Raw genomic sequence first — 57,671 nt, 5'->3', positions numbered from 1 at the left:
TTTGGAGTCAAGCACCTTTAAGATTGGTTTGATTGGCTACACCAATGCTGGGAAATCAACTATCATGAACACCTTGACCAGTAAGACCCAGTATGAGGCGGATGAGCTCTTTGCGACTCTGGATGCGACAACTAAGAGCATTCATCTGGAGGGCAATCTTCAGGTTACCTTGACTGACACCGTTGGGTTTATTCAAGATTTGCCGACAGAGTTGGTGTCTAGTTTCAAGTCGACCTTGGAAGAAAGCAAGCATGTAGATCTTCTGGTTCATGTTATTGATGCCAGCAATCCTTACCATGAGGAACATGAAAAAACAGTCCTGTCTATCATGAAAGATTTGGATATGGAGGATATTCCTCGTTTGACCCTTTATAATAAAGCGGATTTGGTGGAGGATTTCACGCCGACTCAAACGCCTTATGCATTGATTTCTGCTAAGTCTAAAGATAGTCGCGAACAGCTGCAGGCTATACTGCTAGATAAGATCAAGGAAATTTTTGAACCCTTTACTCTGCGCGTGCCTTTTTCTAAATCCTATAAGATTCACGATTTAGAGAGTGTTGCTATCCTAGAAGAAAGGGATTATCAAGATGACGGCGAAGTCATCAGAGGCTACATTTCTGAGAAAAATAAATGGAGATTAGAAGAATTTTATGACTGATATCAAAACATTAGCACTCAAGTATGGTGGCTATACAAGTCTAGACAAGGTCTATTTGGACCAGCTACTAGCTGGTAGGTCTGAAGAGGAGCAGCTAGCTCTCATCACCCCTCCCCCCAGTGTAGTGAATGCCTACTTTGCAGAACTTTATCAGAAAAAGAGCCCTCAAGCTGCGACAGATTATTTTGCGGAAGTAAGTCAGGAGCTGAATCTATACAATGTTGAGCCAAGTTTCACGGAAGAAAGCAAACCCTTTATCCGCCTCAATCTCTCAGGGAAGTCTTTTGGTTTCTGCTATGAGAGAGAAGGACTAGGTCGGATTTTCTCAGAAGCTGAGGAGCTAATTACAGATGAATTACTCTTTGAGATTGCGCAAATCTTCCCTCATCAACTAGTCTTTGAGGAGTCTGGAAAGATTTACATGAAGCCAATCGAAGAAGAGGAAGTTGTTAACGTGGAAAATCTCACAGCCTTGACAGATTTGGAAAGTTTGGCAGATGGTCGCAAGCGTCTCAAAGGTTATAGTCAAGAAGATTTATTACAAGAAGCTAAAGCCTATACTGGTAAGCTTTATTATCGCTCAGAAAACCGCACCGCTATGTTATATTTTGATTAATTAGAAAGTATCGAATGGATATTCAATTTTTAGGAACGGGGGCTGGTCAGCCCTCTAAAGCCCGCAACGTTTCAAGCCTTGCCCTGAAACTCTTGGACGAGATTAATGAAGTTTGGCTCTTTGACTGTGGAGAAGGAACGCAAAATCGCATTCTGGAAACCACGATTCGACCACGAAAAATCAGCAAAATTTTTATCACCCACTTGCACGGAGACCATATCTTTGGCTTGCCAGGTTTCCTCTCCAGTCGTGCTTTTCAAGCCAATGAAGAGCAGACAGATTTGGAAATCTATGGACCTCAAGGTATCAAGTCTTTTGTTTTGACTAGTCTACGTGTGTCTGGATCACGTTTGCCCTACAAGATTCATTTCCATGAATTTGACCAAGATTCTCTTGGGAAAATCCTTGAAACGGATAAGTTTACCGTTTATGCAGAAGAGTTGGACCACACTGTTTTCTGCGTTGGTTATCGTATCATGCAAAAGGATCTAGAAGGGACCTTGGACGCTGAGAAACTCAAGGCTGCTGGTGTTCCATTCGGCCCTCTTTTTGGAAAAATTAAAAACGGTCAGGATGTCGTCTTAGAAGACGGCACCGAGATCAAGGCAGCAGATTATATTTCAGCACCGCGACCTGGTAAGATTATTACAATTTTAGGGGATACTCGAAAAACAGATGCTAGTGTGCGTCTTGGTGTCAATGCAGATGTTCTTGTCCATGAGTCCACTTATGGTAAAGGTGATGAGAAAATTGCCCGCAATCATGGCCACTCAACCAATATGCAGGCTGCGCAGGTTGCAACAGAAGCGGGAGCCAAACGACTCTTGCTCAACCATATCAGCGCCCGTTTTCTTTCAAAAGACATTAGCCAGCTTAAGAAAGATGCTGCAACGATTTTTGAAAATGTCCATGTAGTTAAAGATTTGGAAGAAGTGGAAATCTAGAAGATTGAGAAAGGATAAGGATGCGTACTGTTCTCATTACGGGAGCTAGAGGAGGTCTAGCCCAAGAAATGGTCAAACTCTTGCCAGATGACCAACTCATCTTACTCGGCAGAGATAAGGAAAAACTAGCTCAACTATACGGAAATCATCCTCAGGCAGAATTGGTCGAGATGGACATTACCGATGCTCAAGCCCTAGAAGACCTAGTAGCTGAACTTTACCAGCGCTATGGAAAGATTGATGTTTTGATTAATAACGCAGGATATGGGATTTTTGAGGATTTCGATAAGATTTCTAATCAAGATATTCGTCAGATGTTTGAGGTTAATACCTTTGCTCTCATGAATCTGTCTCGTTTGGTTGGAACTCTTATGAAGGAGACTCGAAAAGGACATATCATCAATATCGTCAGCATGGCAGGATTGATAGCGACTAGCAAGTCCAGTCTCTACTCAGCGACCAAATTTGCGGCCATTGGTTTTTCAAATGCTTTACGTCTCGAACTCATGCCCTATGGTGTCTATGTGACGACTGTTAATCCAGGACCTATCCGTACAGGGTTTTTCGACCAGGCTGACCCAGACGGCAGTTATCTAAAATCAGTTGACCGTTTCCTACTCGAACCAGATGATGTAACGAAAAAGATTATCAAGACCATAGGAAAAAACAAACGGGAACTCAATCTCCCAGTATTGCTCCATTTAGCTCATAAATTTTATACTCTCTTTCCCAAGTTAGCGGATAAGTTGGCAGGAGAGACCTTTAATTATAAGTGATAAAGCTGTTCCTTTTAGGAAGGGCTTTTTGCTTTAATTAGGAGGTGTTCATCGAAAATAATCCCTGAACATACTGGTAGTTTTCCCCTATTTGATAGTTTTGGAGTATAATTGAGATAAGAAAGGTCATTAGATAAATGAAGTCCCAAACCAGCTAGCTTACCCTAGATAATGCCCTATGTATAGTCGGAGGTCGACAATGGAATTATTGACAATTGACCAAATCATTTCCCTTACCCAAGAAGAAACACAAGAACTGGACCCTGAGATAAGAGAAGGGATTGTCCTGAATAAAACAGATTTGCCAGTGTCTGAAATGGATCGTTTGAAAAGCCAACTTCAAATCCAAGATTTGGATCCGATTTTTAGGAAGTATATTCTGGCCTATAACTGGGGGCAGATAGGTTTTTTAAGTTACCAATTTGGATATGGGGACGGCACTAGTCTTACTTGGCTGATCATTCGCAATTTGGAATACTATGATTACTCAACTCTACAAGAAAGTAGCTTGATCATCATTGCAAATGGAGATCCCTACACTATTTTGCTGGATTGTCAATCTGGGGCGGTCTATGCTGTTGATGCAGAGATGACATATGATGAAAAAATATGGCTGGCACCAGATTTTCTAGCATTTGTTAGAGCCATGGGAACGGCTCAATCTGCAGTTTGGAAGGGTTGTGAAAGTGACTTCATCCACTTGATGACTAGAAAATGCCATGCGTCCAGTTTGATATTCTGGCAGAGTCTGGTCGGATTTTATGATTGAAAATAGAAGGAGCAGGTCATGGAATTTATAATAGCTGAGGAAGGAATTCCTCAAAATATCGGATGTCAGGGAGCCTTGATTGCCTATTATGGCAGTGAGATAGAATTTCATTATGAAACCGTGCCACCCCACGGGGATGAGATTTTTTCTGCCAAGTTGCCTTTGTTAGAACTTGAACTGCCCTTTTGGATCTATGGGAGAAATCTCATATTTTTAGACGCTTACTATCTTTTAGCTGAAACTGTTAAGAAAGGAACGTGGGATCCGATAACCAGTATACTCATCAACATTCATATGGGGAAATACGCCAGCCTAGACCACTGGTACAATAATATATCTATTAAGCAAGACGGTCTTGAATTGAAAAATGATTATGATGGACAAGCACTGACTTTGAAAACTGTTGACAATCTTCATTGGCTTGCCCTAGATGATGTATCAGAAGAAAGGAACTAAAGATGGCAAAGAAAAGAGTTACATTACCAAAAGAGTTTAAGGATTTAATGGATGAAGGAAATATTGAAGCCCTTAAAGCAGTCTATAATCGTTGTGAATTAACCGCACATGATGGAAGATTTAGCTTATGTACACCACTTCATATGGGAGGAGTCCCGGATGAATTGGTTATCTGGCTGGTGGAAAAGGGCTTGGATATCAATATCCCTGATTATTATGGAGCGACTCCCTTGTACCGTCAAGCAATCTTGGGGAGAGATACAGTAAAACTCTTGCTTGAATTGGGGGCAGACATTGGAAAACCTAATACCTATGGTGAGACCCCCCTACATGTAGCAGCTGAGTTTTTCCATCCTAAGACTGTCAAACTTTTGATTGATAAGGGAGCAGATGTCAATGCTAAAAATGATATGGGAAGAACCCCACTAGCTTCAGTCTTGATGGTTTGTCGGGGGATTTATATTGCTCAAACAGCTGAAATCGCCACAATGCTACTGGATGCTGGTGCTAAGAAAACGCCAGCTATGAAAGAAAAGGTCGAAAATATCGGGAAGGATTTTGAGTTTCATAGAGAAGGAATCAATCCCGACTATCTAGAAGCCGCAGATCAGGGTCTAGAAAAACTTTATGCTTTGTTTGATGTTAAGCCAGTCGCCAAACGAATAACCCATGATGGCAGTGCACCAATCTTGGTCAAAGAAGGAATTTGGGAGGAGCAATATGAGGAACTTTGGTCCTTCTTGATTCCTTCAAGTGGAGCAGCAAAAACTGTTCAGGGGGAAGTTATCCGTATACCAGGCAGAGTTCGAGATGAACTAGATCGCAATGGTGGGGTCAACTGGGACAGGGACTATAGAAAGATGCTTCAGGCTCTCCCTCAATACTTGTCTCTAGGAAGCTCTCTTTCAGAACAAGAATTAGCAGAGACTAAAGAGCTTATTGCTCAAGTTCATGGGAAAGATTTTGATGACGAGCCTCGCCTAGACCGCCTGTGTCAGCTAGCTATTGCTTGGATTAAGCAAAATCCTGAGCCCATTTCCCTAGAAAAAACAAGTTATAATCGTTAAAAAGCATTGGAAGATAGATAAAACAAAGAACTCATGGTGAAATGATGCAACTAAGTGACCAAGTTAAAAAAATAGAAACTTATATTTGTGAGTGTTTTGAAGACTGGGATTTGGATGATCCTGTAGAGGAAGGATATCTGGAAGATTATCAGGACATTTCTGGTGCTTCCGAGGAAGAGCTTCAAGCCTTTGAGGAAATATTTGGCATTCGTCTACCTAGTGACTTCAAAGAGCTTTATAGATACAAAAATGGGAGTAAATACTTCTCTATTTTACCTTGTGTGATTGACCAGAGAGAGCTGACTTTTTCTCTCATGAGTCTACAGGAAATTAAGGCATGTAAAAAGTACTTTCAAAATAGAGATGCTCTGTTAACAGAATTTCCCGACTATTTTTCTAGTCAAGACCTAGAAAACATGCATGATAGTAGAATTAAGTCTTATCTTTTTAATAAAAAATGGCTTCCTTTTGCTCAGTATTGTGACTCTTGTTATCTTATGCTGGATTTTGATCCAGACCAGGAGGGTCAGGAAGGTCAGGTTATTTGCTACATCCATGATCCTGATGAAATTATCTATGTAGCAGAAAGTCTTACGGAGTTGATTGAAGAGATAATGGATGAGATCGTATGAACGGACAAATGTACCAAATAGCCTGTATCGTGGCAGCAGCTAGGAAGGCTTTAAAAAATGATCAGGCAATCTTGTATCATCCTGACCAATATATCAATAAGATTTGCTTTCAAATTTTGCCGTCAGAAAAGGGGGAAGTTATAGAACTATCTGTATCTGATTGGTTTGAAAACCTTAAGGAAAAAGGTTTGAAGGACTTGAAATTATTTTGCCCTATCTCAGTAAATGACAGAAGTATTTTAGGTTTCTCCAATACGACACAGAGTTCAATTCTCTGTTTTTATAAAGATGGGAAGGCAAGTTATTTCCTACCAAATTGGGACGTTGCTTCCCCAGGCAAGGGCTGGGATGTTACCTATACCGAGTATGAATGGGAAAGGCCTTTTCAAGACCTTCCCCACTATGAAAATAATATCGAAGAATTTAAGGACATATTGACTCGTATAGAAAATCTAGCAAGTAAAATTGAATGTGACAACTTTGCCAAAGTCTTTCACTCTGCCAGAAACTTTTTGCTAGACCCAGAATCTGGTAAAGGACTGGCAGAACCTCAAATTCCACCGCAACATCTAAGCATATTTAGAGCTGCAAGTGCAGCGGATGTTTATGGAGCAATGGGCTCCTGGAATGATGAACCTGGCTGGCTTGCACAAGATAAAGGACTGGGTCAAGTATACGATGAACTTTCGGATCAGTTGCTCAGAAATATTCGATTAGCCATTCTATTTGCCATCAATGAATGGTGATTGTTTATACTCTTCAAAAATCAAATTCAAACCACGTCAGCTTCGCCTTGCCGTACTCGAGTACAGTCTTTGGCTAGCTTCCTAGTTTGCTCTTTGATTTTCATTGAGTATTAGGAGGAAGAAAATGGGGAAGTTAAAGTTAAGCCTATTGAACAAATGGGAACTAGACAAGGACTACAATAGTGTTTTCAATTCTGTCATGTTACATGATGGTAGAGCCTTTGTATTGACCAGTGAGAAGGAAGCTTTTAATCGCTACTGTCTGCTAGAAGTGTCTCCTTTGGGAGTCAAGGAGATAGATACTTGGGCTTGTAACCATGTTTGGGAGGAAGAGCCTCTACTCTATACAGATGGACATAATATTGGTATCATCAAGGCTGGCAAGGAAATAGTCTATTATACTGGTGATTTTTCTCATCCAGGAATCATTGCCATAAAGGATTCGCAAAGTATACTTCCTAAAAAGGCACAAGAGAGATATTTTCAAATAGTATCAGATAGCGACCAGATACCCGTGTGTTTTGAAGATCAAGTTTATACAAATCAGGCAAGAAACTTTGCCCTTTTAGAATTTGATAGAGAGAACAAGCAGGCGAAGTGGACCACTTATTCGCATATTGATAAAAAAGCTTTAAACTACCACGACACGAACTCTGATGCTTGTCCTAAAATCGATAGTCTGAAATATTGGCAGCAAGAGCTCTATGCCTTTAGCTCTGGAGAAAGTCAAACCTCTGTCAATAAATGGGGCATGGACTATTATGCCCTAGTTAAAATCTCTAGTGATGGTCGTATTATCGAAAAGTTATTAGAATCTGAACATTTAAAGGCTTTAGGCAAAAAAGCTGGTGTCAATGGAATTTTTACGGATTCGCCTTATCTTATCCTGAGTCCCCTATTTAAAAATGATGACTGGAAGGGCAAGCAAAAGCTATTTTCTCTGGCAACAAGAGAATTGTGCGATATAGCCTTGCCTAGAGGAATGAGTAAACACAAGGTTCAAAATATAACAGACAACTTTTGTTTAACCTTCATGTACGACAGAGGATTAAAAGAACTTGCTCTTTGTCAGATTGACTAGGCTGTGAGGCTGAGTTTGGGAGCTTTTTATTGATAGGTGCTGAAATTTCTTGATTATTCTACAGTATCTAATTTGAGCTGTTTTCTTGTGAAACTTGACCCAGTATTGCAATTTAACTTGTAAAATAGTATACTAGAAATATCGTTTATGAAAACGTTTGCGTTTTTATTGATTATAGGAGACAAGACATGGAATTAACAGCCATTTATCATAGACCAGAATCAGAGTATGCTTATCTTTACAAAGAAGGTCAGCTACATATCCGAATCAGAACCAAGAAAGATGATGTCCAGCAGGTCATTTTACATTATGGAGATCCCTTTATCTTCATCGAGGATAAGTATGAAGCCAAGAAAGAAATGACTAAAGTAACCTCGGATGCTTTATTTGATTATTGGCAGGTCACGGTCTCCGTTGATTTTGCACGCATTCAATATCTCTTTGAGCTCCTTGATAAAGAAGGTCAAGGTGTTTATTACGGTGATAAGGGATGTGTAGAATATACTCAGGAAAACTTGGATGCTGAAGATAATGGTTTCAAGCTTCCTTACATTCACGAAATCGATGGTTGTCAGGTTCCAAGTTGGGTTTCAAATACTGTTTGGTATCAGATTTTCCCTGAACGCTTCGCTAATGGAAACCCAAAGTTGACTCCTGATGGAGCTCGAGAGTGGGATGCTGAGCTTGCGCCTAACAGGGATGACTTTTTTGGTGGAGACTTGCAAGGAATTATCGACCATTTAGACTATCTTAAAGATTTGGGAATCACTGGACTTTATCTATGCCCGATTTTTGAAGCTACGACCAATCACAAGTATGATACGACAGATTATTTTGAAATTGATCGTCATTTTGGTGATAAGGAAGTCTTTCGTAATCTAGTCGATGAAGCTCATAAACGGGGCATCAAGATTATGCTAGATGCGGTATTTAATCATATCGGCTATCAGTCGGCTCAGTGGCAAGATGTTCTGAAGAATGGAGAAAATTCCCCTTATAAAGACTGGTTCCATATTCAAGAATTTCCAATTACTGAGGATAAACTGAAGAAGCCAAAAGAACTACCGTATCATACCTTTGCCTTTGCTAGCTATATGCCTAAGTTAAATACAGCCAATCCGGAAGTTAAAGAATTTCTTTTAAGTGTTGCGACCTATTGGATTGAGAATTTTGATATTGATGCTTGGCGCTTGGACGTTGCCAATGAAATTGACCACCAGTTCTGGAGAGATTTCAGAAAGGCAGTTCTGGCTAAAAAGCCTGATTTGTATATTTTAGGTGAAATCTGGCATACATCTCAGCCTTGGCTAAAAGGGGATGAGTTCCATGCAGTTATGAACTACCCTCTTTCTGAAAGTATCAAGGATTATTTCTTGCGTCAGCATAAAAAGACGGAGCAGTTTATTTCAGAAATCAACAGCCAGTCTATGTACTACAAGCAACAAATCTCGGAAGTGATGTTTAACCTTTTAGACTCTCACGATACAGAGCGTATCCTCACGACCGCTAAAGGAAATATCCAGCATGTCAAGGCTGCTCTCGCCTTCCTCTATCTTCAAAAAGGGGCTCCTTGTATCTATTATGGAACAGAGCTGGCACTTAAAGGTGGACCAGATCCCGATTGCCGTCGTGTCATGCCATGGGATCGTGTTTCTGGGGACAATGATATGCTGAATTTCATGAAGAAATTAATCAAGGTCCGTAAGGAAATTTCAAGCATTATTCAATATGGAATCAATAAGCTAGAAGAAGTGAAACCAGATATTCTTTCCTTGAAGTGGAGCTACGAAGGAAAAGAAGTTCAGGCTATCTTTAATCAGTCTAAGGAAAATTTTGTCTTGGATAGATATTCAGTTGATTTAGCGAGTCATTGTCAGGTTATGGAGGGACAACAAATCATCTTACCAGATGGATTTGTAGTCTATATTTCTGAGTAAAAAAGGATTAAAATAATGGCACTCAAGGAAGTTTATGATTATTTTCGTCACTATGATAAGGACACTTATCAAGTTGTCGCTTGCATGGGCAATGAACCATCGGAAGAAGATGTTCAGGATTTTGAAACTCAATATGGCATTCGTCTTCCAGAAGATTTCAGAGAATTCACCATGTCAGCTCTGGGAGGTCTCTTTATGGAAGTCAGGGAAGAGCTATGGCCAAGAGCCAAGGCTTACGATGTAGCCCCTTTTTGGACCTTCTGCCGAGGTATTAAGGTTTTTGGAATTGCAAATGGCATCCCAGATTTCTTAGATATTCGAATTAAAACCAAGGAATTACACGCTCTGGGCTTTGAGGATTATATTCCATTTCTGTCTGTCATCGGGGATGGAGATGTAATTTTCTGCTTTGATAAGGACAATCACATAGTAGCTTTGGATTGGTATAACAGTGGAGAAACGGAAGAGCTTAATTGTGATTTTTCAGGACTTTTACTCCAGCAAATTTCAGAGCTAGAAGAACGTAAAAATGAGATGCTCAAGATGTTAAAAGAAAAGAAGGATAATCAGTAATCGAAGGTAAATTCAGAATAGTTTTTCAGTAACAGCTGTTTCTATAAGTGAAACAGCTGTTTTGACGTATTTTTCTAAATGCACATTTTAAAATTTAAGCTTTTCTACAAATTATAGAAAAATAAATCAAAAGTATGATTTTTATAGGGATTCTATTGAAGTATCTTATGTTATTTAATAAAATAGAAATAATAAAAACAAAAAAGTATAACGTTTTCACAAAAAATAGAAGCGGTTCCTTAATAAGGAGAAGCCTATGGGAAAAGATCATTGGAATCGAAAAAGAGTCTATAGCATCCGTAAATTTACGGTCGGGACATGCTCAGTGCTTATCGGAACATGCGCTATTTTATTTGGAACCAATCTAGCTGGTGAAAGTACTGTATCTGCAGATGAAACACCAGTTGCTGTTGTTGAGGAAAATATAGATAAGGAAACCACTAAGGAAGATGCTGTAGAATCAAAAGCTTCTGAACAACCTGTAACAACAGAAACTGTTACCAGTGAAGCAGTAGAAACCAATCATGAAGGAGAGAAAAAAGAGGAGGCTCCAACTAATGAGGTTACTTCTGAGAATAAAGAAAATTCTGATGTAGAGAAGCAAGCTCCAGCTGTGACTCAGGATCAATCTGCTCAAACAGAAAAACCAGAGCTCAAACCTGCAACTAATGATGAGGTAAAACAGTTGATTGAGGATAGAAAAGTAGAATTTAACCAAAACTGGCACTTCAAACTCAATGCCAATGCAAAAGATGCTATCAAACCAGATGCCGATGTATCAAGCTGGAAGAAATTAGACCTTCCTCATGACTGGAGTATTTACAATGACTTCGACCATGATTCTCCTGCCCAAAATGAGGGTGGACAGCTAAATGGTGGTGATGCTTGGTATCGTAAGACCTTTAAACTTGATGAGGAAGATCTCAATAAGAATGTTCGTATCACATTTGATGGGGTTTATATGGATTCTCAGGTCTATGTCAATGGCCAGCTAGTTGGTCACTATCCAAATGGTTATAACCAATTCTCATATGACATTACTGACTATCTCAATAAAGACGGTCGCGAAAATGTCGTCGCAGTCCATGCCATTAATAAACAACCAAGTAGTCGTTGGTATTCAGGAAGTGGTATTTACCGTGATGTTAACCTTCAAGTTACAGATAAGGTCCATGCTGAAAAGAATGGAACAACCATCTTAACACCAGACCTTGAGAAACAACAGAATGGCAAGGTTGATACTCATGTAACAAGTAAGATTGTCAACACAGATGACAAAGATCATGAAATTCTTGCTGAATACCAAATTATTGAACGTAACGGTCAAGCTGTAACAGACTTGGTTAGTACAGATAGCCAAGTCTTGAAAGCACATCAATCGACAAGCTTAAATGCTATTTTACAAGTTGAAAAACCAAAACTCTGGACAGTTCTTAATGATAAACCAGCCCTTTATGAATTAGTGACTCGTGTTTATCGTGATGGTCAATTGGTCGATGCTAAGAAGGACTTGTTTGGTTACCGTTACTACAACTGGACACCAAATGAAGGCTTCTCTTTGAATGGTGAACGCATCAAATTCCATGGAGTTTCTCTTCACCACGACCACGGAGCTCTAGGGGCTGAAGAAAACTATAAGGCAGAATACCGTCGCCTGAAACAGATGAAGGATATGGGTGTGAACTCTATCCGTACAACCCACAACCCAGCTAGTGAGCAGACCTTGCAGATTGCTGCAGAACTAGGTTTGTTGGTCCAAGAAGAAGCCTTTGACACTTGGTACGGTGGTAAGAAACAATATGACTACGGACGTTTCTTTGACAAAGACGCCACTCACCCAGATGCTAAAAAAGGTGAAAAATGGTCTGACTTTGACCTTCGTACCATGGTCGAAAGAGGAAAGAATAACCCTGCTATCGTCATGTGGTCTATCGGTAACGAAATCGGTGAAGCAGACGGGAAAGCTCGTTCTCTAGCAACTGTTAAACGCTTAGTTCAAGTGATCAAGGCAGTTGATAAGACACGCTATGTCACTATGGGAGCAGACAAGTTCCGCTTTGGTGATGGTAGCGGTGACCATGAAAAGATTGCCAATGAACTTGATGCCGTTGGATTTAACTACTCAGAGGATAACTACAAGAAGCTTCGTGCGAAACATCCAAATTGGTTGATTTACGGTTCAGAAACTTCTTCAGCAACTCGTACACGTGGCAGCTATTTCCGTCCAGAAAGTGAGTTAGTTCACAGTAACCAAGCTTACCGTCATTATGAGCAATCAGACTATGGTAATGACCGTGTTGGTTGGGGAAAAACAGCTACATCGTCTTGGACTTTTGATCGTGATAATGCAGGCTATGCTGGTCAGTTTATCTGGACAGGTACCGACTATATCGGTGAGCCTACTCCATGGCACAACCAAAATCAAACTCCAGTTAAGAGTTCTTACTTTGGTATCGTAGATACAGCTGGAATTCCAAAGAATGACTACTACTTGTACCAAAGCCAATGGGTTTCTGCTCAGAAGAAACCAATGGTTCATCTTCTTCCTCACTGGAATTGGGAAGATTCTACCCTAAAAGAAAATGTAGCTGATGCTGATGGTAAGATCCCTGTTCGTGCATTTTCAAATGCTGCAAGTGTAGAACTATATTTGAATGGTGAAACTCTAGGCAAGAAGACATTTACTAAAAAACAAACAAGCGATGGACGCACTTACCAAGAAGGTGCCAATGCGAATGAACTTTATCTTGAGTGGAAGGTCGAATATCAACCTGGAACCTTGGAATCAGTAGCGCGTGATGAGGAAGGAAATATCATTGCTCGGGATAAGATTACGACTGCTGGAGAACCTGCAGGGGTTCGTTTGGTCAAAGAAGAAAATGCTATCGCAGCTGATGGAAAAGACCTTACTTATATCTATTACGAAATTGTTGACAGTAAAGGTAACGTAGTTCCTACAGCCAATAACCTTGTTCGCTTCCAGTTACATGGTCAAGGTCTGATTGTTGGGGTGGACAATGGGGAACAAGCCAGCCGTGAACGTTACAAAGAACAAGCAGATGGTTCATGGATTCGAAAGGCCTTTAATGGTAAGGGTGTTGTGATTGTTAAATCAACCGAGCAAGCAGGTAAATTCACCTTGACAGCTCACTCTGATTTCTTGAAATCTGGTCAAACAACCATTTTCACAGGTAAGAAAGACCAGGCTGAAAAAACTGTTTTAGGTACAGAGGTTCCTAAAGTTCGTACAGTTATTGGTCAAGCAGCGAAAATGCCTTCAAAAGTAGGATTTATCTACAGTGATGGCAGTCGTGTAAAACTTCCAGTAGAATGGTCAGCAGTTGATGTCAACCAACCTGGTATTTTTACTGTTAAAGGTGTGGCAGACGGTCGCGATGTAGAAGCGCGTGTTGAAGTCTTGGCACTCGAAGCAGAATTGCCTGTAGTTAAGAGAATTGCACCAACTACAGATCTAAGTACGGTTGATCCATCTGTTACCTATGTGTTGTCAGATGGTACTGTAGGAAGCTATGACGTTGATAGGTGGGAAGTTGCAGCTGAAGATCAAGCTAAACTAGCTATCCCAGGTTCTCGCATTCAGGTTAAAGGAATATCAGGAGATGATGAAATCGCTGCTACATTCGTAGTTGCCGAAGGTCAACCTGCTGGTCCAGTAGTACCGACTGTAACAGTAGCAGACCAAGCAGTAGAAGGTCTCTCAACTGACCAACCAGTTCTATACCATAAACTTGCTTATGGAACTGCTTTACCTGAAGTCAAAGCTTTAGCTGAAAATGCTCAAGTAACAGTTATTCAAGCTAACGAAGCAAATGGTATGCGTGCAAGCATTTATGTTCAACCAAATGATGGTGGAGCACTCCAAACGTATGCTATCCAATTCTTACAAGAAGCACCGCAGATTGAACGTTTGAGCCTAGAAGTAGAAAATGCAGATGGACTGAAAGCAGACCAAACAGTTGGCATCAAGGTATTTGCTCACTATCAAGATGGTACTCAGGCAGTCTTGAAAGCCGACAAGGTAACCTTCTCTACATCAGGTGAAGGAGACGTAGCCGTTCGTAAAGGCATGCTTGAATTGCACAAACCTGGTCAAGTAACTCTGAAAGCTCAATTTGAAGGAGCTGAAGGTCACATTGACTTGAACATTCAAGCAAATATAGAAAGTAAAGTTGTCAAAGCCATTCGTCCAGTTAGCGTCGTGACAGGTTTGAACCAAGAACCAAGTCTACCTGATACAGTAACCGTAGAGTACGATAAAGGATTTCCAAAAGTTCACAAGGTGACTTGGCAAGCAGTTGCTAAGGAAGACCTTGCTAAATACCATAGCTTTGATGTTCTAGGTAAAGTAGAAGGAATTGCAGACGAAGCTCATGCTAAAGTTTCTGTAGAAGGTATCATTGCAGTCGAAGAAGTGACTACAACAACTCCGGTTTCAGAAGCTCCTCAATTACCAGAAAGTGTTCGTACTTACCACTCAAACGGCCAAGTATCTGCAGCTAAAGTGACTTGGGATGCTATTGACCCAAGCCAATATGCAAATGAAGGCAGCTTTACCGTTACAGGACATGTGGAAGGGACTCAGTTACCAACCAAGCTTCATGTTCGTGTGTCTGCTCAGACAGAAACTGGTGCTAACATTTCTGACCAGTGGACAGGTTCAGAGTTGCCACTTGCCTTTGCATCAGACTCAAATCCAAGTGACTCGGTAGCAAATGTTAATGATAAACTAATCTCATTTAATGATCAACCGGCAAACCGTTGGACAAACTGGAACCGTACAAGTGAAGCATCAGTGGGAATTCTCTTTGGTGATTCTGGTATTCTGTCTAAACGTTCGGTTGACAATCTCAATGTTGCCTTCCACGAAGACCACGGTGTTGGTGCACCTAAGTCTTATGTCATCGAATACTATGTAGGAACAGATGTTCCAACAGTGCCTAAGAATCCAAGTTTTGTAGCTGGTGAAGACCACGTCTTTAACGATGACAATAATTGGAAACAAGTGACAAATCTTAAAGCTCCAGATCAAGTGAGAGCTGGAGAAATGACTCACTTTAGCTTTGATAAAGTTAACACTTACGCAGTCCGTATCCGTATGGTTAGACCAGATGGTAAATGGGGCACTTCGATTACAGAAATTCAAATCTTCTCTAAACAAGTAGCTGCAGCTAAGAAAGCTCAAGCGCAAATTCAAGTAGATGGAAAAGATCTACCGAACTTTAACCCTAGCTTGACTGACTATTATCTAGAAGCTAAAGCAGACCAAGCACTAACTGTAACAGCAAGTGTATCAGATAATGGTATTGCTACAGTGATTCCAAGTGTTCGTGAAGGGGATCCAGTTCGAGTTGTCGTTAAGGCTGAAAACGGAGATATTCTAGGGGAATACCGCCTACACTATATGGTGACAAGTGATTGTTAAAATATAGAGTAAATCAAAGTAGAGAGAACCACAGTGTTCTCTCTTTTCTATCTTATATTTGCTTTTATTCTCCCTTCAAAAGAGTTATAATAAGGGTGAAAAAAGGGGGGAGGAAAGGAGGAAATGAAATGGCCTATATAGAGATGAAACATAGCTATAAGAGGTATCATACTGGAGATACAGAAATCGTAGCCAATCGAGATGTCAACTTCGAGATTGAAAAGGGAGAACTAGTCATTATCCTTGGGTCATCTGGTGCAGGGAAGTCAACAGTTTTAAATATTCTTGGTGGTATGGATACAAACGATGAAGGGCAAGTCTGGATTGATGGAACCAATATCTCGAATTTCACTTCTCATCAGAGAACTAACTATCGTAGAGATGACGTTGGCTTTGTTTTTCAGTTTTATAACTTAGTTTCTAACTTGACTGCCAAGGAAAATGTTGAGCTAGCTTCAGAAATTGTTGCCGATGCCTTGGATCCTGAGCAGGTTTTAAAGGACGTAGGATTAGGACATCGTCTCAATAATTTTCCAGCCCAGCTGTCTGGCGGTGAGCAGCAACGGGTATCCATTGCTCGAGCCGTGGCTAAAAATCCTAAAATTCTCCTTTGTGATGAACCAACGGGAGCTTTGGACTACCAGACTGGTAAGCAGGTTCTAAAGATTCTTCAAGATATGTCACGTAAGAAGGGGGCCACCGTTATCATCGTGACCCATAATGCCTCCCTAGCTCCTATAGCCGATCGGGTGATTCAGATGCATGATGCCAGTGTCAAGAGTGTTGTCCTCAATCCTCAACCACAGGATATTGATGATTTGGAGTACTAAGATGAAAAGAAAGACATATTGGAAAGACCTGCTCCAGTCTTTCACAGGTTCAAAGGGACGGTTTTTATCCATCCTAACTCTGATGATGTTAGGTTCTTTAGCCGTGGTTGGTCTCAAAGTAGCCAGTCCCAATATGGAGCGAACAGCTTGGGATTATCTGAAAGATACCAATGCGGCAGATTTGACTATCATAGCAGATTATGGTCTAGATCAGGCAGACCAGGAAGAATTGCAAACTCTATTGGGAGCAGATGTTGAATTTGGCTATATGACAGATTTGACTCTGGCAAACAGTGAAGATGCCATACGGATCTTTTCAAATACTGAAAAGATTTCAAAATTTCAAGTAACGGAAGGGCGTTTGCCTGAGCAAGAGGATGAATTGGCCTTGGCGGACTTTTGGAAAGATCGTTATCAGATTGGTCAAGTCATTCAGTTGGGCCAAAAGAAGGGCAGCAATTCTCAATTGAAGCGGGATAGTTATACCATTACAGGCTTCATCCACTCTCCAGATATTTTCTCAAAATCGGATATGGGGAGTTCAGCCAGTGGTAATGGGAACTTAGCAGCCTATGGTGTCGTAACTGAAGAAAATTTTAAGAGTTCTGTTTACACGATTGCCCGCCTACGTTTTGCTAGCCTAACAGATGTCAATCCCTTCTCTAGTGATTACGAAAAGAAGCTAGAGGAAGAAGAAGCAACTCTCAAAGACCTAGTTGCTGATAATGGTCAAGCGCGGCTAGAAAAAATGAAGAAGGACGCCCAAGAGTCCCTTGATGAGGGCAAGAAACAACTAGACGAGGCAGAGACCAACTTGACAGCTGGCAAGAAACGCCTACAGGAAATCGAAACGCGTCTACAAGCTCAAGAAAATCAAGTGAGCCAACTACCAGAACCACAAAAAAGTCAGGCATCTAGTCAGCTAGAAGAAGCAAAAGACCAACTAAAGCAAGAAAAGGAAAAGCTAAGCCAAGCTGAAACGAATCTGGCGAGCGAAAAGGATAAGTGGCAGACCAGTCAGGATGAGGTCAATGCTCTGACAGCGCCAACCTATCATGTCTACAATCGCAAGAGTTCTCCTACTGGTCAAGGTTACCTCATGTATAGTAACTCGGCTATGAGTATTCGTGCCGTAGGGAATATATTTCCAGTTGTTCTCTATGCCGTTGCAGCCATGGTTACCTTTACCACCATGACTCGTTTTGTAGATGAGGAGAGAACCAATGCTGGTATTTTCAAAGCTCTAGGCTACCATAGCAAAGACATCATTGCTAAGTTTGTGATTTACGGTCTGGTTGCTGGTACTCTTGGAACCCTTCTAGGGATTTTGCTTGGGCATTACGTCTTGGCACCTACAATCTCTCATATTATCACTGAGCGAATGATTGTTGGAGAGAGTCAGCAGAATTTCTATTGGACCTATAGTTGCTTGGCTCTGGGACTAAGCTTAATAGCTAGCGCTTTACCTGCCTACCTTGTATCTCGCAGAGAATTGCATGAAGAAGCAGCGCAATTATTACTACCTAAGCCACCAGTCAAGGGTTCTAAAATTCTCTTGGAGCGGATAACATTTATCTGGTCACGTTTGAGTTTTACTCAGAAGGTAACAGCCCGCAACATTTTCCGTTACAAACAACGCATGCTGATGACCATTTTTGGAGTTGCTGGTTCAGTAGCCCTCCTCTTTGCAGGACTTGGGATTCAATCCTCTGTGGTTGGCGTGGCCGACAGGCAGTTTAAGGATCTGCAACAATACCAGATGATTCTCTCTGTCAATTCTCGAGCTTCTGATTCTGATAAGGCTAAGCTAGAGGAAAAACTGAAAAGTGATGAAGTAGAAAACTACCGTTTGATTTTTTCTAAGCAGACTGAAGAGAAGTATCCGGGCAAGGCTGGAATTCAGACAGTGACCATCATGGTAACAGATAAGGCTGACCTGGCTCCATTTGTCCGTTTAGAAAAAAATGGGGAAAAACTTGACTTATCTAACGGAGTTGTCTTGACAGAAAAATTAGCTCAGTTGGCAGGAGTTTCCGTTGGTGAAAACTTTACAATAGATGGAAAAACGTTTAAAGTAGGTGGCATCACGGAGCATTATGTAGGCCATTTTGTTTATATGAATCAGGAGACCTATGAGAAAATTTATGGTCAAACTCCTAAGATGAATACCTATCTAGTCCAACTCAAGGATAAAAGTGAAGGCAATACTGAAAGAGTTGCAAGAGAATTTATGGAGCAGGCGGCTGTCAATGGTGTCGTGCAAAATGCTTCAACCATTCAGCTATTTGAAAGTTTTGCCAGTTCCCTTAACCAAACCATGGCAATTTTGGTTCTGGTATCGGTACTTCTAGCAGTTGTGATTCTCTATAATCTGACCAATATCAATGTTGCTGAACGAATTCGTGAACTCTCTACTATCAAGGTTCTTGGTTTTCACAATAAAGAAGTGACCCTTTATATCTATCGGGAGACCATCATACTGTCACTGGTTGGAATGATTGTAGGTTTGGTATCAGGCTTTTATCTCCATCAATTTCTAATTCAGATGATTGCACCGGGCACCTTCCGTTTTCAACCACAGGTCGGTTGGGAAGTGTATCTAATCCCAGTTTTAGCTGTTGGTATCATCTTGACCATACTCGGTTTTTTTGTCAATCACTATCTCCGAAAGGTCGATATGCTAGAAGCCCTCAAGTCGGTAGAATAGTTTTTTTATAACAAAAAACAAATAAGAAAGCCCTTTGTGGCTTTTTTATTTTCATAAAAATGGTAAAATAGTAAGAGTAGAAATGGAGTTCTAGAAATGAAACGAATTGATCAATTTAAAAATAAGAAAGTATTAGTCCTAGGTTTGGCTAAATCTGGTGAATCTGCAGCTCGTCTCTTGGACAAGCTAGGTGCCATCGTAACGGTTAATGACGGTAAACCATTTGAGGAAAATCCGGCAGCTCAAAGTCTTTTGGAAGAGGGCATCAAGGTTGTCACTGGTGGACATCCTTTGGAATTATTAGATGAGGATTTTGCCCTCATGGTAAAAAATCCAGGGATCCCTTATAGCAATCCGATGATTGAAAAAGCACTAGAAAAAGGCATTCCAGTATTGACTGAAGTTGAGTTAGCTTACTTGATTTCAGAAGCACCAATCGTCGGTATAACTGGTTCAAATGGGAAGACAACGACAACAACCATGATTGGAGAAGTTCTGACTGCGGCTGGGCAAAATGGCCTCTTATCAGGGAACATAGGTTATCCTGCTAGTCAAGTGGCCCAAACTGCGACAGATAAGGATACCCTTGTCATGGAACTTTCTTCTTTCCAATTAATGGGAATCCAGGAATTCCATCCTGAAATTGCTGTTATCACCAACCTTATGCCAACACATATTGACTATCACGGTTCTTTTGAAGCTTATGTTGAAGCTAAGTGGAATATCCAAAGTAATATGACAGCAGCTGATTACCTAGTATTGAACTTCAACCAGGAATTAGCTAAAGAACTTGCGACAAAGACAAATGCGACTGTAGTACCATTCTCAACACTAGAAAAGGTTGACGGAGTTTATCTTGAAGGTGGTTATCTATACTTCCGTGGCGAAAAAGTCATGGCAGCTGATGAGATTGGTGTTCCAGGTAGCCACAATGTAGAAAATGCTCTTGCAACCATTGCTGTAGCTAAACTTCGTGGTGTTGACAATGAAACCATTAAGGAAACCTTGTCAGCCTTTGGTGGTGTGAAACACCGTCTCCAATTCGTAGATGAAATCAAGGGTGTGAAATTCTACAATGATAGTAAGTCAACCAATATCTTAGCAACTCAAAAAGCCTTGTCTGGATTTGACAATAGCAAGGTTATCTTGATAGCTGGTGGTTTGGACCGTGGTAACGAGTTTGACGAATTGGTGCCAGATATCACTGGACTTAAGAAAATGGTCATTCTAGGTCAATCTGCAGAACGTGTCAAACGTGCAGCGGATAAGGCTGGTGTGGCTTATGTCGACGCAACTGATATTGCAGATGCAACTCGCAAGGCTTATGAACTTGCAGAAGAAGGAGATGTGGTTCTCCTCAGTCCTGCTAATGCAAGCTGGGATATGTATGCTAACTTTGAAGTACGTGGAGATCTTTTCATCGACACTGTAGCGGAGTTAAAGGGATAATATGAAAAAAATAGTATTTACAGGTGGGGGAACGGTTGGACACGTTACCCTCAACCTTTTGTTAATGCCTAAGTTTATCGAAGATGGCTGGGAAGTTCACTATATTGGTGATAAGAACGGGATTGAGCATCATGAAATTCTCAAGTCAGGTTTGGACGTCACCTTCCATTCTATTGCAACAGGAAAACTTCGTCGTTATTTCTCATGGCAAAATATGGTTGACGTCTTTAAAGTTGCGTTTGGAATTCTTCAATCGCTCTTTATCATGCTTCGAGTTCGTCCACAAGCCCTCTTTTCTAAGGGTGGATTTGTATCTGTTCCGCCTGTTATCGCAGCGCGAGTATGCAGAGTACCAGTCTTCATCCACGAGTCTGACCTCTCTATGGGCTTGGCCAATAAAATCGCCTATAAGTTTGCGACCAAGATGTACTCTACTTTTGAACAAGCGTCTAGTCTCACTAAGGTAGAGCATGTTGGAGCCGTGACTAAGGTTTCTGGTCCAGTTGAGGAAGAACCTGAAGAAATGGTGGACATTCGAACTTATTTTGATAGTAAGTTACCAACTCTTCTCTTTGTTGGAGGTTCTGCTGGGGCGCGTGTCTTTAACCAATTAGTTACAGACCACAAGGAAGAGCTGACTAGTCGCTATAATATCATCAACCTGACAGGGGATGCTAGTTTAAATGAACTAAGCTCAAACCTCTACCGTGTTGACTATGCGACGGAACTCTATCAACCACTCATGAATCTGGCTGATGTGGTCATCACTCGTGGTGGTGCCAATACTATTTTTGAACTTCTTGCTATGGCTAAATTGCACGTCATTGTGCCACTGGGTCGTGAAGCCAGCCGTGGAGATCAGATTGAAAATGCAGCCTATTTTGTGAAGAAAGGCTATGCAGAGGAGTTGCAAGAGAGTGACTTGACCTTGTCTACTTTGGAAGAAAAAGTAAATCAACTTTTGACTAACAAAGAGATTTACCAAAATACGATGAAGAATTCTCAGGAATTAAAATCTGTGGCAGATTTTTATGAGCTACTAAAAAAAGATTTATCATAAGGAAAATTGATGTCAAAGGATAAAAAGAATCAGGACACTCAAGGCAAGGAATTGTCGGAGTGGCAAAAACGAAATCAAGAATATCTTCGAAAAAAAGCTGAAGAAGAGGCAAAACGAGCTGAAGATGAAGCTCGTGAAAAAGAAGAACAAGCAGCAAAGTCTGCTTCTGAAAATACTCAAGAATTGTCAGAATGGCAAAAACAAAATCAAGAGTATTTGAGTAAAAAAGCGGAAGAGGAATCCGCAAGTTCTGATGAAGTGGACCAAGAATCCGAAAAATCTGAAGAGAAGGATTCAGATACTAGTGATGAAGCTTCAACTGAAGAGAAGGATTCAGAGAAAAATTCACAAGAAGACGTTAAGAGCCAGGAGCAAGTAGAGGAAGAAAAAGCTCAAGAAAAGGTTCAGAAAGAGAAAAAAGTTAAGACTAAGAATAAACCTCCTAAACCTCCTATTCCATCTGTCCATATCTGGCGAGCAGTTACAATCCTTGTCCCAAGCTTTTTAATCTTGTTCTTGTCTATTTATCTTCTAACTCCCTTGTCTACTCTGAAACATATTGAGGTTACGGGGACTGTTCAGACAACTGCAGACCAAGTCAAAGAAGCTTCTGGTATTCGGGATAGTGACTATACAATTAGCTTGCTCTTAAATAAAGATAAGCATGCAGAAATGGTTAAATCAGATCACTGGATTGAATCGGCTAAGATAGTTTATCAATTCCCAGTTCATTTCACTATTGAGGTTAAAGAATTTGAAATTGTAGCTTATTCAGTTTCAGGAGATAACTATTATCCAATCTTATCTAGTGGAAGTATTGAACCAACAGCTGTTAATGCGGCTAACCTACCTGAAAAATACATATCTGTTCTCTTTAACGATGAGGAACAGATAAAAACATTAATTTCTCAGCTAAAGGACATTAGTCCTGAAATTAAGCAAGAAATCCAGAAGATTGAACTTGCACCAAGTAAGGCAACTAGTGACCTTCTAAAGATTACCATGTATGACTCAGATGAAATTTTAGTTCCTCTATCAGAACTAGGGAAAAAATTGCCTTACTATAGTAAGATAAAACCACAGTTGACAGTGCCTAGCGGTATTGACATGGAGGTCGGTATCTATAGCTATAGTCTAGTGGATAAGGCTCTGGATGACGAAAGAGTCAAAGCCAAAGAAGAGGAAAAGAAGAAGCAGGAAGAAGAGAAGAAAAAACAAACTGAGCAAGGAAATCAAGATCAAACAACACAGACGACTCAAACCACACAAAGTCGCTAAGTTTCAGATGATTCGTTCAGTTACTTGTTTTTACTTGACAACTACCGCTTTAAATAATAGAATAGTAAAAAACCTTTAAAGCAGTCCAGAGAGGCAGCTAAGGTTAGACGGTGAAAGGGTGAATTCTACCCATTTTTCGTGGAACCTTGCTGTAGGCAGGTTCCTTTTTTCATACTCTCTTGCGAACAAAGGTAAAAGGAGAAAAGTATGCGCGAATCTCGTCCGGTTATTGCTCTTGATTTTCCAAGTATTGAGGCAGTCAAGCAATTTTTAGCTCTTTTTCCAGCAGAAGAGAGCCTCTATCTGAAAGTTGGTATGGAGCTCTATTACGCTACAGGTCCAGAGATAGTCTCTTATTTGAAAGGCTTGGGACATAGTGTCTTTCTGGATCTTAAACTCCATGATATTCCCAATACGGTTAAGTCAGCCATGAAGGTTTTGTCTCATCTGGGTGTTGACATGACCAATGTTCATGCCGCAGGTGGTGTAGAGATGATGAAGGCTGCGCGTGAAGGTCTTGGAAAAGAAGCCAAATTGATTGCTGTTACCCAGTTGACTTCAACTTCTGAAGAGCAAATGAGAGACTTTCAAAATATCCAAACCAGTCTTCAAGAATCAGTCATTCATTATGCCAAGAAAACTGCTGAAGCCGGTTTAGATGGTGTGGTTTGCTCGGCTCAGGAAGTTAAACTCATCAAAGAGGCGACAAGCAAAGATTTTATCTGCCTGACACCGGGTATTCGACCAGCAGGCGCTGCAGTTGGAGACCAAAAACGAGTCATGACGCCAGCAGATGCTTATCATATTGGTAGTGACTATATCGTTGTCGGACGCCCAATCACTCAAGCCACGGATCCAGTAGCAGCTTATCATGCTATCAAGGATGAGTGGAACCAAGACTGAAATTAAAAAAATAGATTATAAAAACAAAAGGAGTAGACCATGACACTTGCTAAAGACATTGCTAGCCATCTATTGAAAATTCAAGCCGTTTACCTCAAACCAGAAGAACCCTTCACTTGGGCATCTGGTATCAAGTCGCCGATTTATACAGATAACCGAGTGACGCTTGCTTATCCAGATACTCGTACCTTGATTGAGAATGGTTTTGTAGAAGCCATCAAGTCAGAATTCCCAGAGGTAGAAGTGATTGCAGGAACAGCGACTGCGGGTATCCCACATGGTGCTATTATAGCTGACAAGATGAACCTGCCATTTGCTTACATCCGTAGCAAACCAAAAGACCATGGGGCTGGAAACCAAATCGAAGGCCGTGTAGCCCAAGGCCAAAAAATGGTCGTTGTTGAAGATTTGATTTCAACTGGGGGCTCAGTTTTAGAAGCCGTAGTTGCTGCCAAACGTGAAGGAGCAGATGTTCTTGGTGTTGTGGCTATCTTCAGCTATCAATTGCCAAAAGCAGATAAAAACTTTGCAGATGCTGGTGTCAAACTGGTGACACTTTCAAACTACAGTGAGCTTATCCACCTAGCCCAAGAAGAAGGCTACATCACACCAGAAGGACTTGCTCTCCTCAAACGCTTTAAAGAAGACCAAGAAAATTGGCAAAATGTATAAATAGATACACACTCAGGTATTCTTAGAACTACCTGAGTTTTTTATTTAATGGAAGGTTTATAACCATAGTCTCTGTTTAGAGTAAGATAGGCGGAGTGAATCTGTATCATCTTTAACTTCTAGTTCTTAATCTGTTTACCTTTATGATGAAAAGTACAGACAAAATTTTTGAAAACATCATGAAAAAGGTTTAAACTATTCTAGTAAACAAAAGTAAACGTTTACGTTTAAGGAGGACTGTAGATGTCATATAAAACAAGCAATGCAGAAGGACCTGTAGATTTTATAAATACCTATGATTTGGAGCCTATGGCCCAACAAGTTATTCCCAAAGCTTCTTTTGGGTATATTGCAAGTGGTGCAGAGGACACTTTTACTTTGAGAGAGAATATTCGAGCTTTTAACCACAAACTCATTGTTCCTCGGACCTTATGTGATGTGGAAAATCCAAGCACAGAGATTGAATTTGATGGTGAAAAACTATCTTCACCAATCATTATGGCACCTGTTGCAGCCCATAAACTAGCTAATGAGCAAGGAGAAGTTGCGACTGCGCGTGGAGTACACGAGTTCGGTTCACTCTATACAACTAGTTCCTACTCAACAGTTGACCTGCCAGAAATTTCTCAAGCCCTTCAAGGTACACCTCATTGGTTCCAATTCTACTTTAGTAAAGATGATGGCATTAACCGTCACATTATGGATCGCGTCAAGGCAGAAGGTTATAAGGCTATTGTCTTGACTGCCGATGCGACAGTAGGAGGTAACCGTGAGGTAGACAAACGCAATGGTTTTGTGTTCCCAGTTGGCATGCCTATCGTAGAAGAATACCTACCTCAAGGTGCTGGTAAGTCAATGGACTATGTCTATAAATCAGCCAAACAACGCCTATCTCCACGAGATGTTGAGTTTATAGCAGAATACTCAGGACTTCCTGTTTATGTCAAGGGGCCACAATGCCGTGAAGACGTTGAACGCTCACTGGATGCAGGGGCTTCAGGTATTTGGGTAACCAACCACGGTGGTCGACAAATTGATGGTGGACCTGCTGCTTTTGACTCGCTACAAGAAGTGGCTGAAGCAGTAAATAAACGTGTGCCAATCGTTTTTGACTCGGGTGTTCGTCGTGGTCGGCACGTCTTTAAAGCCTTGGCTTCAGGAGCTGACTTAGTAGCCATTGGACGACCTGTCATTTATGGTTTAGCCCTTGGTGGTAGCGTTGGTGTACGCCAAGTCTTTGAACATTTGAATGATGAATTGAAGACAGTTATGCAGTTATCTGGAACACAGACAATTGAAGATGTGAAACGATTCAAGCTTCGTCACAATCCATATGATCCAAGTTTCCCAGCTGATTCACATGATTTAAAATTGTATTAGTAGTAAAACAAACCTCCACTCCAAGTGGAGGTTTTTGAGTTATGTCTTTGTAAACATGAAAGAGAGTTTAAAAAGTGGACTTAACGAGTATATAAGAAAAAATTTTAATACATTTTAAACTATTTTAAAATTTTTAGGAAATTTAGTTGACAAATGTAGATTTTGAGAGTATACTGATAATTGTAATTGACAAATGTAGATTTTGGAGGTGTGCTGATGCAGATTTCAGATGCAGAATGGCAGGTCATGAAGATTATCTGGATGCAGGGAGAACAGACTAGTACTGATCTCATCAAAGTATTAGAGAAAAGGTTTAGCTGGTCCAAATCCACGATCCAGACACTCTTGGCACGTTTGGTGGAGAAAGAATGTTTGACTCGGGAAAAACAGGGCAAGTCCTTTATCTATTCAGCCCTGTTGACACAGGAAGATAGCAAGAAGTTACTTGTCCAAGATATCAAAGATAAGCTTTGTTCTCGCAGAATAAAGCTCTTACTAGCTGATTTGATTGAAGAATGTGACTTTACCCTAGCTGACTTGGAAGGCTTGGAAGAAGTCATTTCTAAGAAAAAAGCAAGTTCTGTGGCAGAAGTAAGATGTAATTGTATGTAAAGGAGACGATATGTTAAATCTATTTGTATCTATTGTTGTTTTAGGAATGATTGCTTTTATCCTCTTTTGGTTTTTCAAAAAACCGCAAGAAGATGCTAAGAGAGCCCAGCAAAAAAATGGCTATCAGGAGATTCGAGTGGAGGTCATGGGGGGATACACTCCAGGAACTATTATCCTCAAAAAATCGCAACCAGCTCGTATTATTTTTGATCGAAAAGATCCTTCACCTTGCTTGGACCAAATCGTTTTCCCAGACTTTGGTGTGCATGCTGATCTGCCTATGGGAGACCAATATGTGGTTGAAATCACTCCTGAAGAAGCAGGTGAGTATGGTTTCTCTTGTGGCATGAATATGATGCACGGTAAGATGATTGTAGAATAGGAGAATGATATGACTGAAATTGTAAAAGCAAGCCTTGAAAATGGTGTTCAAAAAATCCGTATCACGGCAGACAAAGGCTACCATCCAGCCCACATTCAACTGCAAAAAGGGATTCCTGCTGAGATTACCTTTCACCGTGTGACACCTTCAAACTGTTATAAAGAGATTCTCTTCGAAGAAGAAGGGATTCTAGAACCAATCGCTCAAGACGAGGAAAAAGTCATTCGCTTTACGCCTCAAGACTTAGGCGAGCATGAATTTTCATGCGGCATGAAGATGCAAAAGGGGACCTACACCGTTGTTGAAAAAACCAAAAAGTCTCTCAGTCTTTTACAACGTTTTTGGATTACTAGTATCTTTACTGTGCCTCTTGTGATTCTCATGATTGGGATGTCTACAGGAGGAATTAGTCACCAAGTTATGCGTTGGGGCACCTTTTTAGCCACAACACCCATTATGCTGGTAGCTGGAGTTCCATATATCAGAAGCGCCTGGGCTAGTTTTAAAAAGCACAATTCCAATATGGATACCTTGGTTGCTCTGGGAACCCTAGTGGCCTATTTCTATAGCTTAGTTGCCCTCTTCACTGGTCTGCCCGTTTACTTTGAAAGTGCTGCATTTATCCTCTTCTTCATTCTTTTGGGAGCAGTTTTTGAGGAAAAAATGCGAAAAAATACTTCGCAGGCAGTCGAAAAATTATTAGACCTACAAGCAAAAACAGCAGAGGTTTTGCGTGATGATGTTTATGTTCAAATACCTCTAGAACAGGTCAAAGTTGGGGATCTCATTCGCGTTCGACCAGGTGAAAGAATTGCCGTTGATGGGACTGTGTTAGAAGGTGAAACGAGTATTGATGAATCAATGGTGACTGGGGAAAGTATTCCAGTCGATAAATCAGTTGGAGATGCTGTTATTGGGTCAACTATCAATAATAGTGGTACGATCATCTTTAGAGCTGAAAAAGTGGGTTCTGAGACTATGCTGGCTCAGATTGTGGACTTTGTGAAAAAAGCGCAAACGAGTCGTGCTCCTATTCAAGATTTGACAGACAAGATTTCTGGGATTTTTGTACCAGCAGTTGTCATTTTAGGACTTCTTACTTTTTGGATTTGGTTTGTCTTGCTTGGAGAAAGCTTTGTGACTTCCCTTCTTTACGGAGTTGCTGTCTTGATAATTGCCTGTCCTTGTGCACTAGGACTCGCGACACCGACAGCACTCATGGTTGGAACAGGACGAAGTGCCAAGATGGGGATTCTTCTCAAAAATGGTACAGTTCTACAGGAAATCCAAAAAGTCCAAACCATTGTTTTTGATAAGACAGGAACCTTGACCGAAGGGAAGCCAGTAGTGACAGATGTTATTGGTGATGAAAGAGAAGTGCTAAGTTTGGCTGCTTCATTGGAAGATGTATCTCAACACCCGCTAGCTCAAGCTATTGTTAATCGTGCATCTGAACTAGGAATTAGCCTTTACCCAGTGGAAAACTTCCAAGCCTTGCATGGAAAAGGTGTGACTGGGACTATTAATGGGAAACAAGTCTTGCTGGGTAATGCTAAACTTTTAGCTGACCTTGCTATTCCACATGATTATCAAGAACGATTTGATTTGCTTGAGAAGGAAGCAAAAACAGTTGTCTTCCTATCCGTAGATGGTCAGTTAAAAGGCTTAATTGCCTTGCAGGATGTCCCTAAGGAAAATGCTCGAGAAGCTATTGCTAAATTGAAAAAACGTGGTCTTAGAACGGTCATGCTTACCGGAGATAATGCTGGAGTAGCGCATGCGATTGCAGAGCAAATTGGAATCGAAGAAGTGATCGCAAATGTCTTGCCAGAGGAAAAGGCACATGAAATTCACAAGCTTCAAAAGAATGGCAAATTGGCCTTTGTTGGAGATGGGATCAATGATGCACCGGCCCTCAGTGTAGCCGATGTCGGAATTGCCATGGGCTCTGGTACAGATATTGCTATCGAATCAGCAGATCTTGTCCTTACAACCAACAATTTACTAGGATTGGCACGTGCTTTTGATATGAGTAAGAAGACCTTTAATCGTATTCTACTCAATCTTTTCTGGGCTTCTATCTATAACCTCATTGGTATTCCGATTGCAGCAGGAGTTTTTTCAGGACTTGGTTTAGTGCTCAATCCAGAACTTGCAGGATTGGCCATGGCCTTTAGTTCAGTCTCTGTTCTAATCAGCTCTCTCTTGCTTAATTTTACTAAAGTCGATTAAAAAGGCGGTCTTAACCGCTTTTTTTGCTATTCTAAAACAGATTTTCAAACCGCTTTCAAACTGTACTGTAATAGAGAATGGAGTATTCTGAGCATATACTTAGAAATCTAAAATCAAATGTGATAAATTAGGATTGTAAATTTACAGAATCGTTTTCAATTACTATATAAAAGCGTTTTTTGTAAATATATGAAATTATTTTGAAGGAGAGTTATCATTATGACTCAAGGGAAAATTACTGCATCAGCAGCAATGCTTAACGTATTGAAAACATGGGGCGTAGACACTATCTACGGTATCCCATCAGGAACACTCAGCTCACTTATGGACGCTTTGGCTGAAGACAAAGATATCCGTTTCTTGCAAGTTCGCCACGAAGAAACAGGTGCTCTTGCAGCGGTTATGCAAGCTAAATTTGGCGGATCTATCGGTGTTGCAGTTGGTTCAGGTGGACCTGGTGCAACTCACTTGATCAACGGTGTTTACGATGCAGCTATGGATAACACTCCATTCCTTGCTATCCTTGGATCACGTCCAGTTAACGAATTGAACATGGATGCCTTCCAAGAATTGAACCAAAATCCAATGTACAACGGTATCGCTGTTTACAACAAACGTGTAGCTTATGCAGAGCAATTGCCAAAAGTGATTGACGAAGCTTGCCGTGCTGCCGTTTCTAAAAAAGGTCCAGCTGTCGTTGAAATTCCAGTAAACTTCGGTTTCCAAGAAATCGACGAAAACTCATACTACGGATCAGGTTCTTACGAGCGTTCATTCATCGCTCCTGCTTTGAACGAAGTTGAAATCGACAAAGCTGTTGAAATTTTGAACAATGCTGAACGCCCAGTTATCTACGCTGGTTTCGGTGGTGTTGGTGCTGGTGATGTGATCACTGAATTGTCACGTAAAATCAAAGCCCCAATCATCACAACTGGTAAAAACTTTGAAGCTTTCGAATGGGACTACGAAGGTTTGACAGGTTCTGCTTACCGTGTTGGTTGGAAACCAGCCAACGAAGTAGTCTTTGAAGCAGACACTGTTCTCTTCCTAGGTTCAAACTTCCCATTTGCTGAAGTTTACGAAGCATTCAAAAACACTGAAAAATTCATCCAAGTGGATATCGACCCTTACAAACTTGGTAAACGTCACGCCCTTGACGCTTCAATCCTTGGAGATGCAGGTCAAGCAGCTAAAGCTATCCTTGACAAAGTAAATCCAGTGGAATCTACTCCATGGTGGCGTGCAAACGTGAAAAACAACCAAAACTGGCGCGACTACATGAACAAACTCGAAGGCAAAACTGAGGGTGCGCTTCAATTGTACCAAGTTTACAACGCTATCAACAAATACGCTGACGAAGATGCGATCTTCTCAATCGACGTCGGTGACTCTACTCAAACATCAACTCGTCACCTTCACATGACACCTAAGAACATGTGGCGTACATCTCCACTCTTTGCGACAATGGGTATCGCCCTTCCTGGTGGTATCGCTGCTAAGAAAGACAATCCAGATCGCCAAGTATGGAACATCATGGGTGATGGTGCATTCAACATGTGCTACCCAGACGTGATCACTAACGTTCAATACAACCTTCCAGTTATTAACGTGGTCTTCTCAAATGGTGAATATGCCTTCATCAAGGACAAATACCAAGACACAAACAAACACTTGTTTGGTTGTGACTTCCCTAATGCTGACTATGCGAAAATCGCTGAAGCGCAAGGTGCTGTAGGATTCACTGTAAACCGTATCGAAGATATTGATGCAGTCGTTGCAGAAGCTGTTAAATTGAACAAAGAAGGTAAGACAGTTGTGATCGATGCCCGCATCACACAACACCGTCCACTTCCAGTAGAAGTACTTGAGTTGGATCCAAAACAACACTCAGAAGAAGCAATCAAAGCCTTCAAGGAAAAATACGAAGCTGAAGAGCTTGTACCATTCCGCCTCTTCTTGGAAGAAGAAGGATTGCAATCACGCGCAATTAAATAATTCCTCTCGAGGAACTGAAAAAGATCGGAGTAATCCGGTCTTTTTATGGAGGATAGTAAATGAATTTAAATCAACTAGATATTATCGTTTCAGATGTTCCCCAAGTCTGTGCTAGCTTGGAGCGTATTTTGGATAAAAAAGCCGATTATGTTGACGACAGTTTTGCTCAGTTCACGATTGGCAGTCACTGTCTCATGTTGTCTCAGAATCATTTGGTTCCTTTGGAAAGTTTTCAGTCAGGAATCATTCTACACATTGAAGTTGAAGATTTGGAACAGAATCAAAAGCGTGTGAAAGAATTAGGGATTGAGATTTTACATGGGCCAGTTGTAACTGATTGGGGAACCGAATCCCTGCTAGTAAGTGGCCCTGCTGCTCTAGTGATTGATTTTTATCGTATGAGATAAGACGCTTAGTCATTTGAAGTTAACCATAATGATTCTTAAAAAAGAATGTGCGCATATGAACTATTGAAAGATCGGAGAAATCCGGTCTTTTTCTTTTATCTCTTTTCTGTTAAAATAGATTCATTAGGATATTTGAAGGAGAAAAAATATGCCAACAACTTTCTTTCTATTATTTGGCTTAATGAGTTTAGGCTTTGCTGCCTTCACCTATTTCATGTTCGACTTTTTTATCTTGAGTAATTACAGAAATGCCAAGAGATGCACCGAAAGAACGGAAGGAGTTATTATCCGATATTCCTATGCTCTTTATAACGGAATTAGTCTCCCAGTGGTCGAGTACGCTGTTGATGGGAACCAATACAAGGTTGTCGGGCCGAAATTTCTATCTGCGATTTCAAATACAATCAGTACTCCCTTAGGTTCGATCGTATCTGATGTTAAAATGGATAATTTTGAAGATGGGGAAATTCCTCAGGTGTTAAGATACAAAATTTATAGGAACAGTTTCATCTCTTTAACAAAATCACCTTTAATGGAACGATTTCCAATTGGAGGAAAGGTAACTGTTTATTATGATCCTAAAAAACCAAAACATTCCTATGTAGAAAGACCTTTAAAACCAGGTCGTTATGCATGGTTGACTAAATGTGTTGTCTATCTCCTTGTTTTTATGATGATTGCCATGGCATTCTTTATCGTGTTCATTCTTCCAAATCTTGTCAATTAAGTCTTTCGATATAATAAGAAGTCTATATCGTTACTATTTTTATAAAATCTTCTCCCTACTTTATAAGATAAGAAAAAGAGTTCAATTAGGACTCTTTTTTTGCTATAATGAGGGTGAAAAATTAGACAGGAGATGTAACATGTCAGAACCATTATTTTTAAATTCCGTAATGCAAGAAAAAATCTGGGGTGGTACTAAACTTCGTGATGAGTTTGGCTACGACATTCCAAGCGAAAAAATCGGAGAATATTGGGCAATTTCAGCTCACCCAAATGGTGTTTCTAAGATAGCTAATGGCCGTTTTGAGGGAACTGACCTAGCTACTTTATATGCGGAACACCGTGAGTTATTTGGCAACCGTCCAGAGCCAGTATTTCCACTCTTGACCAAAATCCTTGATGCCAATGACTGGCTCAGTGTTCAAGTCCACCCAGATGATGCTTATGGACTAGAGCATGAAGGCGAACTTGGAAAGACAGAGTGCTGGTATATTATCGCAGCAGACGAAGGTTCAGAGATTATCTATGGCCACAATGCCAAGTCAAAAGAGGAGCTCCGTCAGCAAATCGAAGATAAGAACTGGGATGCCTTGTTAACCAAAGTACCTGTAAAAGCTGGAGATTTCTTCTATGTACCAAGTGGCACCATGCACGCTATCGGTTCAGGTATCTTAATCCTTGAAACGCAACAGTCTAGTGATACAACTTACCGTGTCTATGACTTTGATCGTAAGGACGATAATGGCAACTTGCGCGAGCTCCACCTTGAAAAATCCATCGATGTTTTAAATATCGGTGAGCCTGCTAACAGCCGACCTGTGACTGTTAAAGCAGATGACCTGCGTTCAACTCTTCTTGTGTCTAATGATTTCTTCGCAGTTTACAAGTGGGAAATCACTGGAAAAGTTGACTTTGAAAAGACAGTTGACTACAGCTTGTTTAGTGTCTTGGCTGGTCAAGGGAAACTGACTGTTGATGGAAAAGATTATCCAATCCAAAAAGGTAGCCACTTTATCCTTCCAAGTGATGTTGAAGCTTGGACTTTGGAAGGATCAGATTTAGAATTGATTGTAAGCCATCCATAAAAAGAAAAGACTTGAGATTGATTCTCAAGTCTTTTTTAATGATTACATAAATTGGGCAATAAAAACCACGATGATGATGATTGGTATGATATAACGAAGAAGGAAGAGCCAAACTTTGAAAAGTCCTCGTTTCCAAGGTGTTTCATCTAGATGAAGTTCTTTCATAGCCAGTGCTTTTTTGAAGATATAGCCTGTAAAAAGTGATAAACAGAGGGCACCAAAAGGCATGAGGAGGTTGGATACCAAGAAATCCATGGCGTCAAAGAAGGTCTTTCCAAAGATTTGGACATCTGCCATGACACCGTATGAAAGGGCTGAAGGGATACCAAAGACAAAAGTCAATACCCCTAAAATCATACTCCACTTAGCACGTTTACGATTGTCCTGATTGGTGATGTTACCAACGTTGATCTCAAGCATGACGACTGAAGAAGTTATCGTCGCAAAGAGGAAGAGCAAGAGAAAGAGAATATAAAAAATCGTACCAAAGGGCATATTGTCAAAGAGTTGTGGTAAAACGATAAAGAGGAGACTAGGTCCACCTTCAGACTGGATATTAAAGGATGACATAGCAGGGAAAATCGCAAGTCCTGCCATGATCGATACAGAAATGTTCAAGGCTACGATGGAAATTCCTGATTGGACCATATTGGTCTTCTTGTCCAGGTAGGAAGCGTAGGTCAGCATGGCGGTAACTCCAAGTGATAGAGCAAAGAAAGATTGGCCCAGTGCATAGAGGAGTCCAGTACTTGTCAGTTTTGAAAAGTCCGGTTTGAGGAAGTAAACCACACCTTCCATGGCATTAGGCAAGCTGAGAGAGCGCCCGATAATAATGACAAAGATAATAAAGAGTAGGGGCATCATGACCTTAGATGCTCTTTCAATTCCTTTTTGAACGCCGTGTGAAACAATGAAAATATTCAAGAAGATAAAGGCTGCTTGTGCTCCTAGGGCAATAACTGGATTAGAAATGATGGAAGAGAACTGCTGGGCATAATCTCCAATTCCGATTAGGTGGAATAATCTTCCAATTTCGATACCAAGGTATACCAGAATCCAACCCCCAATAACACTATAAAATGAGAGAAGGATGAAAAGGGCAAAGGCGCCAATCCAACCAATAAAATTGTATTTATGATTGTTTCCAAGCTTACCAAAGGTTTTGATTGCTGATACTCCAGCGCTTCGACCAAGGGCAAATTCAGCCAGTAAGAGAGGAAATCCAATCAAAAGTGTCGAGATGAGAAAGACTAGTAAAAATCCTCCACCACCATTGGCAGCAGTCATGTAAGGGAACTTCCAAACAGCTCCAAGACCAATAGCAGAGCCAGCAGACGCAAGAATGAAGCCCAGTTTCGAGCCCCATTGCGATTTTTCAGACATAGTTAAAACTCCAATCTATTTTCTAAAATAAGAAAAGGCTACTTGAGTTGTCAAATAGCCTTCTCTCAATTGCTCTTTATGAGCTTTTTATTTGATTGATAGACTTGAATATCCTATCATGTTTTCTGAAGTCTGTCAAGAAAGCGATTTTCATGTTTTCATAAGCTTTACATTTGTATTCTTCTATAGTTTTAAAAATAAAAGGATCTAGTATAGATTGACATGGAATGATAAAGAGACAAAAATCGGCAGAGATTACTCCGCCGATTTGTTATTTTAGGTCATAAAGCCAATCGTCACCATCTTTGTAGTAAAAGAACTCACTGAGATCTTCTTCAAGAAAAACACGAAGCATATCAGACATATCCTCGGTAGCAAGTTTCAGATGAGATAGATTTTCAAAATCCTCCCACCAAACATTTCCTTCTTTCGAAGATTGGAGCTCACCAGTAAAGTGTTCTGTTTTGTATAAGAGGACAACATAACGATAGTCCTCGTCATCATACCAATGTTTGATACCACAGAGTTGGGGTTTGGAAATGGTCAGACCAGTTTCTTCCTTCACTTCACGAATGACGGCATCGACAAAGGATTCACCACGTTCAACATGCCCACCAGGAAAAGTAATGCCAGGCCAGTCAGGATTAACTCGGTCTTGAACCAGAACCTTGTCCCCATTTTTAATCATACACATGTTAACAAATTCGACTGATTCTCTTCTGTTCATAGGCTTCTCCTTCGTATGTCTTAATCATAATGTAGACTTCCTGCCACCCATCCGGTGCAGAGGGCAGAAGTGATGTTAAAGCCACCTGTGTGGGCATTGATATCTAGTACCTCGCCAGCAAAGTGAAGTCCAGGAACCAATTTACTTTCCAGTGTTTTAGGATTGATTTCCTTGAGACTAACACCTCCTTTGGTCACAAAGGATTTAGCCAAGGACATCTTACCAGTCACAGGGATTTTGAGGGCCTTGATAGACTGGACAAGTTGATCGCGTTCCTTTTCAGTTAGTTGTTTGACTTTTTCTGGGTATCCTTGCGAGAAGAAATCAGCCAAGCGTTCTGGCAATAAAGATTTCAAGGCATTTTTCAAGGATTTTTCACGGTTTTCTTCTAGAAGATTTACTAAGTCGCCTTCAGAAAGTTGTGGCAAGACATCCAATGAGAGAACCTCTCCACCCTTGACAAAACTAGACATACGAAGAGCAGCGGGACCTGATAAACCAAAGTGAGTAAAGAGGAGGTCATGGGTAATAACATGCTTGCCATAGCTTAGAGTCACATCATCCAGTGAAATCCCCTGCAAGGCTTTATGTGGGAAATCCGTCAATAATGGACTCTCGGCTGCCTCAAGCTCGGTAATAGTATGTTTGAAGTGGCGAGCGATATCGTGGCCAAAACCAGTCGAACCAGTGGAAGGATAGGACTTACCACCTGTTGTGACGATGAGTTTATGACAAGTGAAAGTCTGGTCTGCGGACTTAAGGACAAACTGGTCGTCTATCTTTTTAACAGAAACAATCTCTGTTTGAGTCATGACTTGTCCGCCCAATTCAGAGATTTTCTTTTCTAAAGCTTCGATAATAGTCCGAGATTTGTCGCTAGCAGGAAAGACACGCCCGTGATCCTCTACCTTGAGTTTGACGCCATTTTCCGTAAAAAAGTTGATAATATCATGATTATCAAACTGGGAGAAGACGCTGTAAAGAAAGCGCCCATTTCCAGGAATGCCGGCTAATAGGTCATCCAGGGTTCCGTTGTTAGTGACGTTGCAACGACCACCACCAGTTCCAGCTAATTTTTTTCCAAGTTTTCTATTTTTTTCGATGAGAAGTGTTTTCTGCCCGTAAAAGCTACTGGAAATAGTAGCCATCATTCCAGCAGGACCACCTCCGATGACAATCGTATCAAAATGTTTCATAAAAGTATTGTACCATAAAAAAACAAGAGATGATAAGTCATCCCTTGTTTGATTGATTAACCAATTTCATATCCCATGAGAAGTCCACCTTCTTCTGCATAAAAACTGCAGAGTCCAGAAGTTGGGAGAATTTTAATATTCGCTGCTGGGAATTTTTCACGCAAGAGCTCTGAGAGCTGCTGGCAGAATTTTTCATTACTGCGGTGAGCCATGACGATACGGCCACCGGCATAGCCAGCTTTAATCAACTCTTCATAGGCAGCTTGGAGGGATTTTTTAGCACCACGAGCCTTTTGAAGCAATTCTAAGGTTCCAGTTTCACTTGCTTCCCCAACCATACGGATATTGAGGAGCCCAACAACTGTACCAATAAGCTTACTCAAGCGACCGTTTTTAACCAGGTTATCAACCTTAGCAAGAACGAACAACAACTTCGTTTTTTCTTGGTAAGTAGTAATAACTTCAACCACTTCTTCAAAAGAAAGTCCTTGGTTGATCAAGTCATTGATTTTCTCAACAATTAGGTCAACTTCCCCACCAGCAGACAAACTATCAATAACGTGAATCTGAGTATCAGGGTGTTCTTCGAGATAGATATTCTTAGCTAATTGAGCGCTATTGTGACTACCAGAGAGAGTTCCGGTGATGGTTACTACAAAAATATGTTTGGCACCTTCAAATGCTCGTAAATAATCATCAGGACTAGGGCAAGCTGATTTAGAAGCTTCAGAAGTCGCATACATAGTTTCCATCATCTGATCAATATCCAGATTGGCATCATCGACAAAGACCTGGTCCGCAACTTGAATCGTTAATGGGACACTGACAAATTCAGTATCAAAAGCAGGATTTGCCAGTTGACGATAATCACAACCAGAGTCAGCTATAATCTTCCAAGTCATAGAATTTCTCCATCTTTATCACTTATACATTGACAAAGGTTCTGTCTTTTTTTACAATTATATCATGAAAGCCCTTGAAACAAAAGTAGTACCTCTCTGTTGTCACAAGTAGAAAGAAATTGTTATGTCTGAACGTAAAATATCTGAAAAATCGCTTGAAAATCTTAGAAAGTCCAATCAAGAATCTAATTTGCTAACCAGAGAAGCGATTGAAACAGCACTTTTGCAACTCTTAGAGAAAAAGGAGTTGGCTAAGATTAGCATTTCTGAGTTAGTTAAGCGTGCTGGCGTTTCTCGTGCAGCCTTTTATCGAAACTATGACTCCAAAGAAGAGATTTTAGAAAGCGTCTTTAAACGTAGCGTCCATAATATCATGGAGCAACTAAGTCATTACGATGTCAAGACGGATCTCTATCTGGTTTGGGTTCATCTTTTCCGAGAAGCCAAGAAAGAAGCCAAGGTTATTCAGCTTGCCCTGGACTATCACCTGGAAAAAATCTTTGTGCAAGCCATGCAAGAGTTTCTAGAAAAATACTACGGGAAATCGAAAGGTGTCAGCTCTTACCTGCATTCTTTTTGGAGTTCTGCCATCGTATCCGTTTTGCTAAAATGGATCAAGGATGGAATGAAGGTTCCTGCTGAGAAAATTGCAGATTTACGCTTGCCATTTTTCAAAAAATAAGTTAAGAGGAGAAAAACTATGTCAGAAAAAAGACTGGCTTGGGATGAGTATTTCGCTGCTCAAGCTCTATTGATTGCCAATCGTTCAACCTGTAAACGTGCCAAGGTAGGAGCCGTTTTAGTTAAGGATAACAAGGTTGTTTCAACAGGCTATAATGGCTCTGTATCAGGAACAGAACATTGTATTGACCACGACTGTCTGGTGATTGAGGGCCACTGTGTCCGCACTCTTCATGCAGAGGTAAATGCTATTTTACAAGGGGCAGAACGTGGCGTTCCAAAGGGCTTTACAGCCTACGTTACTCATTTTCCTTGTCTCAACTGTACCAAGCAACTGTTGCAGGTGGGATGTGAACGTGTTGTTTATATCAATCAATACCGTATGGATGACTATGCCCAACATCTTTATCAAGAAAAGGGAACAGAATTAACTCACCTACCACTTGAAACAGTACAAGCAGCTCTCCAAGAGGCTCACCTAATCTAGAAATTATAAAAAATAAATGGTTTAGAAAGCTTTTTAAGCCATTTTTTGATATAATAAGAAGAATAAATTGAAAGAAGGAATTCTGAAAATGGGAAAACTTGAAGTTATTAATCATCCACTGATTCAACACAAATTGTCAATCTTGCGTCGCACTGACACTTCTACAAAAGCTTTTCGTGAGTTAGTTAACGAGATTGCAATGTTGATGGGATATGAAGTACTTCGTGATCTTCCACTTGAAGACGTTGAAATCGAAACACCTATCACAAAAACAGTTCAAAAACAATTGGCTGGTAAAAAATTAGCGATTGTTCCAATCTTACGTGCAGGTATTGGAATGGTTGATGGATTGTTGAGCTTGGTTCCAGCAGCAAAAGTTGGGCACATCGGTATGTATCGTGATGAAGAAACCCTTCAACCAGTAGAATACTTGGTAAAATTACCTGAAGATATCGACCAACGTCAAATCTTTGTGGTTGACCCTATGCTTGCAACTGGTGGTTCAGCAATCTTGGCTGTTGATTCCCTTAAAAAACGTGGGGCTTCAAACATCAAGTTTGTCTGCTTGGTATCTGCTCCTGAAGGAGTAAAAGCTCTCCAAGAAGCTCACCCAGATGTAGAAATCTTTACGGCAGCTTTAGACGAACGTTTGAACGAACATGGCTATATTGTTCCAGGTCTTGGTGACGCAGGAGACCGCTTGTTCGGTACAAAATAAGATTCTAAGCATACACTAAAACTGTTCATTGGTTTTAGTCTCGAAAGGAGGTTGAATTTTTGTGTCTGTCTTTAGAATGGAGCAAAAATTTGACCTTTTTTGACCAAAAAGATATAATAATCCTGTATCGAGTCGTTTGACTAAGAAATATTGAAATCAGAAGGAGAAAAGAATGATTCCTGTAGTTATTGAACAAACAAGTCGTGGAGAACGTTCATATGACATTTACTCACGTCTTTTAAAAGATCGTATCATCATGTTGAATGGACCAGTCGAAGACAATATGGCAAACTCAGTCATCGCCCAATTGCTCTTCTTGGATGCCCAAGATAGTACAAAAGATATTTACCTTTATGTAAATACACCAGGTGGGTCTGTATCAGCTGGTTTGGCAATCGTTGATACCATGAACTTTATCAAGGCAGATGTCCAAACTATCGTTATGGGGATGGCAGCTTCAATGGGAACAATTATTGCCTCAAGTGGAGCAAAAGGCAAACGTTTCATGCTTCCAAATGCAGAGTACATGATTCACCAACCAATGGGTGGTACAGGTGGTGGTACTCAGCAAACAGATATGGCTATCGCTGCTGAACATTTGCTTAAAACTCGTAAGACTTTAGAGCAAATTCTTGCAGATAACTCTGGTAAATCAGTTGAGCAAATACATGCAGATGCTGAACGTGATTACTGGATGAGTGCTCAAGAAACACTTGAATATGGTTTCATTGATGAAATTATGGCTAATAATTCTTTGAGTTAATCTACTAAAGCAAGCTCGACTGAGCTTGTTTTTTTTGATATAATAGAAGGAAGATTGTTAAAAGGAAGTTGAATTATGTTTCAAAAAGAAAATCGGTCTGGTCTGATTATCTACCTATACTATAATCGTGATGCAAAAAAACTGGCAAATTATGGCGATATTTGTTATCACTCAAAAAAACACCGTTATCTACAACTTTATGTTCCAACAGAAGAAGTAGAAGGCCTGGTAGGTCGTTTAGATAAAGAGAAATTTATCAAGAAAGTGAGACGATGTCACATCCAAGAATTAGAAACTCCTTTCGTTGGTAACCTCTATAAAAATACCGAAAACGTTATCATTTAAAAAAAGAGATAAACTTGTTGACAATTTTCTGATAATTCGGTATATTCTTAACATGTAATTTAAATTGAAAATAAAAAGGAGATAAACATGAAGAAAAAATTTGCATTGTCACTTGTAGCTCTTGCAGGTGTAGCTGTTTTAACAGCTTGTGGTGAAGTGAAATCAGGAGCATCGAATGCAACTGGTAACCCAGTAGATGAAAAAGTTATTAAAATTGGTTTCAACTTTGAGGAGACTGGAGCAGTAGCTGCTTACGGTACATCTGAACAAAAGGGTGCTCAACTTGCAGTTGATCAAATCAATGCTGCTGGTGGTGTCGATGGAAAACAAATCGAAGTAGTTGATAAAGATAACAAATCTGAAACTGCTGAAGCTGCTTCTGTTTCAACAAATCTTGTTACTCAATCTAAAGTAGCAGCTATCGTAGGACCTGCGACTTCAGGTGCAACTGCAGCAGCAGTAGCAAATGCTACACAAGCTGGAGTGCCATTGATTTCTCCAAGTGCTACGCAAGATGGTTTGACAAAAGGACAAGACTTCCTATTTATTGGAACATTCCAAGATAGCTACCAAGGGAAAATCATCTCTAACTACGTTTCAAATAAATTGAACGCTAAGAAAGTTGTTTTGTATACTGATAACTCAAGTGACTATGCTAAAGGTGTTGCAAAAGCTTTCCGTGAATCATTTAAAGGTGAAATCGTAGCTGATGAAACATTTGTATCAGGAGATACTGACTTCCAAGCAGCTCTTACAAAAATTAAAGATAAAGAATTTGATGCAATCGTATTACCAGGTTACTACACTGAAGCAGGTAAAATTGTAAACCAAGCTCGTGGTATGGGTATTGACAAACCAATCATTGGTGGTGATGGATTTAATGGTGAAGAGTTTGTTCAACAAGCAACAGCAGAACGCGCATCAAACATTTACTTCATCTCTGGTTTCTCATCAACAGTTGATGTGTCAGATAAGGCGAAAGCTTTCCTTGAAGCATACCGTGCGAAATACAATGAAGAGCCTTCAACTTTTGCAGCTCTTGCTTATGACTCAGTTTACCTTGTAGCTAACGCAGCAAAAGGTGCAAAAACTTCAGTCGATCTCAAGAACAACCTTGCTAAAACACAAAACTTCGAAGGTGTTACAGGTCAAACAAGCTTTGATGCAGATCATAACACTGTGAAAACAGCCTTCATGATGACCATGAATAATGGTAAAGTAGAAGCAGCAGAAGTCGTAAAACCTTAATTTTATAGATATCGTAAATGGGGAATGAGCTTTTACTCACTCCCTGTTTCGGTGTTTATAAAGGGATTATTTTTTTATATAAATCCTAAGAAAAATAATTAGAAAGAGTGAACCATATGCTTCAACAACTTGTCAATGGTTTGATCCTAGGAAGTGTTTATGCGCTGCTAGCCTTGGGTTATACCATGGTTTATGGAATTATCAAACTCATTAACTTTGCCCACGGTGATATCTATATGATGGGTGCTTTCATGGGTTATTTCTTGATTAATGCCCTACAATTAAATTTCTTTTTAGCCTTAATTTTGTCCATGATTGGTTCAGCCATTCTCGGTGTTATCATTGAGTTTCTAGCTTATCGCCCACTGCGTCATTCAACTCGTATCTCTGTACTGATTACAGCTATCGGGGTATCCTTCTTATTGGAATACGGAATGGTCTATCTGGTGGGTGCCAATACACGTGCCTTCCCTCAAGCAATCCAAACTGTACGATACGACTTGGGACCAATTAGTCTTACAAATATCCAATTGTTGATTTTGACTGTCTCAATTGTCTTAATGATTCTTTTGCAACTTATCGTACAAAAAACCAAGATGGGGAAAGCTATGCGTGCTGTATCTGTAGATAGTGATGCTGCTCAGTTGATGGGAATTAACGTGAACCGTACAATCAGCTTTACCTTTGCTTTGGGTTCAGCTTTGGCTGGAGCAGCAGGTGTCTTGATTGCCCTTTATTACAACTCTCTCGAACCATTGATGGGAATGACTCCAGGTATTAAATCTTTCGTTGCTGCCGTTCTTGGTGGTATCGGTATCATCCCTGGTGCAGCTCTTGGAGGTTTTGTAATTGGTCTATTGGAAACTTTTGCAATTGCTTTTGGATTGTCAGATTTCCGTGATGCCATCGTGTATGGAATCTTGCTCTTAATCTTGATTGTTCGTCCAGCTGGTATTCTTGGTAAGAATGTGAAAGAGAAGGTGTAAACAATGAAATTAAATGTAAAAGCTAATATTCTCTGGATATTCCTTTTGTTGCTTGGATATGGTATGATTAGCCTCTTAGTTTCACTTGGTATTTTAAACCTTTTCCATATTCAGATTCTGGAACAAATCGGTATTAATATTATTCTTGCGGTAGGACTTAACCTGATTGTTGGTTTCTCTGGTCAATTTTCACTCGGACATGCTGGATTTATGGCTATTGGTGCTTATGCTGCAGCTATTATCGGTTCAAAATCTCCAACTTATGGTGCTTTCTTTGGAGCTATGCTGCTCGGTGCTATTATTGCTGGTTTGGTTGCCCTCATCGTAGGAATTCCTACCCTCCGATTGAAGGGGGACTATCTTGCAGTTGCGACACTTGGTGTTGCTGAGATTATTCGTATCTTGATTGTCAATGGTGGTAGCCTAACTAATGGAGCAGCAGGTATTTTAGGGATTCCAAGCTTCACTAACTGGCAAATGGTATATATCTTTGCCGTGATTACAACTATTTTAACACTGAACTTTTTACGAAGTCCAATCGGTCGTTTAACCTTGTCTGTTCGTGAAGATGAAATTGCGGCTGAGTCAGTAGGGGTCAATACAACAAAAATCAAAATTATTGCTTTTGTATTTGGAGCTATGACTGCAAGTATTGCAGGATCACTCCAAGCAGGATTTGTCGGTTCAGTTGTACCAAAAGATTATAGTTTTATCAACTCTATCAACGTTTTAATCATCGTTGTATTTGGTGGTTTGGGATCAATCACAGGATCAATTGTCGCGGCCATTGTTCTTGGAATTTTGAACATGTTACTCCAAGACGTTGCTAGCGTTCGTATGATTATCTATGCTTTGGCTTTGGTACTTGTTATGATTTTCAGACCAGGTGGACTCCTTGGTACATGGGAATTGAGCCTATCACGTCTCTTTAAAAAAGGTAAGAAGGAGGGACAAAACTAATGGCATTACTTGAAGTAAAAAACTTAACCAAACATTTTGGTGGTTTGACGGCTGTTGGAGATGTAACTCTCGAATTGAATGAAGGTGAACTTGTTGGCTTGATTGGACCAAATGGAGCGGGGAAAACAACTCTTTTCAACTTGCTGACAGGAGTTTATGAACCGAGTGAAGGAACTGTTACTTTGGATGGGCACCTACTAAATGGAAAGCAACCTTATAAAATCGCATCCCTTGGTTTAGGGCGTACCTTCCAAAATATTCGTCTTTTTAAAGACTTAACTGTTTTAGACAATGTTCTCATTGCATTTAGCAATCATCATAAACAACATGTATTTGCTAGTTTCTTACGCTTACCAGCTTTTTACAAGAATGAAAAAGAATTGAAAGCTAAAGCCTTAGAATTACTAAAAATCTTTGATTTGGATGGAGATGCTGAAACTTTAGCAAAAAACCTAGCTTATGGTCAACAACGTCGTTTGGAGATTGTTCGTGCTCTTGCTACAGAGCCTAAAATTCTTTTCTTGGATGAGCCTGCAGCTGGTATGAATCCACAAGAAACGGCAGAATTGACTGAGTTGATTCGTCGTATCAAAGATGAATTTAACATTACCATCATGCTGATTGAACATGATATGAACTTGGTCATGGAGGTCACAGAGCGTATCTATGTTCTTGAGTATGGTCGTTTGATTGCTCATGGAACACCAGATGAAATCAAGAACAATAAACGTGTTATCGAAGCTTATCTTGGAGGTGAAGCCTAATGTCTATGTTAAAAGTTGAAAACCTCTCAGTACACTATGGTATGATTCAAGCTGTACGTGATGTGAGCTTTGAAGTCAATGAAGGAGAAGTTGTTTCTCTTATCGGTGCTAACGGTGCTGGTAAAACAACCATCCTTCGTACTCTATCAGGACTTGTTCGTCCAAGTTCTGGTCGAATTGAATTTTTGGGTCAAGAAATCCAAAAGATGCCTGCACAGAAGATTGTGGCTTCAGGACTTTCTCAAGTACCAGAAGGTCGTCATGTCTTCCCTGGTTTGACAGTTATGGAAAACTTGGAGATGGGAGCTTTTCTTAAGAAAAATCGTGAAGAGAACCAAGCTAATTTGAAGAAGGTATTTTCACGTTTCCCACGTTTGGAAGAACGTAAAAATCAAGATGCGGCTACCCTATCTGGTGGTGAACAGCAGATGCTTGCCATGGGGCGTGCACTTATGTCGACACCAAAACTTCTTCTTTTGGATGAGCCATCAATGGGACTGGCACCAATTTTCATTCAAGAAATTTTTGATATCATCCAAGATATTCAAAAACAAGGGACAACCGTTCTTTTGATTGAACAAAATGCCAATAAAGCACTTGCCATCGCAGATCGAGGATATGTACTTGAAACAGGTAAGATTGTTCTTTCAGGAACAGGTAAAGAACTCGCAGCTTCAGACGAAGTCAGAAAAGCATATCTAGGTGGCTAAAAAGGTCCGGGGGACCTTTTTAGTCGGTAGATAAGGATTACGTAAGTAATTATCCAATCCAGTGGATTGTTTTAGTCGGCGGATAAGGATTGCGTAGTAATCTTCGTATAATCTGGGAGACTAGTTTAGGTTGCGGATAAGGATTGCGCAAGCAATCCACATTATTCCGGGGGACCTTTTTAGTCGGCGGATAGAGATTGCAAAGCAACCATAGAATCCACATAAGTAAATGATTAAGAGCTCTTAGGTGGAGCTCTTTTTCGTAAAGTTCACCAGATTTTTCTGAATCTTGAAAAAGAGATGAAAGCGTTTGATAGCTTTCCGTAAAAAGTGTATAATAAAACTATAAACATAAAGGAGATTTCCTATGGCAGTTAAAGATTTTATGACTCGTAAGGTCGTTTATATTAGTCCTGATACAACTGTTGCGCATGCAGCAGATTTAATGCGTGAACAAGGCTTGCACCGTCTTCCTGTTATTGAAAATGATAAATTAGTAGGATTGGTGACAGAAGGAACAATTGCTGAAGCTAGTCCATCAAAAGCAACTAGTCTTTCAATCTTTGAGATGAACTACTTGCTTAACAAGACAAAGGTAAAAGATGTCATGATTCGTGATGTTGTTACTGTTTCAGGATATGCTAGTTTGGAAGATGCAACCTATCTCATGTTGAAAAATAAGATTGGTATCTTACCAGTTGTTGATAACGGTCAATTGTATGGCGTTATAACAGATCGAGATGTATTCGGAGCCTTTCTTGAAATTGCTGGTTATGGTGAAGAGGGAATCCGTGTTCGTTTTATCACAGAAAATGAAGTTGGGGTACTCGGTAAGATTGTTTCTTTAATCGTTGAGGAAAATCTTAATATTTCTCATACTGTTAATATTCCACGTAAAGATGGTAAGATTGTTATCGAAGTCCAAATTGAGGGAACGGTTGATCTTAGTTCCTTGAAGAAGAAATTTGAAGAAGAGAATATTTTCGTAGATGAAATTACCAAAACTGCAGCAAAAAAACTCTAAAAAATAAACTATCATTGTTTTATACTTGCGAAAAAAATTTTTTTCTAGTATAATAGTTTATTGTGAGCAAACCTCACTTACCCCATGCAAAGACTTGGGGTCATTAGACCAAAAGGAGGAACATATCAATGGCTAAATACGAAATTCTTTATATCATTCGTCCAAACATTGAAGAAGAAGCGAAAAACGCTTTGGTAGCACGTTTTGACTCTATCTTGACTGACAACGGTGCAACTGTTGTTGAATCAAAAGATTGGGAAAAACGTCGTCTTGCATACGAAATCCAAGATTTCCGTGAAGGACTTTACCACATCGTTAACGTTGAAGCAAACGATGACGCAGCTCTTAAAGAGTTTGACCGTTTGTCAAAAATCAACGCTGACATTCTTCGTCACATGATCGTCAAACTTGACGCGTAAGAAGGTAGATTATGATTAACAATGTTGTACTTGTAGGGCGTATGGTACGTGACGCTGAGTTGCGTTATACCCCATCAAATGTAGCAGTAGCTACTTTTACTCTTGCAGTAAACCGTACATTTAAGAGTCAAAATGGTGAACGTGAAGCTGATTTTATCAATGTCGTCATGTGGCGCCAACAGGCTGAAAACCTTGCTAACTGGGCTAAAAAAGGCTCACTTATTGGGGTGACAGGTCGTATCCAGACTCGTAGTTACGATAACCAGCAAGGACAACGTGTCTACGTGACTGAAGTCGTAGCTGAGAATTTCCAAATGTTGGAAAGCCGTAGCGTACGTGAAGGTCAAACTGGTGGAACTCATTCTGCACCAAGTTCAAACTATTCAGCACCTACACAATCAGCACCTGACTTTTCACGTGATGAAAATCCATTTGGAACAACAAATCCATTGGATATTTCAGACGATGATTTACCATTCTAATGGACAATTAATACTATAAAGGAGAGAAAAACATGGCTCAACAACGTCGTGGCGGATTCAAACGCCGTAAAAAAGTTGATTACATCGCAGCAAACAAAATTGAATATGTTGATTACAAAGATACTGAGCTTCTTAGCCGTTTCGTTTCAGAACGTGGGAAAATCCTTCCACGTCGTGTAACTGGAACTTCAGCTAAAAACCAACGTAAAGTAACAACAGCTATCAAACGCGCTCGCGTAATGGCTTTGATGCCTTTCGTAAACGAAGATTAAAGAAAAGACCCTTATGGGTCTTTTTTTCAGGACCGGGTGGACCTCTTTTTCATGAGCTTGAAAATAAGAAAGCGAATTAAGACCCCAACGAGTCTTTTTTTAGGTCCAGGGGACCTCTTTTTCATGAGTTCAGCGAGTCAAGGCCCGGCTGTTTCCTTTTTTTCTCTATAAAGGTGCTATAATGATAGTAGGAATTTTTAAAGGAGTATCTTATGAAGGGAAACGCTATTATTAGAAAAATGATTGAATCGGATATCCAACACCTGTCCCAAAGTTTTATCAATCAGGGTTGGCCTGGTAGAGAGGATAATTTAACTCGATACTTTAAGGAGCAAGAAAGTGGGGAGAGAGAAGTCTTAGTTGCAGAGGTTGAGAGTGCTGTAGCGGGCTACATTACCATTTTGCCTTCTGCTAAACATGGTCCTTTTGCAGAAATCTATCCAGAATTATCAGATTTCAATGTCTTTGAGCTTTTTCAAAATCAAGGTATTGGAAATCTCTTGATGGAAGAAGCGGAAAAACGAGTTAAACTCGTATCGGATAAGGTTACGCTTGGTGTTGGGCTCCACTCAGGTTATGGACCTGCTCAGAGATTGTACATCAAACGAGGTTATATTCCAGATGGGACAGGTGTCTGGTATCGAAATCAACCCTTGGAAATGAATGCAACTAGCCAAAATAATGATGATTTGGTTTTGTATCTAGTAAAGGAATTCGGATAAGAGAAAAGGACTTTATTGGAGATGTGGGATTTGCCTACTTTATGGTATAATGGAAAGAGTGAATTAAAGGAGGTCTTACAATGGATGCCAAGTTAAGATACAAGGCTAAGAAGATTAAGATTATCTTTTTTGATATAGATGATACTTTACGAAATTCAAAGACTGGCTTTATTCCAAGCACTATTCCAACAGTGTTTCAACAATTACGCGAGAAGGGAATCTTGACAGGAATTGCGACTGGTCGAGGTATTTTCGGCGTCGTACCAGAGATTAAAGCCCTCAAACCTGATTTCTTTGTAACCTTGAATGGTGCTTATATTGAGGACAAAAAGGGTAATGTCATATATAGTAATAAAATTGCTAGAGATAAGGTTGAAGAGTATATTGCTTGGACTAAGGAAGTTGGGATTGACTACGGTTTGGTCGGTAGTCATGAGGCTAAACTATCTAGACGAACAGAAATGATTAGCCAGGCTATTGATCCAATTTATCCTGATTTAGAGGTGGACCCTGATTTTTACCAAAAAGAAGATATTTATCAGATGTGGACCTTTGAGGATCAGGGAGATGACTTGACGTTGCCTGAAAGTTTAGCATCGACTTTACGTATGGTACGCTGGCATGAACATTCATCAGATGTTGTGTCAATTTCCGGTTCAAAAGCTGCTGGAGTTGCCAAGGTGGTAGACCAATTAGGTTTAAAACCTGAAATCGTTATGGTTTTTGGGGACGGTCTTAACGATTTTGAACTCTTTGATTATGCTGGCATTAGTGTTGCTATGGGAATTTCTCATGATAAAATCAAAGAAAAAGCAGATTATATTACAAAAACATTAGAAGAAGATGGCATTTTTGATGCCTTAGAAGGATTTGGTATGGTAGAAAAAGAATTACATTTTCCACAAGTAGACATTGAAGCAGTAGATGGTCCAATTGCGACTATTAAGACAAATCATGGAGATATGCGCATCAAGCTTTTCCCTGATCACGCACCAAAAACAGTAGCCAACTTTATTGCTCTTTCAAAAGATGGTTACTATGACGGTGTCATTTTCCATCGTATTATTAAAGACTTTATGATTCAAGGTGGAGACCCAACTGGTACTGGTATGGGTGGCGAGTCTATCTATGGTGAGTCATTTGAAGATGAATTTTCAGAAGAGCTTTACAATGTTCGCGGAGCTCTTTCTATGGCAAATGCTGGACCAAATACAAATGGTAGCCAGTTCTTTATCGTGCAAAATCAACACTTGCCTTATTCTAAGAAAGAAATTGCTCGTGGTGGCTGGCCAGAACCAATTGCGGAAATTTATGCTGAACAAGGTGGGACTCCTCACCTAGACCGCCGTCACACAGTATTCGGTCAACTTGCGGATGAAGCTTCTTATGAAGTTCTGGATGCAATTGCAGGTGTAGAAACAGGTGCAATGGACAAGCCAGTTGACGACGTAGTCATTGAAACTATTGAAATTGAGGACTAAAATGAAAATCGGTGATAAGCTAAATGGCCGTATTACTGGGATTCAGCCTTATGGTGCTTTTGTTGAGCTTGAGACAGGAGTGACTGGACTGATTCATATCTCAGAGATTCGGACAGGATTTATCGAAAATATCTGTGAAGTTTTAAAAATCGGTGATGAAGTCCAGGTACAGGTAGTAGATTTTGATGAATATACTGGGAAAGCTAGCCTTTCCATTCGTACCTTGGAAGAAGAAAAGCATCAACTTCCTAGACGGAGACGTTTTTCGAATGATCGCATCAAACATGGTTTTGCACCGCTTGGTCGCATGATGCCTATTTGGACTCGAGAAGCCTTGGAGCATTTAAAGAAAAACAGTAATTGATAAATTTCTAACCATCTTTGATGTTATTTAATTTGTGGCAATAGAAGTATGAACGAAGAACAATTATTAAAATCAGGAGAGCGCATTAACCAACTCTTCTCTACAGATATCAAGATTATTCAAAATAGAGAGGTTTTCAGCTATTCAGTGGATAGTGTTCTCCTGTCTCGTTTTCCTCGTTTTCCTAAAAATGGGTTGATAGTGGATTTCTGTGCAGGTAATGGAGCTGTTGGACTATTTGCCAGTAGTCGTACCAAGGCTAAAATTCTCTCTGTAGAAATCCAAGAACGCCTAGCTGATATGGCTGAACGGTCGGTTCGTTTAAATGGCTTAGAAGAGCAGATGCAGGTTATTTGTGATGATTTGAAAAATATGCCTAGCTACATTCAGGGGAGCAAGGTCGATTTGATTTTGTGCAATCCTCCTTATTTTAAGGTAGATCCAAATTCTAATCTGAACGAAAGCGAACATTACCTTTTAGCTCGGCATGAAATTACGACCAATCTCAAAGAAATCTGTCGTAGTGCTCAAAGTATTCTCAAATCAAATGGGCGTTTGGCAATGGTTCATCGTCCAGATAGATTATTAGATATCTTAGCTACACTCCAACAGCATAATCTAGCTCCAAAGCGCCTACAATTTGTTTACCCTAAACGGGAGAAGGAAGCCAATATGCTTTTGATTGAGGCTATCAAAGACGGTTCCACTAGTGGTTTTAAGGTTTTACCACCGCTAATCGTTCATAATGATGACGGCTCCTATACACCAGAAATTCAAGAGATTTATTATGGTTCATAAGGCTTATATGTATGTGGTTGAGTGTTGTGATGGTTCCTACTACACAGGCTATACAACAGATGTGAAGAAACGAGTTGCTGTCCACAATAGTGGCAAAGGAGCCAAGTATACACGAGCTCGATTGCCGGTAAAACTCATCTATGCAGAAGGTTTTGATAGTAAGGAAGAAGCAATGTCGGCTGAAGCCCTTTTCAAACGTCAAACACGCTTGCAAAAAGAACATTATCTCAAAGAGTATCAAAATAAAAATTTAGTCAATACTTTTGACTTGTAACGAGGAGTCCTTTGACTCCTCTTACTTTTGTCAAAAATTGAAAAAAATGCTACAATAAAGAGAATAAAGAAACGAGGTATTATCATGTCTAAGATTCTAGTATTTGGTCACCAAAATCCAGATTCAGATGCTATCGGTTCATCTGTAGCCTTTGCTTATCTTGCAAAAGAAGCATACGGTTTGGATACAGAAGCGGTGGCTCTTGGAACTCCAAATGAAGAAACAGCTTTCGTATTGGACTATTTTGGTGTGGAAGCACCACGCGTGATCACATCAGTTAAAGCAGAAGGTGCAGAGCAAGTCATTTTGACTGACCACAATGAATTCCAACAATCTATTTCAGATATTGCTGAAGTTGAAGTTTATGGTGTGGTGGATCATCACCGTGTGGCTAACTTTGAAACTGCCAGCCCACTATACATGCGTTTGGAACCAGTTGGGTCAGCATCATCTATCGTTTACCGCATGTTCAAAGAACACGGGGTAGCAGTGCCAAAAGAATTGGCTGGTTTGATGCTTTCAGGTTTGATTTCAGATACCCTTCTTTTGAAATCTCCAACCACTCACCCATCAGATAAAGTCATTGCTCTTGAATTGGCTGAATTGGCTGGTGTGAACTTGGAAGTATACGGTCTTGCTATGCTCAAGGCTGGTACAAACTTGGCAAGCAAGTCAGCAGAAGAATTGATTGATATTGATGCTAAGACATTTGAACTCAACGGAAACAATGTCCGTGTGGCTCAAGTGAATACAGTTGATATTGCTGAAGTATTGGAACGCCAAGCTGAAATCGAAGCAGCTATCCAAGCAGCAAATGTCGCTAACGGATACTCTGACTTTGTTTTGATGATTACAGACATCGTCAACTCAAACTCAGAAATTTTGGCTCTTGGTGCTAACATGAACAAAGTTGAAGCAGCTTTCAACTTCAAACTTGAAAACAACCACGCTTTCCTTCCAGGTGCTGTTTCACGTAAGAAACAAGTGGTACCACAATTGACTGAAAGCTTTAATGCATAATTCTAAAATGAAAATGGGGATACCCATTGTAATAAAAAGGAGTTTCGACTCCTTTTTTGCTAGGAGAGAAGTATGTTAGAAAATGGTGATTTAATCTTTGTGAAAGATAGTTCGGATATAGGGAAAGCCATCCAGGAATCTACTGGCAACTATAGCCATGTGGCCATTTTTTTAGACGGTTTCATCTATCATGCAACAACTGAAGGCGGTGTCATTGCCCAGGCTTCTGAAGATTTCTTTGTAGCTGGAAAAGTCTATGACCTTTATCGCTATGCGGAGATTGATTGTACAGAAGTCAAAAAGCGGGCAGAGAGCCACTTAGGTGCACCCTATAATGTTTCCTTTTACCCAGATGGTGATGGTTTCTATTGCTCTCAATTTATTGCAGACATTCTACCTATTTTTGAGACCATTTCTATGAAGTTTGGGGATGATACACAGGAAATCAGTGATTTCTGGAGTCAATATTATAGAGAGCTAGGACTCACTGTACCTCTGAATCAGCCTGGCACTAACCCGAGTCAATTAGCAGCATCACCACTTTTAGTTTGTAAAGAAAGGAATCTTCATGATTAAGATTTTTAATCCATCTCGTTTGACACGACAACCATTCTTTAGAGATTTGGTTGACTATCTTGATCAGCATGATGATGTGATCCTCCGTGAAATCAAGGCTCAGTTTCCAGGGATTCCGGTTGACAAGCTCTTGGAAGAATACATTAAAGCTGGTTTCATCCTTCGAGAAAACAAACATTATTATCTCAATCTCCCCTTTCTAGAGTCTACGGAATCTCTTGAATTGGATCAAGAAGTCTTTGTAAGAGATGATAGTCCCATCTATCAAGAAATCCTGGAGAAAGATTTTCAGACTGAATTGTGCAATCAAACCAATGCAGCAATCCTAGAAGAGTATACGGATTTTGCTAGGGAAAAGATGACCTTGTCTAATTACTTTTATAAGGTTAAGCACCAGTATCCACTGACGGAAGATCAGCAGAAACTCTATGCAGTTTTAGGGGATGTCAACCCTGAGTATGCTCTCAAGTATATGACAACCTTTTTGCTTAAATTTCTCAAAAAAGACCAACTTATGCAGAAACGTCGTGATATCTTTGTTGATAGTTTAGTTTTATTGGGCTACATTATTCAAAATGAAGATGGGAAATATGAGTTAGCTGTAGAATTTGATAAAGAAAGACTCATCTTTATAAAAAAATAAAGGCTAGGAATTTTCCTAGCCTTCTTTAAATATACTATAGATAACGTTCTGCAACAGCAGCATCTCCAGGATAGTCTTCTTTCTTACCTTGGATGATTTGGTAGCAATCAGCTCCTTTACCAGCGATAATCACAGCGTCCAGTTCTTGACTTGTGATAGACATAGCAGCCTTGATAGCCTGATCACGATCAGCAATCTTTTCAACAGGATGATGGATATAGCTACTGATTTCATCCGCAATAGCCATTGGATCTTCATAGTTGGGATCGTCCGCTGTGAGGAAGACTTGGATTTCAGGATGTTGATTGAGGAGAAGTCCAAAGTCCTTACGACGGCTTTCTCCCTTGTTTCCAGTTGAACCAAGTACTAAAGCAATCTTTCCAGTTTGATGAGTTTCAACGACAGAGATTAGTTTTTTAAGACTGTCACCATTGTGGGCGTAGTCGATGAAAACTTTTGCACCATTTTTCTGAGTGAGAACTTCCATACGACCAGGTACGCGAGTAGTCGCAATCCCTTTTTTGATGGCTTCAAGACTAGCACCTAAACGAAGGCAAGCAAGTCCAGCAGCGACTGCATTTTCTTGGTTGAAGTGCCCAATCAACTGAATATCATAGTCTCCAGCTAATTTACCAGTAGCTGAGAAGCTAAAGGCTTTAGAGTTTTCAATTTGGTTACTTGATTGGTTACCGTAGAAGTCATGGTCTTGGTTCTCAACTTGTTCTTTCAGAACAGAGAAATGATCCATATCGCTATTAATGACAACTGCTCGACTATTTTTCATCAAGAGACGTTTGTGATAGAAATAATCTTCAAAGGTCGGATGCTCAATAGGACCAATATGGTCAGGACTAATGTTGAGGAAGACACCGACATCAAAGGTCAGGCCGTAAACCCGTTTCACCAAGTAGGCTTGGCTGGATACTTCCATAATAAGATGAGTTCTTCCATTATCAACTGCCTGGGCCATCATCTCAAAGAGATCAATGCTTTCAGGAGTTGTTAGAGCAGATTTAAAGAAAGTCTTACCGTCCAAAGTAGTGTTCATGGTTGACAACATAGCTGGACGATATTCTTGATTTAAGATGTTATAAGCAAAGTAAGCTGCTGTAGTTTTTCCTTTAGTTCCAGTGAAAGCAAGTAATTTTAATTTCTCTTGAGGGTTGCCATAAAACTCCATGGCAATCAAACTCATGGCTTTCTTGATATCGCTAACAACAATAACAGGGATCCCTACTTCATAATCCTGTTCCGCTACATACCATCCAAGTCCTTGTTCAATTGCCGAAAGGAGAAATTCTTTTTTGAAGGCTGCTCCTTTGACAAAAAAGAGACTATTTTCTCGAGCTTTTCGACTATCGTAGCAGATGCTATTAAAAACGACATCACTGTAAAAATAATGGTAATGTTCTTGGTCGATAATCTCGCGGAAGAGATCATCTTTTTTTAAAATATCTAATACGGTTTCAATCTTTATCATACTTTCTATTGTAAACTGAAAGTCTGAATTTTACAAGTAACAAGGAAAAGTTTATAATGGAAGATAAGGAACATTTCCTAGTTATTAAAAATGAATGAGGAAGTTATGTCTAACGAAAATAATCATCAGCAGGCCCAGATGTTACGAGGGACTGCCTGGCTAACAGCAAGTAACTTTATCAGTCGCCTCCTCGGGGCTATCTACATTATCCCATGGTATATCTGGATGGGGACTTATGCTGCAACGGCTAACGGTCTCTTTACCATGGGCTATAATATCTACGCCTGGTTCTTGTTGATTTCGACAGCAGGTATTCCAGTTGCAGTTGCTAAGCAAGTCGCTAAATACAATACCATGCAAGAAGAAGAGCATAGTTTTGCCCTGATTCGAAGTTTCTTGGGCTTTATGACTGTGCTGGGACTTGCCTTTGCCTTGATCTTATACCTCTTTGCACCTTGGTTGGCGGACCTTTCCGGAGTCGGTAAGGACTTAATTCCAATTATGCAAAGTTTAGCGTGGGCGGTCTTGATTTTCCCATCTATGAGTGTTATCCGTGGATTTTTCCAAGGGATGAATAATCTCAAGCCTTATGCTATGAGCCAAATCGCTGAGCAGGTTATCCGTGTTATTTGGATGCTCTTAGCGACCTTTATCATCATGAAGCTTGGTTCAAAAGATTATCTATCAGCAGTTACCCAATCTACCTTTGCGGCTTTTGTAGGAATGGTAGCTAGCTTTGCGGTCTTGCTTTATTTCCTTTATAAAGAAGGGTTACTTCAAAAAGTTTTTGAAACGCGAGATAAGATTGATAGTAAGAGTCTACTGGTTGATACGATTAAGGAAGCTATTCCTTTTATTATAACAGGTTCAGCTATTCAACTTTTCCAAATCTTGGACCAAATGACCTTTATCAATAGCATGAAGTGGTTTACCAACTATAGTAATGAAGATTTGGTTGTCATGTTTTCTTATTTCTCTGCCAATCCTAATAAGATCACCATGATTTTGATTTCCGTAGGAGTATCAATCGGTAGCGTTGGTTTGCCTCTCTTGACTGAGAACTATGTCAAGGGTGATTTACCAGCAGCTTCTCGGTTGGTGCAAGATAGTATTACCATGCTCTTCTTATTCCTACTACCTGCAACGGTTGGAGTAGTCATGGTAGGAGAACCCCTCTATACAGTCTTTTACGGTAAACCTGATAGTTTGGCTTTGGGCTTGTTTGTCTTTGCAGTCTTGCAGTCAACTATCCTCGGTTTATACATGGTCTTATCACCAATGCTTCAAGCTATGTTCCGTAACCGTAAGGCAGTCTTGTATTTTGTCTATGGTTCGCTTGCTAAGCTCTTTTTACAACTACCATCAATAGCGATTTTTCACAGTTATGGACCATTAATTTCAACGACCATCGGCCTCATCATCCCAATTGTTTTAATGTACCGTGAAATCTGTCAGATTACAGGCGCTCGCCAAAAGATTATCTTGAAGAGAACAATCTTAGTCACTATTTTAACTTTAGTCATGTTTATCCTTGTTGGATTCTTGCAATGGATTTTTGGACTTGTCTTCCATCCAACTGGACGTTTCTGGAGCTTCATATATGTCGCCTTAATTGGTACAATTGGTGGTGGGCTCTATGGAGTCATGAGTCTCTATACTCGACTCTTGGATAAGGTTATTGGTCAGGCAAAAGCGGACCAGTTACGAGCGCGCTTAAAATTATCATAATATTTAATAAATAAAACGAACGATTTGAACTTTTTACGTAAAAAGGTCTAAATTGTTCTTTTTTTCTTGAAAAAATACAAAAAAATATAAAAAATGTAGAAAAAAATAAATTTTTAGAGCATAAGACTTGACTAAAAAAAACAATAGCTGTATAATGATACAAAAATTTAAATTTGGAGGTTCTGTTTATGAAAAAGTCTAAGGCAAAATATCTGACGCTAGCAGGCGTTGCCCTAAGTGCCGGTCTGCTATTGGCGGCTTGTAGCAACTCAGCTAGTTCTACAAAGACATATAATTATGTATATGGTAATGACCCCTCAAGTCTTAACTATCTCCTAGAAAACCGTGCAACTACAGGTGATGTTGTGACAAACTTGGTTGATGGTTTGATGGAAAATGATCAATACGGGAACTACATTCCTTCATTGGCAGAAGATTGGACTGTTTCCAAAGATGGTTTGACTTATACTTACAAACTTCGTAAGGACGCCAAATGGTATACAGCAGATGGTGAAGAGTATGCACCAGTGACAGCACAAGATTTTGTGACAGGATTGAAGTATGCTGCGGATAAAAATTCAGAAGCCTTGTATCTAGTGCAAGATTCTGTTGCTGGTTTGGCAGACTATGTTAGCGGAAAAACTACAGACTTTTCAACAGTTGGAGTAAAAGCTATTGACGACCAGACTGTTCAATATACTTTGACTCAACCAGAACCTTATTGGAATTCAAAAACAACTGCAACTATTCTGTTCCCAGTAAATGCTGATTTCTTGAACTCAAAAGGGGATGATTTTGGTAAGGTGGATCCAGCAAACATCTTGTATAATGGTCCATTTATTCTCAAATCGTTCACATCTAAATCTGTACTTGAATACAAGAAAAATCCAAACTATTGGGATGCAAAAAATGTATTTGTAGATGATGTCAAGTTGACTTACTATGATGGAAGTGACCAAGATGCGCTTGTTCGTAACTTTAGCGAAGGTGTCTATAGTTTTGCCCGTCTCTATCCAAATAGTTCAAGTTTTGCAGGTGTGCAAGAGAAATACAAGGATAATATTATCTACAGTATGCAAACTGCGACTTCTTTCTACTT

54 protein-coding genes and 3 pseudogenes (2 of these 57 running past the window's edge) are annotated in these 57,671 nt (G+C 40.1%); 52 read left to right on the top strand and 5 right to left on the bottom strand.

The genetic code is table 11. The features are described from left to right. The 28 genes and pseudogenes from hflX to manA all read left to right on the top strand — a co-directional run. On the top strand, nt 1–661 hold the 3' portion of the coding sequence (hflX, locus tag ACXYSK_RS04600) for a GTPase HflX (protein ID WP_458625205.1). The gene continues 578 nt to the left of window position 1, outside the view; the window shows 661 of its 1,239 coding nt (coding positions 579–1,239); the start codon falls outside the window, past its left edge; the stop codon is at nt 659–661. Then, complete coding sequence (locus ACXYSK_RS04595; protein WP_235083930.1) at nt 654–1,277, top strand: cystathionine beta-lyase; 624 nt, start codon at nt 654–656, stop codon at nt 1,275–1,277. Before hflX ends, ACXYSK_RS04595 begins: the two co-directional genes overlap by 8 nt. A gap of 14 nt (nt 1,278–1,291) precedes the next feature. After that, nucleotides 1,292–2,221: a ribonuclease Z gene (rnz, locus tag ACXYSK_RS04590; RefSeq protein ID WP_235083931.1), complete on the top strand. Its 930-nt coding sequence runs from the start codon at nt 1,292–1,294 to the stop codon at nt 2,219–2,221. Nucleotides 2,222–2,241: 20 nt separating this feature from the next. Further along, nucleotides 2,242–2,997: an SDR family NAD(P)-dependent oxidoreductase gene (locus ACXYSK_RS04585; RefSeq protein ID WP_458625204.1), complete on the top strand. Its 756-nt coding sequence runs from the start codon at nt 2,242–2,244 to the stop codon at nt 2,995–2,997. 199 nt (nt 2,998–3,196) lie between these two features. Next, a complete protein-coding gene (locus ACXYSK_RS04580) occupies nt 3,197–3,766 on the top strand; it encodes an SMI1/KNR4 family protein (protein WP_458625203.1) in 570 nt (189 codons plus the stop codon). A gap of 18 nt (nt 3,767–3,784) precedes the next feature. Further along, complete coding sequence (locus tag ACXYSK_RS04575) at nt 3,785–4,222, top strand: hypothetical protein (protein ID WP_458625202.1); 438 nt, start codon at nt 3,785–3,787, stop codon at nt 4,220–4,222. Between the two features lie 2 nt (nt 4,223–4,224). Next, nucleotides 4,225–5,289 (top strand): ankyrin repeat domain-containing protein, encoded by a 1,065-nt coding sequence (locus ACXYSK_RS04570; protein ID WP_458625201.1) that lies wholly within the window; start codon nt 4,225–4,227, stop codon nt 5,287–5,289. 44 nt (nt 5,290–5,333) lie between these two features. Next, the gene (locus ACXYSK_RS04565; RefSeq protein ID WP_458625409.1) at nt 5,334–5,921 is read left to right on the top strand and encodes an SMI1/KNR4 family protein; all 588 of its coding nucleotides are present in this window, start codon (nt 5,334–5,336) and stop codon (nt 5,919–5,921) included. Beyond that, on the top strand, nt 5,918–6,667 hold the full coding sequence (locus tag ACXYSK_RS04560) for a hypothetical protein (protein ID WP_458625200.1): 750 nt from the start codon (nt 5,918–5,920) through the stop codon (nt 6,665–6,667). Before ACXYSK_RS04565 ends, ACXYSK_RS04560 begins: the two co-directional genes overlap by 4 nt. Nucleotides 6,668–6,791: 124 nt before the next feature. Further along, nucleotides 6,792–7,748, top strand: coding sequence for a hypothetical protein (locus tag ACXYSK_RS04555; protein ID WP_458625199.1), 957 nt, complete (start codon nt 6,792–6,794; stop codon nt 7,746–7,748). A 188-nt stretch (nt 7,749–7,936) separates the two neighbouring features. Beyond that, nucleotides 7,937–9,685 carry a glycoside hydrolase family 13 protein gene (locus ACXYSK_RS04550; protein WP_458625198.1) on the top strand — a complete coding sequence of 583 codons (1,749 nt, stop codon included), beginning with the start codon at nt 7,937–7,939 and terminating at the stop codon, nt 9,683–9,685. 15 nt (nt 9,686–9,700) lie between these two features. Then, entirely contained in the window at nt 9,701–10,258 is a 558-nt protein-coding gene (locus ACXYSK_RS04545; RefSeq protein WP_458625197.1) for an SMI1/KNR4 family protein, read from the top strand. Nucleotides 10,259–10,514: 256 nt separating this feature from the next. Beyond that, nucleotides 10,515–15,680, top strand: a pseudogene (locus tag ACXYSK_RS04540) (Ig-like domain-containing protein); the annotation flags it as partial. A gap of 149 nt (nt 15,681–15,829) precedes the next feature. Next, nucleotides 15,830–16,531 carry an ABC transporter ATP-binding protein gene (locus ACXYSK_RS04535; RefSeq protein WP_414307228.1) on the top strand — a complete coding sequence of 234 codons (702 nt, stop codon included), beginning with the start codon at nt 15,830–15,832 and terminating at the stop codon, nt 16,529–16,531. A 1-nt stretch (nt 16,532) separates the two neighbouring features. Beyond that, nucleotides 16,533–19,238 (top strand): FtsX-like permease family protein, encoded by a 2,706-nt coding sequence (locus ACXYSK_RS04530; protein WP_458625196.1) that lies wholly within the window; start codon nt 16,533–16,535, stop codon nt 19,236–19,238. 96 nt (nt 19,239–19,334) lie between these two features. Then, nucleotides 19,335–20,687: a UDP-N-acetylmuramoyl-L-alanine--D-glutamate ligase gene (gene murD, locus ACXYSK_RS04525; RefSeq protein WP_458625195.1), complete on the top strand. Its 1,353-nt coding sequence runs from the start codon at nt 19,335–19,337 to the stop codon at nt 20,685–20,687. A gap of 1 nt (nt 20,688) precedes the next feature. Beyond that, the gene (locus tag ACXYSK_RS04520) at nt 20,689–21,747 is read left to right on the top strand and encodes a UDP-N-acetylglucosamine--N-acetylmuramyl-(pentapeptide) pyrophosphoryl-undecaprenol N-acetylglucosamine transferase (RefSeq protein WP_254726270.1); all 1,059 of its coding nucleotides are present in this window, start codon (nt 20,689–20,691) and stop codon (nt 21,745–21,747) included. 9 nt (nt 21,748–21,756) lie between these two features. Continuing rightward, nucleotides 21,757–23,025, top strand: a complete 1,269-nt coding sequence (locus ACXYSK_RS04515) for a cell division protein FtsQ/DivIB (protein WP_458625194.1) — start codon at nt 21,757–21,759, stop codon at nt 23,023–23,025. 207 nt (nt 23,026–23,232) lie between these two features. Beyond that, nucleotides 23,233–23,928 carry an orotidine-5'-phosphate decarboxylase gene (pyrF, locus tag ACXYSK_RS04510; protein WP_458625193.1) on the top strand — a complete coding sequence of 232 codons (696 nt, stop codon included), beginning with the start codon at nt 23,233–23,235 and terminating at the stop codon, nt 23,926–23,928. A 39-nt stretch (nt 23,929–23,967) separates the two neighbouring features. After that, nucleotides 23,968–24,600, top strand: coding sequence for an orotate phosphoribosyltransferase (gene pyrE / locus ACXYSK_RS04505; protein ID WP_458625192.1), 633 nt, complete (start codon nt 23,968–23,970; stop codon nt 24,598–24,600). Nucleotides 24,601–24,843: 243 nt separating this feature from the next. After that, entirely contained in the window at nt 24,844–25,980 is a 1,137-nt protein-coding gene (gene lctO, locus ACXYSK_RS04500) for an L-lactate oxidase (RefSeq protein ID WP_458625191.1), read from the top strand. A 216-nt stretch (nt 25,981–26,196) separates the two neighbouring features. Then, entirely contained in the window at nt 26,197–26,592 is a 396-nt protein-coding gene (locus ACXYSK_RS04495) for a CopY/TcrY family copper transport repressor (RefSeq protein WP_006150236.1), read from the top strand. A 10-nt stretch (nt 26,593–26,602) separates the two neighbouring features. Next, the gene (locus tag ACXYSK_RS04490) at nt 26,603–26,974 is read left to right on the top strand and encodes a cupredoxin domain-containing protein (RefSeq protein WP_004252344.1); all 372 of its coding nucleotides are present in this window, start codon (nt 26,603–26,605) and stop codon (nt 26,972–26,974) included. A gap of 9 nt (nt 26,975–26,983) precedes the next feature. Continuing rightward, a complete protein-coding gene (locus ACXYSK_RS04485; protein WP_458625190.1) occupies nt 26,984–29,206 on the top strand; it encodes a heavy metal translocating P-type ATPase in 2,223 nt (740 codons plus the stop codon). Nucleotides 29,207–29,425: 219 nt separating this feature from the next. Further along, nucleotides 29,426–31,201 carry a pyruvate oxidase gene (spxB, locus tag ACXYSK_RS04480; RefSeq protein ID WP_254726262.1) on the top strand — a complete coding sequence of 592 codons (1,776 nt, stop codon included), beginning with the start codon at nt 29,426–29,428 and terminating at the stop codon, nt 31,199–31,201. A 59-nt stretch (nt 31,202–31,260) separates the two neighbouring features. Beyond that, nucleotides 31,261–31,608 carry a VOC family protein gene (locus ACXYSK_RS04475; RefSeq protein ID WP_458625189.1) on the top strand — a complete coding sequence of 116 codons (348 nt, stop codon included), beginning with the start codon at nt 31,261–31,263 and terminating at the stop codon, nt 31,606–31,608. Nucleotides 31,609–31,756: 148 nt separating this feature from the next. Then, nucleotides 31,757–32,335, top strand: coding sequence for a DUF3592 domain-containing protein (locus ACXYSK_RS04470; RefSeq protein WP_458625188.1), 579 nt, complete (start codon nt 31,757–31,759; stop codon nt 32,333–32,335). A 139-nt stretch (nt 32,336–32,474) separates the two neighbouring features. Beyond that, nucleotides 32,475–33,419, top strand: a complete 945-nt coding sequence (manA, locus tag ACXYSK_RS04465; protein WP_458625187.1) for a mannose-6-phosphate isomerase, class I — start codon at nt 32,475–32,477, stop codon at nt 33,417–33,419. Between the two features lie 42 nt (nt 33,420–33,461). Here the strand turns inward: manA and ACXYSK_RS04460 are convergent. The 4 genes and pseudogenes from ACXYSK_RS04460 to ACXYSK_RS04445 all read right to left on the bottom strand — a co-directional run bounded on the left by ACXYSK_RS04460 (nt 33,462) and on the right by ACXYSK_RS04445 (nt 37,627). Next, a pseudogene (locus ACXYSK_RS04460) lies at nt 33,462–34,856 on the bottom strand (sodium-dependent transporter). A 217-nt stretch (nt 34,857–35,073) separates the two neighbouring features. Continuing rightward, entirely contained in the window at nt 35,074–35,529 is a 456-nt protein-coding gene (locus tag ACXYSK_RS04455) for an NUDIX domain-containing protein (RefSeq protein WP_458625186.1), read from the bottom strand. Between the two features lie 20 nt (nt 35,530–35,549). Beyond that, nucleotides 35,550–36,725: a BaiN/RdsA family NAD(P)/FAD-dependent oxidoreductase gene (locus tag ACXYSK_RS04450; protein ID WP_458625185.1), complete on the bottom strand. Its 1,176-nt coding sequence runs from the start codon at nt 36,723–36,725 to the stop codon at nt 35,550–35,552. A gap of 56 nt (nt 36,726–36,781) precedes the next feature. Next, nucleotides 36,782–37,627, bottom strand: coding sequence for a DegV family protein (locus ACXYSK_RS04445; protein WP_458625184.1), 846 nt, complete (start codon nt 37,625–37,627; stop codon nt 36,782–36,784). A 124-nt stretch (nt 37,628–37,751) separates the two neighbouring features. Between ACXYSK_RS04445 and ACXYSK_RS04440 the strand changes: the two genes are divergently transcribed. From ACXYSK_RS04440 to ACXYSK_RS04335, 22 genes and pseudogenes are all read left to right on the top strand, one after another. Further along, the gene (locus ACXYSK_RS04440; RefSeq protein WP_004252362.1) at nt 37,752–38,309 is read left to right on the top strand and encodes a TetR/AcrR family transcriptional regulator; all 558 of its coding nucleotides are present in this window, start codon (nt 37,752–37,754) and stop codon (nt 38,307–38,309) included. Nucleotides 38,310–38,327: 18 nt separating this feature from the next. Beyond that, nucleotides 38,328–38,795, top strand: a complete 468-nt coding sequence (locus ACXYSK_RS04435; RefSeq protein WP_254726250.1) for a deoxycytidylate deaminase — start codon at nt 38,328–38,330, stop codon at nt 38,793–38,795. A gap of 88 nt (nt 38,796–38,883) precedes the next feature. Then, the gene (gene upp, locus ACXYSK_RS04430) at nt 38,884–39,513 is read left to right on the top strand and encodes a uracil phosphoribosyltransferase (RefSeq protein ID WP_006150334.1); all 630 of its coding nucleotides are present in this window, start codon (nt 38,884–38,886) and stop codon (nt 39,511–39,513) included. A 169-nt stretch (nt 39,514–39,682) separates the two neighbouring features. Continuing rightward, nucleotides 39,683–40,276, top strand: a pseudogene (locus ACXYSK_RS04425) (ATP-dependent Clp protease proteolytic subunit); the annotation flags it as partial. Nucleotides 40,277–40,351: 75 nt separating this feature from the next. After that, nucleotides 40,352–40,621 carry a YlbG family protein gene (locus tag ACXYSK_RS04420; RefSeq protein WP_458625183.1) on the top strand — a complete coding sequence of 90 codons (270 nt, stop codon included), beginning with the start codon at nt 40,352–40,354 and terminating at the stop codon, nt 40,619–40,621. An 87-nt stretch (nt 40,622–40,708) separates the two neighbouring features. Further along, nucleotides 40,709–41,869, top strand: a complete 1,161-nt coding sequence (locus ACXYSK_RS04415) for an ABC transporter substrate-binding protein (protein ID WP_458625182.1) — start codon at nt 40,709–40,711, stop codon at nt 41,867–41,869. A gap of 116 nt (nt 41,870–41,985) precedes the next feature. Continuing rightward, a complete protein-coding gene (locus tag ACXYSK_RS04410) occupies nt 41,986–42,855 on the top strand; it encodes a branched-chain amino acid ABC transporter permease (protein WP_458625181.1) in 870 nt (289 codons plus the stop codon). Nucleotides 42,856–42,858: 3 nt separating this feature from the next. Then, nucleotides 42,859–43,815 carry a branched-chain amino acid ABC transporter permease gene (locus ACXYSK_RS04405; protein WP_458625180.1) on the top strand — a complete coding sequence of 319 codons (957 nt, stop codon included), beginning with the start codon at nt 42,859–42,861 and terminating at the stop codon, nt 43,813–43,815. Next, nucleotides 43,815–44,579 (top strand): ABC transporter ATP-binding protein, encoded by a 765-nt coding sequence (locus tag ACXYSK_RS04400; protein ID WP_049509414.1) that lies wholly within the window; start codon nt 43,815–43,817, stop codon nt 44,577–44,579. The genes ACXYSK_RS04405 and ACXYSK_RS04400 overlap by 1 nt, the downstream gene beginning before the upstream one ends. Further along, nucleotides 44,579–45,289 carry an ABC transporter ATP-binding protein gene (locus ACXYSK_RS04395; protein ID WP_000062228.1) on the top strand — a complete coding sequence of 237 codons (711 nt, stop codon included), beginning with the start codon at nt 44,579–44,581 and terminating at the stop codon, nt 45,287–45,289. Before ACXYSK_RS04400 ends, ACXYSK_RS04395 begins: the two co-directional genes overlap by 1 nt. 367 nt (nt 45,290–45,656) lie before the next feature. Further along, nucleotides 45,657–46,313, top strand: coding sequence for a CBS domain-containing protein (locus ACXYSK_RS04390; protein WP_178895253.1), 657 nt, complete (start codon nt 45,657–45,659; stop codon nt 46,311–46,313). A gap of 128 nt (nt 46,314–46,441) precedes the next feature. Next, entirely contained in the window at nt 46,442–46,732 is a 291-nt protein-coding gene (gene rpsF, locus ACXYSK_RS04385; protein WP_002896497.1) for a 30S ribosomal protein S6, read from the top strand. A gap of 11 nt (nt 46,733–46,743) precedes the next feature. Next, nucleotides 46,744–47,214 carry a single-stranded DNA-binding protein gene (locus ACXYSK_RS04380; protein ID WP_458625179.1) on the top strand — a complete coding sequence of 157 codons (471 nt, stop codon included), beginning with the start codon at nt 46,744–46,746 and terminating at the stop codon, nt 47,212–47,214. A gap of 32 nt (nt 47,215–47,246) precedes the next feature. Further along, complete coding sequence (gene rpsR, locus ACXYSK_RS04375) at nt 47,247–47,486, top strand: 30S ribosomal protein S18 (protein ID WP_000068664.1); 240 nt, start codon at nt 47,247–47,249, stop codon at nt 47,484–47,486. A 212-nt stretch (nt 47,487–47,698) separates the two neighbouring features. Then, nucleotides 47,699–48,208: a GNAT family N-acetyltransferase gene (locus ACXYSK_RS04370; RefSeq protein WP_458625178.1), complete on the top strand. Its 510-nt coding sequence runs from the start codon at nt 47,699–47,701 to the stop codon at nt 48,206–48,208. 80 nt (nt 48,209–48,288) lie between these two features. After that, entirely contained in the window at nt 48,289–49,689 is a 1,401-nt protein-coding gene (locus tag ACXYSK_RS04365) for a Cof-type HAD-IIB family hydrolase (protein ID WP_458625177.1), read from the top strand. 1 nt (nt 49,690) lies between these two features. Then, nucleotides 49,691–50,053, top strand: coding sequence for a S1 RNA-binding domain-containing protein (locus ACXYSK_RS04360; protein ID WP_458625176.1), 363 nt, complete (start codon nt 49,691–49,693; stop codon nt 50,051–50,053). Between the two features lie 48 nt (nt 50,054–50,101). Further along, entirely contained in the window at nt 50,102–50,851 is a 750-nt protein-coding gene (locus tag ACXYSK_RS04355; RefSeq protein WP_458625175.1) for a tRNA1(Val) (adenine(37)-N6)-methyltransferase, read from the top strand. Further along, nucleotides 50,841–51,125: a GIY-YIG nuclease family protein gene (locus ACXYSK_RS04350; protein WP_458625174.1), complete on the top strand. Its 285-nt coding sequence runs from the start codon at nt 50,841–50,843 to the stop codon at nt 51,123–51,125. Before ACXYSK_RS04355 ends, ACXYSK_RS04350 begins: the two co-directional genes overlap by 11 nt. Nucleotides 51,126–51,209: 84 nt before the next feature. Continuing rightward, nucleotides 51,210–52,145: a manganese-dependent inorganic pyrophosphatase gene (locus ACXYSK_RS04345; protein ID WP_458625173.1), complete on the top strand. Its 936-nt coding sequence runs from the start codon at nt 51,210–51,212 to the stop codon at nt 52,143–52,145. A gap of 72 nt (nt 52,146–52,217) precedes the next feature. Continuing rightward, nucleotides 52,218–52,721: a YiiX/YebB-like N1pC/P60 family cysteine hydrolase gene (locus tag ACXYSK_RS04340; RefSeq protein ID WP_458625172.1), complete on the top strand. Its 504-nt coding sequence runs from the start codon at nt 52,218–52,220 to the stop codon at nt 52,719–52,721. Continuing rightward, nucleotides 52,714–53,364, top strand: a complete 651-nt coding sequence (locus tag ACXYSK_RS04335; protein WP_458625171.1) for a DUF1803 domain-containing protein — start codon at nt 52,714–52,716, stop codon at nt 53,362–53,364. Before ACXYSK_RS04340 ends, ACXYSK_RS04335 begins: the two co-directional genes overlap by 8 nt. A gap of 34 nt (nt 53,365–53,398) precedes the next feature. Here ACXYSK_RS04335 and ACXYSK_RS04330 read toward each other — a convergent pair whose 3' ends face one another. Then, nucleotides 53,399–54,844, bottom strand: coding sequence for a UDP-N-acetylmuramoyl-L-alanyl-D-glutamate--L-lysine ligase (locus ACXYSK_RS04330; RefSeq protein WP_458625170.1), 1,446 nt, complete (start codon nt 54,842–54,844; stop codon nt 53,399–53,401). A gap of 105 nt (nt 54,845–54,949) precedes the next feature. On the opposite strand from ACXYSK_RS04330, the gene ACXYSK_RS04325 reads away from it, so the two are divergent. Both ACXYSK_RS04325 and ACXYSK_RS04320 read left to right on the top strand, forming a co-directional pair. Then, nucleotides 54,950–56,572 (top strand): putative polysaccharide biosynthesis protein, encoded by a 1,623-nt coding sequence (locus ACXYSK_RS04325; RefSeq protein ID WP_458625169.1) that lies wholly within the window; start codon nt 54,950–54,952, stop codon nt 56,570–56,572. Nucleotides 56,573–56,760: 188 nt separating this feature from the next. Beyond that, nucleotides 56,761–57,671: the start of a peptide ABC transporter substrate-binding protein gene (locus ACXYSK_RS04320; protein ID WP_458625168.1), read on the top strand. 1,048 nt of this gene lie beyond the right edge of the window; the window shows 911 of its 1,959 coding nt (coding positions 1–911); the start codon lies at nt 56,761–56,763; its stop codon lies beyond the right edge, outside the window.

Source organism: Streptococcus sp. V919 (assembly GCF_054353475.1).
This window is presented reverse-complemented; position numbering and strand designations above follow the sequence as displayed.

What these genes read in the sequence shown, in the direction of transcription:
- ACXYSK_RS04595 (WP_235083930.1), top strand. Translation starts at nt 654, where the DNA reads ATGACTGATATCAAAACATTAGCACTCAAGTATGGTGGCTATACAAGT.
- rnz (WP_235083931.1), top strand. Translation starts at nt 1,292, where the DNA reads ATGGATATTCAATTTTTAGGAACGGGGGCTGGTCAGCCCTCTAAAGCC.
- ACXYSK_RS04585 (WP_458625204.1), top strand. Translation starts at nt 2,242, where the DNA reads ATGCGTACTGTTCTCATTACGGGAGCTAGAGGAGGTCTAGCCCAAGAA.
- ACXYSK_RS04580 (WP_458625203.1), top strand. Translation starts at nt 3,197, where the DNA reads ATGGAATTATTGACAATTGACCAAATCATTTCCCTTACCCAAGAAGAA.
- ACXYSK_RS04575 (WP_458625202.1), top strand. Translation starts at nt 3,785, where the DNA reads ATGGAATTTATAATAGCTGAGGAAGGAATTCCTCAAAATATCGGATGT.
- ACXYSK_RS04570 (WP_458625201.1), top strand. Translation starts at nt 4,225, where the DNA reads ATGGCAAAGAAAAGAGTTACATTACCAAAAGAGTTTAAGGATTTAATG.
- ACXYSK_RS04565 (WP_458625409.1), top strand. Translation starts at nt 5,334, where the DNA reads ATGCAACTAAGTGACCAAGTTAAAAAAATAGAAACTTATATTTGTGAG.
- ACXYSK_RS04560 (WP_458625200.1), top strand. Translation starts at nt 5,918, where the DNA reads ATGAACGGACAAATGTACCAAATAGCCTGTATCGTGGCAGCAGCTAGG.
- ACXYSK_RS04555 (WP_458625199.1), top strand. Translation starts at nt 6,792, where the DNA reads ATGGGGAAGTTAAAGTTAAGCCTATTGAACAAATGGGAACTAGACAAG.
- ACXYSK_RS04550 (WP_458625198.1), top strand. Translation starts at nt 7,937, where the DNA reads ATGGAATTAACAGCCATTTATCATAGACCAGAATCAGAGTATGCTTAT.
- ACXYSK_RS04545 (WP_458625197.1), top strand. Translation starts at nt 9,701, where the DNA reads ATGGCACTCAAGGAAGTTTATGATTATTTTCGTCACTATGATAAGGAC.
- ACXYSK_RS04535 (WP_414307228.1), top strand. Translation starts at nt 15,830, where the DNA reads ATGGCCTATATAGAGATGAAACATAGCTATAAGAGGTATCATACTGGA.
- ACXYSK_RS04530 (WP_458625196.1), top strand. Translation starts at nt 16,533, where the DNA reads ATGAAAAGAAAGACATATTGGAAAGACCTGCTCCAGTCTTTCACAGGT.
- murD (WP_458625195.1), top strand. Translation starts at nt 19,335, where the DNA reads ATGAAACGAATTGATCAATTTAAAAATAAGAAAGTATTAGTCCTAGGT.
- ACXYSK_RS04520 (WP_254726270.1), top strand. Translation starts at nt 20,689, where the DNA reads ATGAAAAAAATAGTATTTACAGGTGGGGGAACGGTTGGACACGTTACC.
- ACXYSK_RS04515 (WP_458625194.1), top strand. Translation starts at nt 21,757, where the DNA reads ATGTCAAAGGATAAAAAGAATCAGGACACTCAAGGCAAGGAATTGTCG.
- pyrF (WP_458625193.1), top strand. Translation starts at nt 23,233, where the DNA reads ATGCGCGAATCTCGTCCGGTTATTGCTCTTGATTTTCCAAGTATTGAG.
- pyrE (WP_458625192.1), top strand. Translation starts at nt 23,968, where the DNA reads ATGACACTTGCTAAAGACATTGCTAGCCATCTATTGAAAATTCAAGCC.
- lctO (WP_458625191.1), top strand. Translation starts at nt 24,844, where the DNA reads ATGTCATATAAAACAAGCAATGCAGAAGGACCTGTAGATTTTATAAAT.
- ACXYSK_RS04495 (WP_006150236.1), top strand. Translation starts at nt 26,197, where the DNA reads ATGCAGATTTCAGATGCAGAATGGCAGGTCATGAAGATTATCTGGATG.
- ACXYSK_RS04490 (WP_004252344.1), top strand. Translation starts at nt 26,603, where the DNA reads ATGTTAAATCTATTTGTATCTATTGTTGTTTTAGGAATGATTGCTTTT.
- ACXYSK_RS04485 (WP_458625190.1), top strand. Translation starts at nt 26,984, where the DNA reads ATGACTGAAATTGTAAAAGCAAGCCTTGAAAATGGTGTTCAAAAAATC.
- spxB (WP_254726262.1), top strand. Translation starts at nt 29,426, where the DNA reads ATGACTCAAGGGAAAATTACTGCATCAGCAGCAATGCTTAACGTATTG.
- ACXYSK_RS04475 (WP_458625189.1), top strand. Translation starts at nt 31,261, where the DNA reads ATGAATTTAAATCAACTAGATATTATCGTTTCAGATGTTCCCCAAGTC.
- ACXYSK_RS04470 (WP_458625188.1), top strand. Translation starts at nt 31,757, where the DNA reads ATGCCAACAACTTTCTTTCTATTATTTGGCTTAATGAGTTTAGGCTTT.
- manA (WP_458625187.1), top strand. Translation starts at nt 32,475, where the DNA reads ATGTCAGAACCATTATTTTTAAATTCCGTAATGCAAGAAAAAATCTGG.
- ACXYSK_RS04455 (WP_458625186.1), bottom strand. Translation starts at nt 35,529, where the DNA reads ATGAACAGAAGAGAATCAGTCGAATTTGTTAACATGTGTATGATTAAA.
- ACXYSK_RS04450 (WP_458625185.1), bottom strand. Translation starts at nt 36,725, where the DNA reads ATGAAACATTTTGATACGATTGTCATCGGAGGTGGTCCTGCTGGAATG.
- ACXYSK_RS04445 (WP_458625184.1), bottom strand. Translation starts at nt 37,627, where the DNA reads ATGACTTGGAAGATTATAGCTGACTCTGGTTGTGATTATCGTCAACTG.
- ACXYSK_RS04440 (WP_004252362.1), top strand. Translation starts at nt 37,752, where the DNA reads ATGTCTGAACGTAAAATATCTGAAAAATCGCTTGAAAATCTTAGAAAG.
- ACXYSK_RS04435 (WP_254726250.1), top strand. Translation starts at nt 38,328, where the DNA reads ATGTCAGAAAAAAGACTGGCTTGGGATGAGTATTTCGCTGCTCAAGCT.
- upp (WP_006150334.1), top strand. Translation starts at nt 38,884, where the DNA reads ATGGGAAAACTTGAAGTTATTAATCATCCACTGATTCAACACAAATTG.
- ACXYSK_RS04420 (WP_458625183.1), top strand. Translation starts at nt 40,352, where the DNA reads ATGTTTCAAAAAGAAAATCGGTCTGGTCTGATTATCTACCTATACTAT.
- ACXYSK_RS04415 (WP_458625182.1), top strand. Translation starts at nt 40,709, where the DNA reads ATGAAGAAAAAATTTGCATTGTCACTTGTAGCTCTTGCAGGTGTAGCT.
- ACXYSK_RS04410 (WP_458625181.1), top strand. Translation starts at nt 41,986, where the DNA reads ATGCTTCAACAACTTGTCAATGGTTTGATCCTAGGAAGTGTTTATGCG.
- ACXYSK_RS04405 (WP_458625180.1), top strand. Translation starts at nt 42,859, where the DNA reads ATGAAATTAAATGTAAAAGCTAATATTCTCTGGATATTCCTTTTGTTG.
- ACXYSK_RS04400 (WP_049509414.1), top strand. Translation starts at nt 43,815, where the DNA reads ATGGCATTACTTGAAGTAAAAAACTTAACCAAACATTTTGGTGGTTTG.
- ACXYSK_RS04395 (WP_000062228.1), top strand. Translation starts at nt 44,579, where the DNA reads ATGTCTATGTTAAAAGTTGAAAACCTCTCAGTACACTATGGTATGATT.
- ACXYSK_RS04390 (WP_178895253.1), top strand. Translation starts at nt 45,657, where the DNA reads ATGGCAGTTAAAGATTTTATGACTCGTAAGGTCGTTTATATTAGTCCT.
- rpsF (WP_002896497.1), top strand. Translation starts at nt 46,442, where the DNA reads ATGGCTAAATACGAAATTCTTTATATCATTCGTCCAAACATTGAAGAA.
- ACXYSK_RS04380 (WP_458625179.1), top strand. Translation starts at nt 46,744, where the DNA reads ATGATTAACAATGTTGTACTTGTAGGGCGTATGGTACGTGACGCTGAG.
- rpsR (WP_000068664.1), top strand. Translation starts at nt 47,247, where the DNA reads ATGGCTCAACAACGTCGTGGCGGATTCAAACGCCGTAAAAAAGTTGAT.
- ACXYSK_RS04370 (WP_458625178.1), top strand. Translation starts at nt 47,699, where the DNA reads ATGAAGGGAAACGCTATTATTAGAAAAATGATTGAATCGGATATCCAA.
- ACXYSK_RS04365 (WP_458625177.1), top strand. Translation starts at nt 48,289, where the DNA reads ATGGATGCCAAGTTAAGATACAAGGCTAAGAAGATTAAGATTATCTTT.
- ACXYSK_RS04360 (WP_458625176.1), top strand. Translation starts at nt 49,691, where the DNA reads ATGAAAATCGGTGATAAGCTAAATGGCCGTATTACTGGGATTCAGCCT.
- ACXYSK_RS04355 (WP_458625175.1), top strand. Translation starts at nt 50,102, where the DNA reads ATGAACGAAGAACAATTATTAAAATCAGGAGAGCGCATTAACCAACTC.
- ACXYSK_RS04350 (WP_458625174.1), top strand. Translation starts at nt 50,841, where the DNA reads ATGGTTCATAAGGCTTATATGTATGTGGTTGAGTGTTGTGATGGTTCC.
- ACXYSK_RS04345 (WP_458625173.1), top strand. Translation starts at nt 51,210, where the DNA reads ATGTCTAAGATTCTAGTATTTGGTCACCAAAATCCAGATTCAGATGCT.
- ACXYSK_RS04340 (WP_458625172.1), top strand. Translation starts at nt 52,218, where the DNA reads ATGTTAGAAAATGGTGATTTAATCTTTGTGAAAGATAGTTCGGATATA.
- ACXYSK_RS04335 (WP_458625171.1), top strand. Translation starts at nt 52,714, where the DNA reads ATGATTAAGATTTTTAATCCATCTCGTTTGACACGACAACCATTCTTT.
- ACXYSK_RS04330 (WP_458625170.1), bottom strand. Translation starts at nt 54,844, where the DNA reads ATGATAAAGATTGAAACCGTATTAGATATTTTAAAAAAAGATGATCTC.
- ACXYSK_RS04325 (WP_458625169.1), top strand. Translation starts at nt 54,950, where the DNA reads ATGTCTAACGAAAATAATCATCAGCAGGCCCAGATGTTACGAGGGACT.